Source organism: Bradyrhizobium acaciae, assembly GCF_020889785.1.
Lineage (GTDB): Bacteria > Pseudomonadota > Alphaproteobacteria > Rhizobiales > Xanthobacteraceae > Bradyrhizobium > Bradyrhizobium acaciae.
The window spans coordinates 1-57671 of sequence record NZ_JACMYK010000021.1 but is presented as its reverse complement, the minus strand read 5'-3'; the positions used below and the strand labels follow the sequence as shown (position 1 = coordinate 57671).

Here is a 57671-nt window from a genome sequence, read left to right as displayed (position 1 = left end):
GCATCACGGCGTATGGCAAACAGGTTGACTTCTTGCGGCGCCGTCCTTGTCGCTCGACAGGAGAAATGGCGCCGCGGGGTCATCGCGGCGCCATCAGGACCACCCGTTGGAACGGCCTGGGTGGATCAGAACTTCACCGAGATACCGGAATAAAGCGATTCCTCCGTGCAGGAATTGTTGCTGACGCCCGGGGCGACGTTACAGACGGTGCTCTTGGCGTGGTCGAGGCCGAACTTGTTCTGCCAGTAGCGGTAGGCGACCCAGACGTCCACGAAGTGCGAGTACTTCGGACCCCAGAACGCCTTGCTGGCGTCGAAGGTCAGACGGATCGGCTCGGAGTTCAGCTCCACCGCCGTATTGATGTTGGTGACCGGATTGAACGCCATCGGCTCGTTCTCGGTGCCCTTCTTGCCGTACCAGCCGGCGCGGCCACTGATCGAGAAGTACTGCATGTTCTCAGGCAGGAAGCCGAGATCCATGTAGTAGTTCACCTCGACGGCCCAGGTCGGCTTGAACTTGGTATTGCCGTCGGTGAGGCAGGTCACGCCGGGCACGCCGGGGCCAAACAGACCGCACTGATCGAACGCGTTGTGATTGGCGAACTCGTAGTACATCAACGGCGACACGTTGATGTAGCCCTTGTAGGGAAGGTTGAACTCGAACTGCAGACCGGCGACGACGTCGCGCTTGGCCGGCGCGAGGAAGTTGTTCTCCGTGTTGGCGTCCATGCCGACTTCGAACGAGATGTTGTTCAGCGGCCCCATGCTGAACGCCTTCGTGTTGAAGATCTGATTCCAGCCGAAGGTGGAACGGAACAGGCCGTAAATCTCGGTGGCGCCGGCGCAGGTTGCCGGAGCTCCGGTGATGGTCACACCGACATTCGAGCATGGCGACGCGGGGTCGTTGTGATCCGATTTGTACATCGAGATCGTGAAGAAGTTCTGGCCATAGGCCCAGATGTCGAAATGCGTGAACGAGTAGACCTGCTTTGCGGTCTTTCCATTGATGCTGCCGTCCGGACGGACTGAAAAGACGCCGGGATCGGTGCCGGAAAAAATGTAGGAATAGGTCACGCGATCATCGATGACCAGAAAGAATGGCAGGTCGGCCGCCGGCTTGGGCGCCTTGACCGGAAGATCGGCGGCGCTTGCAAGATTGGCGGCCGGCATCAGTCCCAGCGCTAGCGCGGCGGCTGATAATATACGGCGGATATTGAACATCGCGAAAGACCCCCAGAGTGAAGCAAACGGAATTCGTGCTGACGCTGGAACGTGACGCCGCTTCCGCTCGAACGGGAAGCCTGAACTTTTTCCACCTCGTGACGCGTGTTTGATCAGCATGCTCTGCAAGATCGGTCCGGCTTGGCTGGTTTTCGCAAAGCTCGGCCCGCCAAAAATCTGCGCCGACAGATTTTGGATTTTTCAAATTATGCCCGTCATTGCTAGCGATCTGAGACATTTCGGCGCAGCGCGAAATTCGCCGTTGGCGCGCCAACACGTCATCGCAGCGCGCTCCGGCGACCCTGCTCAACTTTGCGTCACCGCTGCCTATCGCCATTTCGAATTGGCTCGACAGTTACAATCTTGCAACACTCCTTGCCGCCGTGCCGGGTGATGCGCTGTCCTGCGGCGCCGCTCGGGCGGCCCCGTGCAACCATGGAAAGCTCAAGCGTGCCGAAGGCTTAAGCAACCGGTGGCGTTTTTTGCTACTTACGCATGTTCCAAAACTGGCCCAGTATTGCTGCTCCTTCTCCTGACAGGCGATATCCTGGGATGCGAGACACGACATCCGCCGGGCAGCACACAAGTGCCACACCGCTGCTGCAAACGGTCGCCTTGACCAAGCGGTACGGTACGTTTCTCGCCAACGACAAGATCGATCTCGATATCTGGCCGCGGCAGATCCATGCATTGCTCGGCGAGAACGGCGCCGGCAAATCCACTCTCGTCAAGACCATCTACGGTCTGGTTCAACCGAGCGAAGGCGAATTGCGCTGGGAAGGCCGGAACATGGTCTTGTCCGGTCCTTCGCAGGCTCGCGCTCGCGGCATCGGCATGGTGTTCCAGCACTTCTCGCTGTTCGACAATCTCACTGTCGCAGAGAACGTCGCGCTTGGACTCGATGGCAAGGAATCATTCAAGGAGATTTCCGCACGGCTCGAGCGGGTGTCCCACAGTTACGGGCTTCCGCTCGATCCGAAACGCGAGGTCTGGCAGCTCTCGGTCGGAGAGCGTCAGCGCATCGAGATCGTCCGTGCGCTGATGCAGGATCCGAAATTCCTCATCCTGGACGAGCCCACCGCGGTGCTGACACCGCAGGAAGCGGACCAGCTGTTTGTCGTGCTGGAGCGCCTCAAGAGCGAAGGACGCGCCATTCTCTACATCAGCCACAAGCTGGAAGAGGTGAAAAAGCTGTGCGACACCGCCACCATCCTGCGCAACGGCAAGAAGGTCGCGACCTGCAATCCCAAGGCGGAGACCGCCGCCTCGCTCGCCCGCATGATGGTCGGCACCGAGATCAAGGAAGTGAAGCCGGCGACGACCCGCCAGATCACCGTGCCGCGGCTCGCGATCATCGATCTCAACCTCGAACCCGACGATCCCCATGGCGTGCACCTCAAGGGAATCTCGCTTGAGCTCAGGGGCGGTGAAATCCTGGGAATTGCAGGCGTCGCCGGGAACGGACAGGACGAGTTGTTCGCGGCACTTTCGGGCGAGCGGCTGGCCAAGGACCCCGGCACCGTCGTCATCGAAGGAATCGCCGCGGGACACCTCTCGATCAGCCGGCGACGCAAGCTCGGGGCAGCCTTTGTCCCCGAGGAGCGGCTCGGCCACGGAACCGCTCCGCGCATGCGGCTTTCGGAGAATGCGCTGCTCACCGGTCACGTCGCCGGCAACATGGTGCTGCACGGATTCGTCAACACCGCCGCCACGCTGAATGCCGTCGATCGCACGACCGAGACCTTCGACGTGCGCAAGGCGAAACGCGATCCGGAGGCCGCGAGCCTTTCCGGTGGCAACCTTCAGAAGTTCATCGTCGGCCGCGAGATCCTGCGCAATCCAGCCGTGCTGGTCGTCAACCAGCCGACCTGGGGCGTCGATGCCGGCGCGGCCGCGGTGATCCGCCAGGCGCTGCTCGATCTCGCCGCCGGCGGCGCCGCCGTGCTGGTGACAAGCCAGGATATCGACGAGCTCATCGAAATTTCGGACCGCATTGCGGTGATGTTTCACGGTCGTTTGTCGGAGCCGCTGCCGACCGCGGAAGCAAGCCGCGAGAAGCTCGGCCTGCTGATGGGCGGAAGCAGCCTCGAGGCAACGGAGCAGGCGCATGCAGCTGGTACTTGAGAAACGCGCCGAGCGGTCCAGGACCGTTGCACTGATCTCGCCCCTTATCGCGATCGGCCTCACCATCGTGACCATGACGATCCTGTTCGCGGTCATGGGCAAGAATCCGATCCTGGCGCTCTATGTCTATTTCATTGCGCCGCTCGCCGACGGCTACTCGCTGCAGGAGATCGCGGTGAAGGCGACACCACTGGTGATGATCGCGATCGGCCTGTCGCTTTGCTATCTCGCCAATGCCTGGAACATCGGCGCCGAGGGACAATTCCTGATGGGGGCGGTCGCCGGAAGCTGGATTGCGGTGAAGACGCAGGGCACCGAGGCCGGCCACTGGGTGCTGCCTGCCATGCTGCTGCTCGGCGCCATCGCTGGCGCGCTGTATGCGCTGATCCCTGCCATCTGCAAGGTCAGGTTCGGCGCCAGCGAGATCTTGACCTCGCTGATGCTGGTCTATGTGGCGGACCTGCTGCTCGACTATCTGGTGCGCGGGCCCTGGCGTGATCCGCAAGGCTTCAACTTCCCGACCACGGCCGAGTTCGACCCGGTCGCGACGGTGCCGACGCTGATCGAGGGAGGCCGGCTGCATCTCGGCTCGATCCTCGCGCTCATCGTGGTCGCTGCCGGCGCCGTGCTGCTCGGCAGGACGATCAAGGGCTTCGAAATCCGCGTCGTGGGTGCTGCACCCCGCGCGGCCCGATTCGGCGGATTCAATGCCAACCAGCTGATCCTGCTGACATTTGCAATCTCCGGCGCGCTCTCGGGGCTGGCCGGGATCATCGAGGTCGCGGGGCCCGTCGGCCACCTCCAGCCCGGCATCTCGCCAGGTTACGGCTTCACCGCGATCATCGTTGCATTCCTCGGACGATTGAATCCGGTTGGAATACTAATTGCAGGGCTGTTTCTCGCACTCACCTTCATCGGCGGCGAGCAGGCGCAGATTGCCATGAAAATCCCGTTGGACGTCACCAAGGTTTTCCAGGGAGTTCTGCTGTTCTACGTGCTCGCCTGCGATTCCCTCATTCTCTATCGCTTCCGCATCATCTTCTCGGCTCCGCAGGTCGCACGTGGAACTCATTGAAGCGATCATCCTGTCGGTGCTGGCGGCATCGACGCCGCTGTTGCTGGCGGCAACAGGCGAGCTGGTGACCGAACGCTCTGGTGTGCTCAATCTCGGCGTCGAAGGAATGATGATCGTCGGTGCGGCCTGCGGCTTCGGCGGCGCATGGTTGACCGGTTCGATCATCGTCGGCGCGCTCTGCGGAATGGTCGCCGGTACGCTGATGTCGCTGCTGTTCGCCGGAATGGCGCTCGGGCTGGCGGTCAACCAGGTCGCTACCGGCTTGTCGCTCACTATCTTCGGCATCGGCCTGTCGGGATTGATCGGCGCCGGCTTCGTCGGCGAGCGGATCACACCGGCGCCCCATCTCTATATCCCCTTCATCACCAACATTCCGCTGATTGGCCGTATTCTGTTCGGCGAAGATGGATTCGTTTATCTCTCGCTGGCGCTGATCGCGGCGGTCTGGTGGTTTCTGTACCGGACGCGGGCCGGGCTCATCATGCGTGCCTGCGGCGACAACCACGTGTCGGCACACGCGCTGGGCTACCCCGTCCTGCGGATCCGAATGTACGCCGTGATGTTCGGCGGCGCCTGCGCAGGGCTTGCCGGCGCCTATTTGCCGCTCGCCTACACGCCATTCTTCATTCCGGGCATGACCGCGGGCCGCGGATGGATCGCGCTTGCGCTGACCGTGTTCGCCTCCTGGCGGCCCGGTCGGCTGGTGATCGGAGCCTATCTGTTCGGCGCGGTGACGATCCTGCAGCTACATGCACAGGGCGCCGGAATCGGCATTCCGTCCCAGTTCATGTCGTCGCTGCCCTACCTCGCAACCGTGATCGTGCTGGTGCTGCTGTCGCGCGCGCGAACCGGCGGTTCAACGGCGCCTGCAGCGCTCGGCACCGTCTTCGTTCCCGATCGCTGACATTGGATTTCCGGACCGGCGCGATTGGGGGGTGCCGTCCAAAAATTGCTGTTCACCCCACTGTTTGGAGGACATCACGATGAAGAAGAATTTGCTTGCGGCCGCCGCCGCACTTCTGCTGGCAGGAGGCGTCACGAGCAGCGCGATCGCCGCTGACAAGCTGAAGGTCGGGTTCATCTATCTCGGGCCGGTCGGCGATCTCGGCTGGACCTATCAGCACGAGCTTGCGCGGCAGGCCGTGGTGAAGGAGTTCGGCGACAAGATCGAGACAACCTTTCTCGAAAACGTTCCCGAGGGTCCCGACGCGGAGCGCGCGGTCGAGCAGCTCGTCCGCGCCGGAAACAAGCTGATCTTCACCACGTCGTTCGGCTACATGGACCCCACGCTGAAGGTGGCGAAGAAGTATCCGAACGTGCATTTCGAGCATTGCTCGGGGTACAAGCGCGACAAGAACATGTCCACCTATTCGGCGCGCTGGTACCAGGGCCGCTACATCCAGGGAGAAATCGCAGCCAAAATGTCCAAGGCCGGCGTGCTCGGCTATATCGGCTCGTTCCCGATTCCCGAAGTCGTCTCGGGTATCAACGCGACGATGATCGGCGCGCAGACCGTCAATCCCAATATCAAGGTGAAGATCATCTGGGTGAACTCGTGGTTTGATCCCGGCAAGGAAGCCGATGCTGCGAAGGCGCTGCTCGATCAGGGCGCCGACATCATCATGCAACACACCGACTCGCCGGCCGCGATGCAGATCGCAGGCGAGCGCGGCAAGCTCGCATTCGGCCAGGACTCCGAAATGATCAAGTTCGGCCCGAAGGCCCAGCTGACCTCGATCCTCGACACGTGGGCACCCTACTATATCGAGAGGGTGAAGGCGGAACTCGACGGCACCTGGAAATCCGGCGATACCTGGGGCGGCCTCGAGACCAAGATGTTCGAAATGGCGCCCTACACCAACATGCCTGACGACGTGAAGAAGACGGCGGAGGATACCCAGGCAGCCATCGCCGCCGGCAAGCTGCATCCGTTCAAGTGCCCCGTCGTCGCACAGGACGGCAAGGACGTCGAGTGCAAGGGCGGCGATCATCTGGCGGATGATCAGATCCTCGGCATGAACTTCTACGTCAAGGGCATCGACGACAAGCTTCCCGGCAAATAAGCGACCGCCGCTCCGAAATGATCCTCCTCTTGCAGAGGAGGATCAAGCCACCCGACGATCGACGACGCCCCGCTCTCGCCGAAACCTAAAGCGCGATGAGATTTGGTTGAATCGTCGTCGCGCTTTAGTCCTTTGTTTGAGCATGATCTTTTCGGAAAACCGCTTCGCACTTTTCCGGATCATGCTTTAGCCGGCCTGAATGGCGCGGGCAGCAGCGCTGTGCCGGCTGATCAGATCGGCGACGTCGAGCCCGGGAATCGCACCGTCGATGACGGTCCAGCGGCCGCCGACCATGACGCGGTCGGCACGGTGCGCCCCACACAGCACAAGCGCCGCCAGCGGATCGCCATGCCCGGAGAAGCGCAGCTCGTCGAGCTTGAAGAGCGCGAGATCGGCCGCCTTGCCGACCACGATTTCACCGAGCTCGGGCCGGCCGACGCAGGCTGCGGAGCCCTTGGTGGCCCATCGCAGCGCGTCGATGTGACTGACGCGATTGACGCCATAACGCGCCCGCTGCACCAGGAAGGCGGCACGCACCTCCTGCATCAGGTTCGACTCGTCGTTGGAGGCGGAGCCATCGACGCCGAGCCCGATTCCGACCCCGGCTTCTTCCATTTCGCAGACCGGGCAGCAGCCTGAGGCCAGGACCTGGTTGCTGCAGGCGCAATGGCTGACCGTCATCCCGGCTTTGCCGAGCCGCACCATTTCCTCCGGGTTGAAATGGATGCCGTGGGCAAGCCAGGTGCGTGAATTGAGCCAGCCGCATTGCTCGAGATAATCCAGCGGGCGACAACCATACGTCTCCTGACAAAATCTGTTTTCGTCCTCCGTCTCCGCAAGATGAGTGTGCAGGCGAACGTCGAGCTTGTCCGCAAGTTCGGCGGTCCGGCGCATCAACGAGGTGGTCACCGAGAACGGCGAACATGGCGCCAGCGCAATCTGCACCATCGCATCTGCGCCGCGCTGATGGTGCCGGGCGACGACCCGTTCGCTGTCGGCCAGGATAGTGTCTTCATCCTGAACCACGCTGTCGGGCGGCAGGCCGCCATCGCGCTGCGAGAGGTTCATCGAGCCTCGCGTCAGCAACACGCGCAAGCCCAGCCGTCTGGCCACCTCGACCTCGATGTCGATGGCATGTTCCAGCCCGGCGGGGAACACGTAATGATGGTCGGTGGTGGTGGTGCAGCCTGACAGCAGCAATTCCGACATCGCGACGGTGACGCCGAGCGACAAGGCGTCCGGCGTCAGCCTGGCCCACACCGGATAGAGTGCCTGAAGCCAGGGAAAGAGCTCGCGATCGAGCGCAGCCGGAACGGCGCGCGTCAGCGTCTGGTAGAAATGATGATGGGTGTTGATCAGGCCCGGCAGCACCACATGGGCACTGGCGTCGAAGATCGTCATATCGGCGGTCGCGGCCTCGCGACCGCGGCCGACCAGTTCAACGATCTTGCCATCCTGGATCACGACGCCGCGCTCGGCCCCGTCGGCCAGGATGGAAAGTGGATCCTTGATCCAGATCGGTTGCGTTTGAGCCATGATTCCAACCATCATCTCCAATTGTCGGCCTTGGCTTCGCTTGCAAGGATCGCCCCACAATTGGCGTCAGTCTTGCAGGAGTCCCTACCCGAACACATAACACGGAGAAGGCGCTGAAATCGCGATGGATCTGAACACGATCAGAGACGTGGTTCGGCCGCGGACGCGGGGTCAATTGCCCGTTTGGACGGCAGGCGATGCGTGGCTTGCGGGCGGCACCTGGCTGTTTTCCGAGCCGCAGGCGGATCTCCATCGCCTGATCGACCTGACCGACCTCAGATGGCCCGCGCTGACCATTGGTAATGATCGCCTCGGCATCGCGGCGACCTGCACGGTGGCGCAACTCGACAGCTTCGCCTGCCCGCCGGACTGGATCGCAGCTCCCCTAATCGGCCAGTGCTGCCGCGCCTTCCTCGCGTCCTTCAAGATCTGGAAGACCGCGACCGTCGGCGGCAATATCTGCATGTCGCTTCCGGCCGGGCCGATGATCGCACTGGCGTCGGCGCTTGATGGCATCTGTACAGTTTGGCGCGCGGATGGCAGCGAGTACCAGGTCCCGGTCGCCGATTTTGTCACCGGCAATCAGCGGAACGTGCTCGCAAGCGGCGATCTGTTGCGCCAGATCGATATTTCGCTTGCGGCGCTGCGGCGGCGCGCGGTCTTTCGCCAGATTTCCCTGACGCCGGTCGGCCGCTCCGCGGCGCTCCTCATCGGGAGCATAGACAGCAACGGCGTGCTGCGGTTGACGATAACGGCTTCCACGGTGCGGCCGTTCCAGCTCTCCTTCGCCGACCTGCCCGGCCCCGAAGCTTTGCGCACAACCATCTTGCAGGAGATTGCGGACAGCATGTACCACGCTGACGTCCATGGCAGGCCGATGTGGCGCAAGCACATGACCTTGCGCCTGGCCGAGGAGATCCGCCGCGAACTCGCGACCGGCCCATGAACTGGCGCATGAACCTGCCCATGAGCATCGACATCAACGGCAAGACCTTTGCAGCGACGCCCCGCCCCGGCCAATGCTTGCGTACATTCCTGCGCGAGCTCGGGCATTTCGGCGTCAAGAAGGGCTGCGACGCCGGCGACTGCGGTGCCTGCACGGTGCTGCTTGACGGCGAACCGGTGCATAGCTGCGTTATCCCGGCATTCCGCGCCGACGGACATGCGGTGACGACCATCGAAGGCCTCGGGTCCGAGACACGTGCACATCCGCTGCAGCAAGCCTTTCTGGATGCCCAGGGATTTCAATGCGGCTTCTGCACCGCGGGCATGATCCTGACCGGCGCCTCGCTGAACCAGGCACAGCGTCAGGAGCTCGGCGTTGCGCTGAAAGGCAATATCTGCCGTTGCACCGGCTATCGCTCGATCGAGGATGCGTTCGACGGCGTGACGAATGTCGAGGACGCCGCCGCCGGCAGCGCCTTCGGACGCAGCCTCCCCGCACCGGCCGGCCCGCTCGTGGTACGCGGGACGGCACGTTACACCTTCGACATCCAGCTTGAAGGATTGCTGCACATCAAGCTGCTGCGCTCGCCGCACCCGCACGCCAGGATCGTCGCGATCGACAAGACGGCGGCACTTGCGGTTCCAGGCGTCCATGCGGTTTTGACCCACGGGGACGCACCGAATCGGCTGTTCTCGACGGCGCAGCACGAACGGGCGTGGATGGATCCGGATGACACCCGCGTGCTTGACGACATCGTCCGCTTCGTCGGACAGAAGGTCGCCGCTGTCGTCGCCGAAAATGAGGCGGCCGCCGAAGAAGGCTGTCGCCGCCTCAAGGTCGACTACGACATCTTGCCAGCGGTAACGGATCCGGCGCTGGCGATCGTGCCGGGCGCACCAATCATTCACGGCGGCAAGAGCGCCGACATCCACCGCGTCAGCGACGCCTCACGCAATATCGTCGCCGAAACCCATGGCGAATTCGGCGATGTCGCGGGTGCGCTCGCAATCTCGGCCGCGACCTATGAGGGCACGTTCACCACCCAGCGGGTGCAGCACGCAGCGCTGGAAACCCACGGCGGGCTTGCCTGGATCGATGCCGGCGGCATCCTCAACGTTCGCTCGAGCACCCAGGTGCCGTTCCTGACCCGGCGATCGTTGGCGCAGATCTTCGATCGTCCACCCGACAGCGTGCGCGTGTTTTGCGAACGCGTGGGCGGCGGCTTCGGCGGCAAGCAGGAAATGTTCGTCGAGGATATTCTGGCGCTGGCTGCGATTGCCACGGGCCGGCCGGTCAAGCTCGAGTTCACCCGCGAGGAGCAGTTCATCGCGACGTCGACCCGACATCCGATGCGCGTCACGGTCAAGGCCGGTGCTGATAGCCGAGGCATGCTGACTGCGCTGCAGCTCGACGTGCTCTCGAATACTGGAGCTTATGGCAATCACGCGGGGCCCGTGCTGTTCCACGCCGTCAGCGAATGCATGAGCGTCTACAACTGCCCGAACAAGAAGGTCGATGGGGTCGCCGCCTATACCAACACCCTACCGGCCGGCGCTTTCCGCGGCTATGGCCTGCCGCAGACGCTGTTTGCCGTCGAGGCCGCCATCGACGAACTGGCGAAGCAACTCGGCATCAATCCCTTCGAGATGCGTCGTCGCAATATTGTCAAGCCCGGCGATCCCATGCTGTCGCCACCGCCGTCGAACTACCACGACGTGCGGTACGGCTCCTACGGGCTCGACCAATGCATCGACCTGGTCGAGCGCGCTTTGTCGGCGGAACGCCCCCACTACGCCCTTTCCGAGGACTGGCTGATCGGCGAGGGCATCGCGCTGACCATGATCGACACCGTGCCGCCGGCAGGACATCTCTCCGATTCGAAGATCACGCTCCGCGACGACGGCGGATTCGAGCTGACGGTAGGAACCGCCGAGTTTGGCAACGGCACCAGCACCGTACATCGGCAGCTCGCAGCGACGGCGTTGGCGACGACCGTCGATCGCATCAGCCTGCGGCAATCCGATACTGCGCTGGGCGGCCACGACACCGGCGCCTATGGCAGTGCGGGCACCTTTGTCGCCGGGCGAGCGACGCAAGCAGCCGCAGAGAACCTCGCTGACGCGATCAAGATATTCGCATCCGAGCTGAGCAGCGCCAGTGCCGCTCCCTGCACTCTCGAAAATGAGACTGCAATCTGCGGAGCGGAACGCCGGTCATTCCTCGAACTCGCTCGGGCGGCGAGAGCCAGTGGACGAACGCTTCACGGCATTGGCAATTCTGCCGGCACGCCGCGTTCGGTCGCATTCAACGTGCAGGGCTTTCGCGTCGCCGTGAACAAGGGCACCGGAGAAGTCCGTATTCTCAAAAGCGTGCAGGCCGCGGATGCCGGTCGCGTCGCCAATCCCATGCAGTGCCGCGGCCAGATCGAAGGCGGTGTTGCGCAGTCGCTCGGTGCCGCACTTTACGAGGAGCTGATCATCGACGATGGCGGCAGGGTGATCAACCCGACGTTTCGCGATTATCATCTTCCGTCGTTTGCCGACGTGCCGCGTACCGAGGTCTATTTCGCCGAGACTTCGGATACGATTGGTCCAATGGGCGCAAAATCGATGAGCGAGAGCCCCTACAATCCGGTCACGGCAGCGCTGGGCAATGCGATTGCGGATGCGACCGGCATCCGTTTCACGAGCACACCGTTCAAGCCCGACCGCCTGTTTCCAGCACTGCTCGAGAAGTTCGGCCGGGCTCCGGACGGACCGGGCCAGTCAATCGTCTGAAACCTCAAACCGCGCCCTATTCCCTGGCCACGGTGCACTCGATCTGGCCGTGCGGCTCGTCGGTCGGCAGGAACACCTGGTTGTTGTTGTCGAGCCCGAAGGCAGAGAGATTCATCAAGATGAAGTGCATGTTCGGGCAGGCCATGTTGATCTCGGAAATCTCCGGCACCGCCGCGAGCGCCGCCTCGCCCATACGGTAGAGACTGTCCTGCACGCTCCAGCTATAGGTCGTGGCAAACACCTCCAGCAACGTACCGAGGATCCTGGCATTGGTGGTGGGATAGTTTGCCGGCTTTCCCGACCATTTCCACGTCGCGACCATGCTGGTCGCACATATCCGGTCGTTGGTCGGGGGAATCGTCGTGTAGCCATCCTTGACGTAGTTCTCCCAGCCGGATTGCGTTGACTTCATGAAGGCGAAATTGTCGACGCCCGACGAAATCGATATCGGCCCGCCCCGCTCCACGGCGACCTCTACGGTCGGCCTGCCATTGCCGTCGAGCACGAAGCTGTGTGGATGCGGCTTGTCGTCGAAGCTCAGCCGCTTCCATCTGGTCTCGTGCGAGCTGACCGACACCGAGGCAACCTGCGGGTACGTATCGAGATATTTCTGCGCCAGAACCTGACAGAAATCCTCCGGGCTAAGCCCGGTGTTTTCCCGCGCCACGACATTGACGATGTTCTTGATCGTGTCGGTCGACACCGTCAGGGAATTGTCCGCGTGTGTGAAGGTGCGCGCGAACTCGCCCTCCAGCATGACCTTGATGTCGAGCTGGCTGACGTCATGCCGTTCGCCGTCGCGATGAATTCGCATCACGCGGACCCGGCCCTTACCGTATCGGTTCGTGATCAGCGGCACGTGTGTCTCCAACAACGCTGCAATGATGAGGAATGTTACCTCGGGTCGGAACTAGGGAGCAACGTTCATGCCAACGGCAAGCCGGGACGGTGCTGGTCGCGTTGGAAGGGCTATCCCTGGCAGAATTCTCGCCGCTCGCGCCGCGGCTTTCAGCTCCCGCGATAAGTTGCATAGCTCCACGGCGTCACCAGCAGCGGCACGTGCAGATGGCCTTCCGGCTCGCTTACCGCGAAACGCAGCGTGATGCGATCGAGAAAGGGAGGATCTGCCAGTGGCACGCCCCGAGCAGCAAAATATTCGCCGACGCCGAATGTGAGTTCGTACGTTCCGATCGGCACGGGACGTCCGCCGATGAGCGGCACATCGGTCCGGCCGTCTGCATTGGTCGTCGTGCGCGCCACCACCCGGCTGACGCCGAGCTCAGCCAGCTCAACCAGCTCGACCGCGACCCCTGCCGCCGGCTTTCCGCTGTTTGTGTCGAGCACGTGGGTCGATAGCCGGCCGGACACCGCAAGGCGATCACCGCCGATCACCGACTGATCCAGCCGCAACGCGGCGATCCGGCAGATCTCGTCAATCGAGGTTTGCACTTCAGTCGCGGGGTCATTCGGCAGACGCCGCGCGAAGTCGCGCAGGATCGAGTCCTTGGTGTGCCGACGCACGCAGACGATGTAAGGGAAATTGAACTTCGAACGATAGGCCGTGTTGACGCGCTCGAACGCCTCATATTCCGCATCGGACAGGCGATCGAGACCGACACTGTTCTGTTCGGCATTGGACTCCGCGGTCAGCCCCGCGGCACGTTGCGTCTTGCCGGCGAGATCGGGATGCGCATTGATGAGCGCCACCCGCAGCTCCGCAGGAGCCCGATCGACGGCAGCTTTCATGGCCGCGAACAACTCAGCAATGCCGGCAAATGGCCGGTTGCGGGCGGCCTGCTCAGCGATCCAAGGCGAGTGCTCGAAGATGTTGGCGAGCGCGGCGACAAACTCGTCGTGGCTGCAGGCATTCAACTCGGCGAGCGCTTTCGGGAGAGCCCCGCTAACGGCGATCATAAGACCATCCGAATACGCCGCTCCGGCGTACTTCCGGCTCTTCCGCAGATGGCGGCGCTGCCGGAGCCGCCGCCTGTGGAGCAGCCGGCGCCGGCAAGTTTTCGCATTTCAGCGAGTAGACCAGTTCGCCCTTCGCGGTACGGCCGATCGGGGCGCAATCGTCTGCCGACGATGCGCCCGGCTTCGCGGCCGGTTTGATTGTCGGCGGCTTGGTCTGCCCCCAGGCGGGCGCCGTCAGCAACAACAGGGCAGCCAGGACCTTTTTCATGAGCGGCTCTCGGACACGCTTTATTGAAGCTGATCGGATTGCCAAAGTCCACGGTGACACACGGCCACCAGTGCCGATTATTTAGTCGTGACCAAGAAATTTGCTCGCTACTTCGTGACTCCCCCGCCATCGCGACCGAGCACGCGAAGACATAGTTCAGCAAGTAGATTCGAAGGCCAGCGAATTGACCCTCGAACACAAAAATCGGCAAGGGAGAAACGACATTGCCCAGAATACTGCTTACCGCACTCAGTTCGGTTCTCATCAGCACGGCGTTGGTTCAGTTCGCGACTGCAGCCGAGCGTCATCGCATCAACCCGCACCGGAGCGTCACGACGCAGGCCGAGGCTCCGGCGCGCAACCTTGACGCCTACGCGGCCTGGCCACGGGCCACGCCTGAGGGATACGAGGGCACGTCGAGCTATTATCGCGGCGGCTATTCCGCCCCGGCAGGGCACTGACCGCTGCAACCGATCGGAAAGGCCGGCCCTCCCGACGGCCGGCCTTTGCCCGAGGCATCAGCCGACCGGCGTCGGTCGGGCCTGGCCGGTGGTTGCCGGGAGATCTGCCGGCCCACGGCGAATGGCACCGGCAGGAGGCGTCAGGACTATTGACTGGCCTTGGCACCTATTTGATGCTGGCCCTACGGTAACGGGGTCGGACGAATTGCGGGACAGCAAATGGGACGAGCGGTTCATGCTTCTGGCGCATCATCTCGCGCACTGGAGCATTGAGAAGGGACGCCGGGTCGGCGCCGTCGTGGTCGGCCCCGATCATGAAATACGCTCGACCGGCTACAACAGCTTGCCGCGCGGGGTCAACGATGCGGTGGAAGAGCGACATTCCCGCATCACCGGCGCAAAGTACATCTGGAGCTGCCATGCCGAGCAGAATGCCATTTTCAATGCGGCACGCATCGGGATAGCGCTCAAAGGTTGCACGATCTACGTTCCCTGGTTTCCCTGCGTGGAATGCACGAAAGCGATTATTCAATCGGGCATATCGGAGGTCGTTGGTTATGAACCTGACCAGCCCAATTCGAATTGGGCTCAGGATTTTGCGATTGCCGGCACGATGCTGAAGGAAGCAAACGTCGTGGTACGGTTCATACCGAGACTCGCAGAGCTGCCGGATGTATCCGAAGAAGAGAATTGATCACGCAGCCTTCCGATACGCCACCAGACTTGACTATCGCGTACCGTAGGCACGATCACCCGCATCGCCAAGGCCCGGCAGGATGAAGGCGCTCTTGTCCAGACCTTCGTCGATCGCGGCAAGCCAGATCGGAACATCCGGGTGAATGCCACGCATGCGTTCGACCCCTTCGGGCGCGGCGATCAGGCTGACCACCCGGATGTCATTGGCACCGCGCTCCTTTAGTCGATCCACCGCCGCGACAGACAGATTGGCGGTCGCCAGCACCGGGGAGATCACAATCACGAGTCGCTCGTGCAGATCGCTCGGCGCTTTGAAAAAATACTCCACGGCCACGAATGTCTCGGGTTCACGATATAGGCCGATATGGGCGACACGCGCAGTCGGGACGAGGTCGAGCATGCCCTCCGCAAAAGTAACGCCGGCGCGCAACACCGGCGCGAACACCAGCTTTTTGCCTGCTATCTCCGGCGATTTCATTTTGGCCAGCGGCGTCTCGATCTCGACATCGGCCAACGGCAGGTTGCGGGTCACTTCGTAACACAGCAGCATCCCGATCTCCTTGAGGAGTTCGCGAAACGACTTGGTCGAGGTGTCCTTCTTGCGCAACAGCGTCAGCTTGTGCTGCACCAGCGGGTGGTCAACGATCGTGACGCCTTCCATGCCAAGCCCCTGCCCTAGAACACCGTGCCATCGCTGAGAACCTTGACCGGAGGCGCTCCGTCGGCGCGGCGTTCGCGCGCCAGCCGTCGGCCTGCAGCCCAGGTTCCGCCTTCGAGGATTTTCGCCAGCGGCAATGCCTTTGCGTCGAGCCCCAGGCGCCGGCGCACATTATCCGCGACGTGGTCGAGCAACGCGACCGTCAGTCCCCGCCACTCCACCACAAGCGGCGACGCAACATCGTGCTCCCGCAATGCGTCGCTGTCGTCGCGGAATGTCAGCACGCCATTGTCGATGAAGAGACCGCCGTTGCGGTACTCGGCAAGGCCGGTCAACCCGTCGATATCGGTCACGGCAATGCCGGCATTCTGCAGCGGCTCGATCAGCGAATAGGCCAGCCATTGCGAGAGCTTGTGCAACGGCATGAGCTGGCTGGTCGCATCATCAGTCGTCAGCATCGGATGTTTCCAGCAATCCCCGAGCGGGACTTCGCCGAGCGTCAGCCGCGACGGCCAGATCGGCCCGAACTCCCTGAGCAGTTCCGACAATATCGTAGGGGCTGGAAGCCTGCGATCGTCGGCAACCGACGCCAGCCGGTCGAAGAGCCCGCCGGGCCGGGGCGTATCGAAGCGTCCGAAGACTGCCGGTTTGGAGGCCACCAGCCGACCGAGGCTACGCAACAAATTCACCCGGCCTTCAATGCCGACCAGCGGATTGGTGTCCGAGACCTGCATGCCGCGTGCGAGGTCCGCGACGGATAGATTGGCAAGCACGTCGGCATCGGCTCGCAGCGGCTGTCGCGGGTCCGACGAGAATGCGCCGCCGACGAACATCGCGAGGCTTGCCAGCCCCAATCCTTCCGAACGGCCGATGGCCAATCCTGTCACCGGGTCACAGTAGCGCCATGATGGCCCGGCGCCGGCGTCCAGAAAGACGCTGACCATGGCCAGATCGAATTCGGCACGGGCCCGTGTCGCGCGATCGGGCCATGCGACCTGGCCAGCCAGGCCCGCCCAGCGATCGACACCATTCACGGAGAAATGCCGCCAGCGCGAATGAAACGGCACGGCGAGCGAGGGATGCACCTGTCGTGTGGTCTGCACCACCAGTTCGGCCGTCGTGTCGATGCGATCGAGGTGGACGCGGAAGTTCGGGAGCCGGTCCTCGAGGCCGATGGCAAGAAGCCGGTGCGCGCGCTCCCGCACTGCCCCCGCGTTGAGCAACGACAGGGCCGCCGCCGTCTCGGTCTTCACGGAGGACATGGCCGCGCTCAATACTTGTCGAGAGAACGGCCGACGAAGTCGCGCTGGGTAGGCTCTTCCGGCGAATAGTAGCCGGCAGCCTTCTTGGCGACGATTTCGACCTGGGCATCCGCCGGGACCAGCTCGTCGGGGATCGGTACGCGCTCGACGATGTCGATGCCCTGGCTCACCAGCGCGTCATACTTCATGTCGCTCATGGAGACGAAGCGATCGATGCGCTTCAGTCCGAGCCAGTGCACGACGTCCGGCATCAACTGCTGGAATCGCGCATCCTGTACGCCCGCGACGCATTCGGTGCGCTCAAAATACTGGGCGGCGGCATCGCCGCCTTCCTGCCGCTTGCGGGCATTGTAAACCAGGAATTTGGTCACCTCGCCGAGGGCGCGGCCTTCCTTGCGGTTGTAGATGATGATGCCGAGTCCGCCGGTCTGTCCGGCGCGCACGCATTCCTCGATGCCGTGCAGCAGGTATGGGCGGCAGGTGCAGATGTCGGAGCCGAACACGTCGGAGCCGTTACATTCGTCATGCACGCGGCAGGTGATGCTGGTGCGATGGTCGGGCAGCTTGGCGACATCGCCGAACAGATAGGCCGTGGTGCCACCGATCGGAGGCAGGAACGCATGGAGATCGGGTCGTGTAACCAGTTCCGGAAACATGCCGGCCGTCTGTTCGAACAACTGCCTGCGCAGATTGCTTTCCGTCGTGGCAAAGCGCGCCGCGATTCCCGGGAGATACCAGACCGGGTCGATCGCGATCTTGACGACGGAGACGCTTCCCCCTTCGTGAACGACAGCACCATCGCGCTTGAGCCGGCCGGCCGCTATCGCGGCCTGCAATTCCGGCAAATCGAGACGGGCGCGGGTGATCGCAATGCTCGGACGGATATCGACGCCCTCGGCGATCTCTTTCGCGAACGCCTCCGCGGCCAGGTGCCCCCACGGATCAAGCGAGACGATCCGGTTCGGATCCGTCCATTGCGGGAATGGCCCAATCGTGGCCGCAGGTTGCGTGTTGGTCAGGTCCGGACGCCGGATCGGATCGAGCGCGCCCGACGAGACCGCCAGCGCGCGATAGATCGAATAGGAGCCGCTGTGAGTGCCGATGACATTGCGCTGCTGCGGGCGTGAGACCGTCCCGATCACCGGCCCGCGTTCACGTGCCGTGGCCGCTCCCCAATGAATCGGGAATTCGATCTTCGCGCCCGGCGCCGGATGGGATGTAATCCGGATGTGATCGGTTCGATTGGAATGAGTCATCGTTACGCACCAACACATGGCCTGTCCGCCCGGCAAAAAGCCCGGTTACCGGCAGCCAAAGGATTCTCCAGTATGTTCCAATCGCGGCTGAACACAACAGGCGCATTAGTGGTAAGGTTTACGACGCTATCACGACCCCGTGGAGCAGGACCTGCCCCTCTCTTCCAATGCCATGAACGAAGGGGCAATCGGCGGCCGGAAACGGCAAGGTCATCCGCCCATCCTGCGCTGAGCGGCTGGGATCGGTGCCTATATCTCGGGCAAATTGGGCACGCCACTTGCACGCTACTCCGCGCGCGCAACCGCAGATAGGGCGATCCCATGATCAAAGAAAGCGTGAACCTCGTCAGCCATCCTCTGGTCCAGCACAAGCTCTCGCTGATGCGCGACAAGGATCGCTCCACCAAGGGCTTTCGCGAGCTTCTGAACGAGATCGGAATGCTGCTTTGCTATGAGGTCACCCGGGACTTGCCTCTGGAGTTGGTCGACATCGATACGCCGGTCGCCGCGATGAAGGCCCCCAAAATCGCCGGCAAGAAACTCACGCTCGCCCCGATCTTGCGGGCGGGTGTCGGATTTCTCGACGGGATGCTGGCGCTCGTCCCATCTGCGCGCGTGGCGCATATCGGCCTTTACCGGGATCCGCAGACGCTTCAGGCCGTGGAGTACTTCTTCAAGGCGCCGCAGGATGTGTCGGAACGCATCGTCATCCTGCTGGATCCGATGCTTGCGACGGGAAATTCAGCCTGCGCCGCAGTCGGCCTGCTCAAATCGCGAGGCGTCCGAGACATCAGGTTCGTCTGCCTGCTCGCGGCCCCCGAGGGGATCGCCCGATTCCGGAATGAGTGTCCCGACGTGCCGATCTGGACTGCCGCCATCGACGAGAGACTGAATGATCACGGCTATATCGTGCCGGGCCTGGGCGATGCCGGAGACAGAATGTTCGGCACGAGGTAAGTGTGCGCGGCATCGCCTTCGTGCTGAAGCCTCCATGAGGAGGGATTGATCCGCATAACGGCAGGCGAAGTCCAATCCTCAGTCCGATTGATTGTCCGACAGCCGGGCGATCACCGCTACGGGCCCGCCACCGGACGGCCCCTGATGTTCGGCTCCGCCGGAAACATAGACGGCGCCGGTTCCCGACAGACCACCAATCAATCCGCCGACCGCCGCGCGCGCGTGTCGGGTCGAGCTGATGTCCGTATCTTCAAGCATGACGTGACGAAATCCGCGGATGCACCCGCTTGGTGCGGCTTCCGCCTTGGCGAAGATGTTGACGAGTTGGCGGGTCTCCGTCGACGGTTTGGAGCCGTGCTCGGTGAGCAGTCCCACGCTTTTCAATGCATCGATCACGGCTGCGGAATCGATCGCGTCGCGCATCACGGCGTGTCCGATCGTGAATGGAGCGGCCGAGGACGCCGAATTGCCGAGCACAATGACCACATTATGCATCAGCTCGATGCCTGCCGACGTGGACGCAACCGACGAGAATAGATCGAACCGCCGAAGAACGTCTTTGTCCTCAATCTCGCCCTCGATCTCGCCAAGTGCGACGGCGACCCCCAATGCCGATGCGCCACGCGAGTACGCCATCGAACCGTATGCGCTGTTGGTCGCGGTCTCGTTGCCGCGCGCCATCGCCGCCTCAATGCGGTCGCTTGTCAGAAGCGGGCACTTGATCTGCACGAAATGCACGTCCTGTGGATCGACGATCGCAGCTTGGGCCATGGCGGCGGCGACTGCCTTTGCCGTCTCCCTGATCTGCGCATCGCGCCCGATCTCCTCGGGCAGGAAATCCCGCGTGTGTGCCATCCCGATGCTGAGGCGCTTCCCGGAGATGACTTCAGAGCCGCGATCGGAAACATCGTCACGCGTGAAGACGGTGAGATGTGGGCTGAGCACACCTTCGGTGCCACCCGACATCACAAACGCGATCCGTTGCTCGACACGCTGCGGTGGCAGATCGACATAGGGAGCCAGGGCAGCCGTTAGCGCTGAAACGGCGTATTCGCGCGTGAAATCGTTGACGCCACCATTGCCCTCGGTCTTGCCCAATATCGCTACGATCGACCTCGGATCGATCTTGCCTTGCTGGATCAGGCTCAGCAGCCCCGAGACATCACCGGGCCCATTGGTGGGGATACGAACGACGTTGACCGAATTTGTGCGCATGCGCTTCCCTTGCAAATCTTCGGCCGACGAGACGGTCAGGCCGACCATAACGATTGTCGATGCCTCCGGGCGGCCGAAAAACCGTGATCACACCAGATCGTCTTGCCGATAGGGACGCTTTTCGACACGGCCCAGCCGCTTCCGTTCAGCCACAGGCTGAGGGAAGCCGGCTAACAGGGACAACTCGGCTCCGATTTTGGTCGCAATGGCACGGTCGGCTTTGCCGAACAGCAGGACTTGCCCAGTTTTTGTCTCATCTGTCGCAATTTTTGGCACATCTGTTGCATTCCAATCCCCGAAAGCTCCCCGGGGCGACAAGGTCGCTCAGGGGCTCGGTTGACCATGTGGAATGGTGCGGATGACAACGACGGCGGCGCTCGAACTCGTGCAGTTGACGAAGATGTATGGCGGCGTCACCGCCGTTGACGCCATCAATCTCAAGATTCCCGCCGGCTCCTATTGTTGCCTGCTCGGGCCGTCCGGCTGCGGCAAGACGTCCACACTGCGGATGGTCGCCGGGCACGAGGCCGTCAGTTCCGGCGACATCCTGGTCGGTCCGAAGAATGTGACCAACCTGCCCCCCGCCGATCGAAGCACGGCGATGATGTTTCAGTCTTACGCTCTGTTCCCGCACCTCTCTGTCATCGACAACGTCAGCTTCGCCCTGAAAATGAAAGGCGTTGCCAAGTCGGCACGCCATGCCGAGGCCAGCAAGCTGCTGGAGCTCGTCGATATGCAGCCCTATGCGGCAAGGCTGCCTGGCCAGCTCTCCGGAGGCCAGCAGCAGCGCGTGGCCCTCGCGCGCGCGCTGATCACCTCTCCTCAAATTTTGCTGCTGGACGAGCCGCTTTCGGCGCTCGATCCGTTCTTGCGGCTGCGGATGCGAGCAGAATTGAAGAAGCTGCAGCGCGAGCTTGGGCTGACCTTCATCCATGTGACACATGGCCAGGACGAGGCGATGGCGCTCGCCGATATCGTGGTTCTCATGAATGGCGGCCGGATCGAACAGCAGGGCTCGCCGCGAGAAATCTTCAATCACCCCCGAACCGAGTTCACCGCGAAGTTCATCGGCGGCCACAACGTCATTGCCTTGAACCATGAGACCTTCGCCGTTCGGGTCGATCGGCTGATGCTGAAACGGCCAACCGAAACCGTCGCCGGCCCATCGGTCACAGGTACGATCAGCGAGGTCGAATACCAGGGAACCTATGTCCGCGTCGTCATTGCCGTCGACGATGGACCCGAGATCTCGGCCCAGGTCACGGAAACCCAATTCGACGCGGCCAACTACACCGTCGGCGAGCGCGTTCGTGCCACATGGGACCCGACGCAGGCGAGCCTTCTGAAGACCGCCAGTTCTGCAACTATCCGGTCGCCTGAAAGGGCGGCCTGACACCCAGGGAGATCATCATCATGAGCAAATCTTCGAAATTCGATCGTCGCATCAGCCGCCGCAGCGTGCTGAAGGGCGCGGCCGGCGCGGTCGGCCTCGCGGCAGGCTCTGGCGCAATAACCGGATTTCCTTATGTCCGTTCAGCCGATGCGAAAGTGCTGCGTTACCTCGGAACGGCAGTTAACGAAGGTGACGAGATCTCGAAGAAATGTCTGGCAGATACCGGGATCAAGATCGAATACATCACGGCAACCACCGACGACGTGACCAAGCGTGTGATCACCCAGCCCAACTCGTTCGACGTGCTGGATACGGAGTATTTTTCACTGAAGAAGCTCGTGCCGTCGGGCAATATCTTTGCCCTCGACGCCAAGAAGATCAAGGAATTCGACAACATCACGCCGGTGTTCACCAAGGGTCAGTTGCCGACCGGCAAGAAGATCGGCGACCAGGGCACCGCCCCCTGGAAGGTGCTCTATCTCGAAGGAGCGAACTCCAAGACCTTCTCCAAGACACCGACCGAATTCGTGACGCTGATCCCCACGGTCTACAACGCCGACACGCTCGGCATCCGTCCCGATCTGATCAAGCGGCCGATCTCATCGTGGACTGAACTGCTCAATCCGGAGTTCAAGGGCAAGGCCTCGATCCTCAACATTCCGTCGATCGGAATCATGGATGCCGCGATGGTGGTCGAAGCCAGCGGCCAGCACACATATGCCGACAAGGGCAACATGACGAAGGCCGAGATTGATCTCACCATGAAGATCATGACGGAGGCCAAAAAGGCCGGTCAGTTCCGCGCCTTCTGGAAGGATTTCAACGAATCCGTCAACCTGATGGCATCGGGCGAAACCGTCATTCAATCGATGTGGTCGCCGGCGGTCACCAAGGTGCGCTCGATGGGGATCGCCTGCACGTTCCAGCCGCTCAAGGAAGGCTATCGCTCCTGGGCGTCAGGGTTCTGTGTATCGAAGGCGGTCTCGGGACCAAAGCTCGACTGGGCCTATGAATTCGTGAACTGGTATCTGTCGGGCTGGGCAGGCGCCTATCTCAATCGCCAGGGTTATTATTCGGCCGTGCTCTCGACCGCCAAGGCCAACATGACGGCGGACGAATGGGGCTACTGGATGGAAGGCAAGGCCGCGGTCGGCGACATCAAGGCGCCCGACGGCACGATTCTCGAGAAGGCCGGCGCCACGCGCGATGGAGGATCCTACGACGAACGCATGGGCGCCGTCGCCTGCTGGAACGCGGTGATGGACGAGAACGACTACATGGTGCGCAAGTGGAATGAATTCATAGCTGCGTGATCCAATCCAGAAGGACTTGCCGGGCCAACGCGTACGGCAAGTCCTTTCGCCATCACTGCGATTGGCCTCTCAATGACTCAAGAACGCAAGACCTTCGTTGCATGGCTTCAGGCCGCACCGATGATGCTCGTTTTCTCGCTGTTCTTCCTGCTGCCGTTACTCCTCGTGACGATCGTCAGCGCGTGGGATTACAACGAATACGAAATGATTCCAGCGTTCAGCATGCGTGGCTACAGCGATACGTTCGAAGGATGTATTGCCGATCTGCCCAATCTCTGCACCATCCTGAAGACCTATTTGAAGACCCTGAAATTATGCCTGCTGACCTGGGTCCTGACCCTTCTGATCGGGTTTACCGTCGCCTATTTTCTTGCGTTCCACGTCCGGTCGAAAACCTGGCAGATCGTACTCACCCTGCTTTGCACCATCCCGTTCTGGACATCGAACGTCATCCGCATGATTGCGTGGATCCCGCTTCTTGGCCGGAACGGTCTGGTCAACAGGGGCCTCGAGGGCGCCGGGTTGATCCACCAACCGCTGGAGTGGTTGCTGTTCTCGGAGTTTTCCGTCGTGCTTGCCCTCGTGCATCTCTTCACGTTCTTCATGGTGGTGCCGATCTTCAACTCGATGATCCGCATCGACCGACGATTGATCGAAGCCGCCTATGATGCCGGCGCGACCGGATGGCAGACGCTGGTAAACATCATCATTCCCCTGGCAAAGCCCGGAATCGTCATCGGCTCGATTTTCGTGATCACGATCGTGATGGGTGATTTTGTCACGATAGGGGTGATGGGCGGCCAACAGATTGCATCTGCCGGCAAGATCATCGAGGCGCGCCTGAATGCGCTGCAATTCCCGGCGGCTGCAGCCAATGCAGTCATTCTGCTCGGCATCACGATCCTGATTATCTCGGCGCTGACCCGGATCGTCGATATTCGCAAGGAGCTGTGAGATGGGCGAGAAGCGACCGCGATCCTTCTATCTCCTTGCCGCGTTCTTCACTGCCTACGTCCTGTTTCTCTATGGCCCGATGTTCGCGATCTATATCCTGTCGTTTCAGGGCCCCGATGGCGGCCTGACCTTTCCCATGAACGGCGTGTCGCTCGTGTGGTTCGGCAAGGTGTTCTCCGGTTCGGGCATCGTCGACATCGGGGCGGCTTTCAAGCGATCGCTGCAGCTCGGCCTCGTCGTCATGGTGTGCACGGTCGCGCTCTCCGTGTCAGCGGGCATGGCCTTCCGCAGATCGTTCCGCGGCGCGACCTTCCTGTTCTATGTTGCGATCGCAAGCCTGATCATGCCGTCGATCATTACCTCGCTCGGCATCGCCCTGGAATTCCGCCTGCTTGACGATTTCATCATCAAGAGCGGGGTCGGAGATTGGACAACGGCCATGGGGCTGTTTACGTCTGGCCTTGGCGCGCATCTGACCTGGACTCTGCCATTTGGCCTGCTGATCATGTTTGCGATCTTCAACAGATTTGACAACCGGCTCGAAGAGGCGGCACGCGACCTTGGCGCAACGCCTTGGCAGACATTTCGGCACGTCGTGCTGCCGATCATATTGCCGTCGGTCGTCGGTATCGGTCTGTTTGGATTTACCCTGTCCTGGGATGAGCTCGCACGCTCAAGCCAGACCATCGGCTCCGTCAACACACTGCCCCTTGATTTACAGGGCCTGACGACCACCGTCACAAAGCCGGACATTTATGCGCTTGGAACGCTGACGAGTGCAGTTTCCTTTCTCGTCATTTTCCTAGCGCTGGTTGTCATTCTCGTGCTTCAGGCCCGGCAACGACGTCACGGATCGGACGCAGGCAAGGGAATGGTGTAGCGCCGAGCTCGCGCATACTGACGGTCAGCCCGAACAGCGCCGGACGGTGCGTCGGACGGCATCTCGTCAACAACGCCGGCGGGCGCCGCATGGCCATTTTCGCAGGTCGCAGGAAATCGCACCAAATCGTAGTTTTGCGTGGAAAGTCGTGCAAATGGCGGAGAGAGTGGGATTCGAACCCACGGTACGGTTTCCCGCACACACGCTTTCCAAGCGTGCGCCTTAAGCCACTCGGCCATCTCTCCGGGAGGCCTCTCTTGAAGGGCTCAGCCGGATTTTGCAAGGGAGCGGGGGCCTTCGGCGCAAAATTTCCCCAATGGATTGAAAATATTGGGTAAATTGGCAAGCCCCAGGTCGCGCTAGGCGGCCGTGATGGCAGCCGCACGCGATTCCTGCGACCGGCCGGAGGCCAACGCAAATCGATGTCGGCGGCCCGAGCGGCCCGGCGCGCGTCATTGTCCGGGAACGAAGAGCACGCCTCGGACAGATCATGTCGCGAGAATGCGCGAGTATGGCCCACGGGCCGCGCAACATAATCGGTGTCGTCCCGGCGAAGGCCGGGACCCATTATCCCGAATGCGCATTGTTGCGCGACGCTGGGGCCACGATCTCGTTCACAATTGAATGCGGTGGTTATGGGTCCTGGCCTTCGCCAGGACGACGACGATGAGTCCCGTCACGACATGCGCTGCGGCGTATGGGTCCCGGCTCCCGTGCGCAAATTTCGCACCAGGCCGGCACGACAGAACAACGGACGGGAGCAATAACGCACCCGTCCTCCACATTCAGTGTTCGCTCAGTGATAGCGCGCGGCAAAATCCGCCGTGCGGCGCGGCCACAGGGTTGGTGGCTCCGGCAGCGCCGCGTTCCCCGCACTGTGCGTATCCTGCAGCGCCTCGATGAAATCGGCGAACCATTGCTGGATGGTGCCGTTGTTGAGCTTCTCCATCATCGCTTCCCAGCGCATCCGCCGCTCGGTCAGCGGCATCGCGAGCGCCGTTGCCAATGTGCGCGCCATGCCGTCGATGTCGTGCGGATTGACCAGGAGCGCGGCGTCGAGTTCGTTCGCCGCGCCGGCGAATTTCGACAGCACCAGCACGCCGGGATCCGCCGGATTCTGTGCGGCGACATACTCCTTGGCGACGAGGTTCATGCCGTCCTGCAGCGGCGTCACCACGCCGACCTGCGCCGTACGATAGAGCCCTGCGAGCACGCCCTGGCCAAACCCCTTGTTGAGGTAGCGGATCGGCGTCCAGTCCACCTCGCCGTGCACGCCGTTGACGTCGGTGACGAGCTTCGCCACCTCGCTGGCGAGATTGCCATAGGCCTCGATCGCGCCGCGCGACGGCGTTGCGATCTGCAACAGCGACACCGAACGCCTCAGGTTCGGATGCAGCGACCACATCTTGTCGAACGCCTTGATGCGGTTGACGAGCCCCTTGGAATAATCGAGCCGGTCGACGCCGATCGCGAGCTTCTCGCCGTTGAGGCTGCGCCGCAGCCGCGTCACGTCGGGGTGCGTCATCGCCTTGGTTGCCTGCTGCGCGAACTTGCCGGGGTCGATGCCGATCGGAAACACCGCAGCGCGGGTGCGGCCGAACGACGAATGGATCACGCCGCCACGCACCTCGAATTCGAGATCGTTCTGCACGTAGCTGAGGAAGTTCTCGCAATCCTCATCGGTCTGGAAGCCGATCAGGTCATAGGACAGCATCGCCTCGATCAGCTCGCGATGATTGGGCACGCCCGCGACCACCGCCCGCGCCGGCCACGGCGTGTGCAGGAAGAAGCCGATCGGCTGCGTCACGCCGAGATCGCGCAATTCGGCGCCGAGTGCGAGGAAGTGATAGTCCTGAATCCAGAACACGGAATCGGGCTTGCGGAAGCGCAGCAACGCGCGCGCCATGAACGCGTTGACTTCGCGATAGCTGGTGTAGTCCTCGTGCGAGGCACGAATCAGGTCGGCGCGCGAATGCATCGCGGGCCACAACGCCGAATTGGCAAAGCCTTCGTAATAGCCGCCATAATGCGCGGCCGGCAGATCGAGCATCGCCAGCGCGCCCGCACCGAGAGCTTCGACCTCTGCAAAAGGTTCCTTCAAGTTCCCGTCGCGGACACGTCCGCTGGAACCAACCCATATTGCCCCTGTCTTTTCCACCACCGGCAACAAGGCCGCTGCAAGCCCCCCCGTCATGGGTTCGTTAGGTTTTCCGCGCGAGACGCGGTTCGATACGACGACGAGGTTCACCAGGTCCCCTCCTGTTGGTCAACTCGCGTATTAACAACCATTCATCAAGATGGTTCCTGATCAAGGAATCTCCCAAATGAAACCAAATTCTGGCAAAGGGGTAAGGAACTCGCGGGAACTCGCGAAAAGAAAAATTCACGCGAGATGCACGCTACGACGCAAAACAACCGTATTCGGCCGTGGGTGGTGTAGCGCGCGATGCAGCTGATTTGGTTAGGACAGGCTGACGTCCCTATCATCGTCGAGCAGGCGCGCAAGAAACGCACGCACATCGCTCGGCCCATCGAAATGTCCGGCGACGCCGAGTGCACGACGGCCGACCGAGAATGCGAGACCGTCGAAGTCCGGCATGATCGCAAACACCGTCTCGTCGGTGACGTCGTCGCCGATGAAGAACGGACGGCGTCCCTTGAAGCGCGCATGCGTCATCAGTTCGCGCACGCCGGTTGCCTTGGTGAAGCCGGAATGCTTGATCTCGCAAACGCTCTTGCCCGGGAGCACCTCGATCGGCGCATTCGGCAGTTCGGCGCGGATCAGCGACACCGCTTCATAGATCGCCTTCTCCGCCTGCGGCGCGAGCCGATAATGCAGCGCCAGCGAATAGCCCTTGTCTTCGAGCAGAATGCCGGGGCTGAGCTTTGCGATCGCGGCAAGGCGGCGCTTCAATTCCTTGTCGAGCGGCGGCGCATGCGCGGCGACCGCCTCGCTGTCCGGCTGCAACCGCATCTCGGCGCCATGGCCGCCGATTGCGGGAAATACGTCCGGCGCGAAGATCAGATCGATGTCGTTGAGCGAGCGGCCGGAGACCAGCGCCAGCGCGCCGCCCGTACGCTCATGCAATCGCTTCAGCGTGGTCGACAGTTCCGGCGGCACCCAGACCTCGCGCGGCGTCGGCGCGAAATCGAGCAGCGTGCCGTCGATGTCGAGCAGCACCGCGGTCTGCCGCAGCGGCGGGATCAGCGATGCCGGCGCCGGCAAGCTGCCGGTCGTCGCGTCGGGGCTGATGTCATCATCCAGAGGCATTTCGGCCAAATCATGCTTCGTCATAGTCTACTCCACAAATGCCAATGGTCGCGCGACAGATTCGAGCGATTTCCGCTCGGCCGCGACGGCATAACGCCATGCGACGGCTGCGGCGACCAACATGAGTGCCGACCCCAAGAGGTAGCCGGCGAAGACGCTGTTGCGCGATCCGGTATCGATCAGCACGCCGAACAGCGCCGGTCCGATCACGCCGCCGATACCGGTACCGACCGCATAGAAGATCGCGATTGCGAGCGCGCGGACCTCCAGCGGAAACGTCTCGCTGACGGTGAGATAGGCCGCGCTCGCCGCCGGCGAGGCGAAGAAGAAGATCACCATCCAGGCGATGGTCTGGGTCTGCGCACTGAGCACGCCGATCGAGAACAGATAGCCGGACAGCGCCAGCAGCACGCCCGAGGTGCCGTAGGTCAGCACGATCATGGTGCGGCGGCCGAGCGTATCGAACAGGCGGCCGAGCAGCAGCGGCCCGAGGAAGTTGCCGGCGGCGAACGGCAGGATGTACCAGCCGACATTGCTGGCGGCGATGCCGAAGAAATCGGTCAGGATCAGCGCGAAGGTAAAGAAGATCGCATTGTAGAAGAAGGCCTGCGCGGCCATCAACGTCAGCCCAACCAGCGAGCGCTGCCGGTAGGTCGAGAACAGCGTCACCGCGACCTCGCGCAGCGGGGTGTGATCGCGCATCCGCAGCTTGATCTTGTCAAAATCTTCACTGGACTGCGCGTGACCGAGCACCGAGGTTTCGATATCGGCAACAATCTCGTGCGCCCGCTGGGGGAAGCCGTGGATCATCAGCCAGCGCGGGCTTTCCGGAATCCACATCCGCATCAACAGCACGACGAGGCCAAGCACCGCGCCGGTGAAATAGGCAATGCGCCAGCCGTGATCCGGCGCAAGCAACGCCGGATCGAGCAGGATGATGGCGCTCAGCGCACCGATCGCAGCGCCAATCCAGAAGCTGCCGTTGATGACGAGATCGGTCCAGCCGCGATAGCGCGCCGGCACCAGCTCCTGGATGGTCGAATTGATCGCGGTGTATTCGCCGCCGATGCCGGCGCCGGTGAGGAAGCGAAACAGCGCGTAGCTCGCGACGTTCCACGACAGCGCGGTCGCGGCGGTCGCCGTTAGATAAACCGCGAGCGTGATGAAGAACAGCTTCTTGCGCCCGATCCGGTCGGTGAGCCAGCCGAAGCCGAGCGCGCCAAGCACGGCGCCGGCGAGATAGGCGCTGCTGGCAAGACCGACATCGGCGTTGGAGAAGCCCATCGTCGGGCTCTCCTTGAGCGCCCCCGACAACGCACCGGCGAGCGTCACTTCGAGCCCGTCGAGAATCCAGGTGATACCGAGTGCCAGCACGACGCGGGTATGGAAGCCGCTCCAGCTGAGATTGTCGAGCCGCAGCGGAATGGAGGTCTCAATGACGCGGTCGTCGCTCTGCTCATGGGGCGACGCGGTTCCGTCAGTCGTTGTCGCAGAGCTCAACTGTGTCCGCTGCAGGTTCATCAGATTGGCCAATGAGAAAATCCCCGGAACGATACGTTCCAAGGTTCTCCCTCCCGGATTGCGGCAAACGGAGTGCCCGCCACGGCACATCAACGCCGCAGGCCGGCGGGGGTTCCCGCAATGCGGCATAGGAACCGAGACTGCGACGAGCTGTTTTGCGCTCAACAGCCACGGAGGCAACGATGCCCGCACACAAGAAAGCGACGCGCAAGACGGCAAGAAAGTCGGCACCAAAATCGACGACGCGACCGGCGAGCACTACGCGTCGCAAGCGCGGCGCAAGGAAGACGCCATCGAAGCGCTGGTCGCAGCGGGTAACAAAAGAGAGCGACGCGCTCGACCTCAAGCACGGCGTGTTCAGGCAGACCAGCGCGAAGAGGATTGCATCATCGCTGAAAGCATCTGCCGAGCACAGCGCGCGCCGGAAGAGCGGCGCCTATCGTTCCGCGCTGTCGATGCTGACCTTCTACATCAACCGCGCCGGCAAGACGCTGCCGAAGACCGAGCGCTCACGGCTGGAACGTGCCAAGGTCGAGTTGAAGCACCAGTTCGGGCGGGATTAGCCCCGCCGTTTCCGCAACCAACGATGTCGTCCCGGCGCAGGCCGGGACCCATTACCACCGCTGTTTGTTGGCTTAAGGACAACTCGCCGCTTGCCCCTTTCGAGTGGCCGCGGCGTATGGGTCCTGGCTTTCGCCAGGACGACGGCGGTGTGTCGGCTACCGCAGGCGCGCGCCCATTACGCCGCGCGGATGTTGGCCATGAAGCGGTCGAGTTCCTCGCGCAACCGCGAGCTCTCGACCGACAGCGAGCGGGCCGAATTCAGCACCTCTTCGGAGGCGGCGCCCGTCTCGGTGGCGCCGCGATTGACCTGGGTGACACTGGAAGCGGCTTCCTGGGTACCTTGCGCGACGTTCTGCACGCTGCGCGCGATCTCCTGCGTCGCCGCGCTCTGCTGCTCGACCGAGCTGGCGATGTTGGTCGCGATCCCGGAGATCTGTCCGATCGTGCCACCGATCTCCTTGATCGCGGCGACCGATTCCTGCGTCGCGGCCTGCATCCCCGAGATGTGGGTGGAGATCTCGTCGGTGGCTCGCGCGGTCTGGCTCGCCAGCGACTTCACCTCGGAGGCAACCACCGCGAAGCCGCGGCCGGCATCGCCGGCGCGCGCAGCCTCGATGGTGGCGTTCAGCGCCAAGAGATTGGTCTGCTCGGCGATCGCCGTGATCAACTTGACCACATCGCCGATCTCCTGTGCAGCACGCGAGAGCTTGCCGATCCGCGCATCGGTCTGCTCGGCCTGACGCACGGCGGAATCGGCGATCTGGCTGGATTCCTTGGCACGGCGGCCGATCTCGTCGACCGACGCCGACAGCTCCTCGGTCGCGGAGGCCACCGACTGCATGTTGCTGGAGGCTTCCTCGGAGGCGCTGGCGACCTGGCTCGACAGGTTCTGCGTGGTCTCCGCAGTCCGCGTCAGCGTCCCCGCCGCCGATTCGAGCTGCACGGCGGAGGCCGACACGTTCGAGACGATCGAGCCGACGGCGGATTCGAATTCGTCGGCAAAGCGAATGAGCTCCGCGCGCCGCGCGGTCGCGCTCGCCTTGTTCTGCGCTTCCTGGGTCGCGGCATCGCGCTCGGCCTTGGCGATCGCCTGGACCTTGAACTCCTCGACGGCGCCGGCCATCTCGCCGAGCTCGTCGCGCCGACCGAGGCCGGGCAGCACAACGTCGAAATTGCCCGCGGCGAGTTCGCGCATCGCCGCACACATCGCCGCGATCGGCCGCGAAATGCCCTTGCCGAGCAGGAACGCCCAAACTAGCCCGAGCACGAAGCTGCCGGCGGCGAGCATCAGGATCAGCTGCTCGGTCTCGCCGATCATGGAATGCGATTCGTTCTCGAGCCGCTTCTGGTCGGCGAGCAGATCGGACTTCATCGCCGCCGCGCCCTGGCTGATGGCGGCCGCGGATTCGGTCATCTCGACGGTCAGTTCGTCAATCGACTTGGCATTCGCGATCAGCTTGGCGAGCGCCTCGCGATACTCTTCGAGCAGCGCGGTGATGTCCTTCACGCTCTGGGTGATCCGCTCATCCTTGGAGGTGATGCCTTTCACCAGATTGTCGGCGAATTTCAGCCGGGCGAGCGCACTGGAGGCAACGGTCTTGTCGCCATTGACGACGAAGCCGTTGACCGCCCCGGTGATCGACAGCAGCTGGTCGGCCACCTTCTTGGCGCCGAACTGGATCGACTGCAGCTCGGAATCATCGGCGTTGCTCGGCAGATCGTCGAGCTTGTAGCGCATCGCGGTCGCGCTGCGGGTGAGCTTGTTCTGCGCGATCTGCGCGCTGTCGTCCTTGATGCGGACGATCTCGGCAAAGATCTTGGTGAAGGCGCGGAATTCGCGCTCCAGCTTGGTGACCTGCTCGAGCCGGGCCGGATTGGAGGTGCCCTTCATCGACGCCACGATGGCATCCTTCAGGCTGGCCTCGGCGGCGAGCGCGGCCTTGGCGTCGTCCTCCTTGCCGGTCGCGACGTAGTAGCGCGCCAGCGAACGGTAGGAGATCATTTCGCGGTCGATGTTGCGGGCGAGATCGGCTTCCGCGACGCTCTGGCGGTAGGAGCCGACACCGGCGGAGACCCGCTCGAAGCCCATATAGGCAAAGCCCATGGTGGCCGCCGACAGCGCCAGCGTGACGGCAAAGCCGAGCATGATCTTGGCTCGAAATCTGAGGGTTGGGAACCTGATCGAGAGCGATCGCTTCAGTCCCGGCATTCCAACCCCCGTCTTCATTCTGAAAACCACGCGGGGTCCGGCAGCAACCCGCCCCAGCCCCGGAGGGCAAAACTAAGGCAGAATCAATAAGGCCCGGTAAATGGGCAGCGGTCGTTCGGTTCGGCGCGGTACTACCTTGGTCGGGCCAGGGGGGTGGGCAAGGTGATTGACGCGCGGGGCCGGCCCGATACTTTAGAACCGATCAAACCTGTCCCTGCCCGGGCCGGGAGAACACATCGGGAGGTGTCCCATGTCATCGCGTCGACCGGCGCCATTGGCGTTCGCGGCGAGCGTAGTTGCCGGCGACGTCGCCCGGCCAATGACATTCCCCTCACGACCTAGAACATAAAGACGGACTTGGCCGCGAACCATCGCGGCACGGCCCGGACGCCCTTACGACCCGCGCGAGCCCAGCCGGCCGCGCCAAGAAAAGCAAAAAATTCTGGTCAGGGAGAACGCCTTTGGCGAAGGAGAACGGCAGCGCCACCGACAGCATTGTCGTGGTGCAGGCAAAGACCGACGGACCGCGGGAAGCAGCGGACGAGATCGCGCGCCAATTGGCGGCGGCTGATCTCGCCATGCTCGTGGTGTTCGTGTCGCCGTTCTATGATCCGAAGCAATTCATTGCCGAGCTGTCGCGGCAGATGCCCGACGTTCCGATCTTCGGCTGCACCACGGCCGGCGAATTGTCGCCCGGCGGCTGGGACGAGGACAGCGTCGTCGCGATGGGCTTCAACGCGGCCGATTTCGTCATCGCGGCGCGGCCGCTGTTCGATCTCGCGACATTTCGGGTCGATCATGGCCGCTCGATCTGCACCGAGTTGCAGAACGAGTTCGCGCTGCGCACCGAACATTGCGATCATACCGACGATTCCTTCGGGCTGCTCTTCATCGACGGCATGTGCCAGCGTGAGGAGACCATCATGTCGGCGATCTACGCTTCGCTCGGCGACATCCCGGTGGTCGGCGGCTCCGCCGGCGACGGCCTGCGCTTCGAGAAGTCCTGGGTCTTCCATGGCGGCGAGGCCTTCACCGACGCCGCCGTCCTGATCCTGATCCGGACCCGGCTGCCGTTCCGCCTGTTCAAGTGCGACCATTTCGAGCCGACCTCGACCAAGATGGTGGTAACCGAGGCCGATATCGAGCACCGCATCGTCAAGGAATTGAACGCCGAGCCGGCCGCGCTGGAATATTCCCGCGCCGTCGGCCTCAGCGATAGCAAGCTCGAATTGTTCTCCTTCGCAGCGCATCCGGTCCTGGTCCGCGTCGGCGGCGCCTATTACGCGCGGTCGATCCAGCGCACCAACCCTGACGGATCGCTGCAATTCTTCTGCGCCATCGACGAGGGGATGGTGCTGACGGTGGCGCGCGAGCGCGACCCGATCGACGTGACGAGCCGCATGCTCAAGGAGCTGACCGAGGATCTCGGCGAGGTCTCGATGTTCATCGGCTTCGAATGCGTGCTGCGCCGGCTCGATGTCGAGCAGCGCCAGCTGTCGCGGGAGATGTCGGAGCTCTATCGCAGCAACAAAGTGATTGGCTTTCAGACCTATGGCGAGCAGTATCGCTCCATGCACGTCAACCAGACGCTGACCGGCATCGCCATCGGCAAGCGGGCACTCGCGCCGCAATGACCGACACCATAACCACGCGCATTGCGGCCCTCGAGCGCGAAGCGGAGAAGCTGCGCAAGATCAACGCCGCGCTGATGTCGCGCGTCGAACGTTCGACCGACCAGCAACTCAACGCCTTCTCGCTGTTCGAGACTGCCATTGCGCTGGATCAGCAGGTCCGCGACCGCACCCAGCAGCTCAAGCAGGCGCTGCAATCGCTGGAGAAGACCAACGGACGCCTGCTGCAGGCCAAGCAGCAGGCCGAGGCGGCAAGCTCGCTGAAATCATCGGTGCTGGTTTCGGTGACGCACGACCTGCTGCAGCCGTTGAATGCGGCGCGGCTGACGCTGTCCGCACTGACTGAAATGGCAACCGAGCCAAAGAGCGTCGCGCTGACCGACCAGGTCGACCGTTCGCTGGCGACACTGGAAGACATGCTGCGGACGCTGCTCGACATCTCGAAGCTCGATGCCGGTGTGCTGAGGCCCGAAATCGGTCCAGTCGCGATCGCCTCGCTGTTCGAGGCGCTGGAGCAGGAATTTGTCGCGACCGCGGCCAAGCGCAACCTCGGCTTCCGGATCATGCCGTCGTCTGCCGTGGTCCGCTCCGATCCGCTGATGCTGCGCCGGATCCTGCAAAACCTCGTGGCCAATGCGCTGCGCTACACCCAGCGCGGCACCGTGCTGATGGGATGCCGCCTCAAGGGCAACGACATCTGCATCGAGGTGCACGACACCGGGCCGGGCATTCCGGAAGCCCAGCGCGAAGCCATCTTCGTCGAATTTCAACGCGGCGAGACCAGCGCCGGCGACAAGGCGGGCATCGGGCTCGGCCTGTCGATCGTGCGCCGGTTTGCTGACTTGCTCGGCCACAACATCAGGCTGAATTCGCGCGCCGGAAAAGGCTCGGTGTTCTCGGTCACGGTGCCCCGCACACTCGATCCGGTTGCGATCCCCGTGCGCGAACAGGCCAGCGTCGACTATCGCTATGGCGGCATGGAGGGCGCGAAGATCCTGCTGATCGAGAACGACCTGTCGAGCGCCGAGGGTCTCGCCCATCTGCTGGAGAAATGGGGTTGCGACGTCGCGGTGACGATCTCCAAGACTGAGGCGCTCGAACGCATCCACGCGCTCGACGGCATTCCCGACGCCATCATCGCCGACCTGCACCTCGACAATGGCGAGACCGGAATCCAGGCCGTCGATGTGATCCGCGGCGAAATCAACGCCAAGGTTCCGGCGATCATCGTGACCGCCGACTACTCGGCCAAGGCCGCCTCCGACGTTTCGGCCTTCGGCCACGAACTTCTGAAGAAGCCGATCAAGCCGGCCGAGATGCGCTCGCTGCTGTCGTTCCTGCTGGCGGCGGAGCAATCCGGTGCGCGGTTATGATTCAGCGTTGTGCGACGAGGCCGTCACCGGTGCATGGTCGTGCTTGCCGAAATCGAGCTTCGACAGCGCGATGATCGCCTCGGTCCGGCTGCGCACGCCGAGCTTCCGCAGAATCTCCGAGACGTGCACCTTCACGGTGGTGACGGAGATATCGAGCTGATAGGCGATGTGCTTGTTCTGCAAACCACGGCAGATCATGTCGAGCACGCGAAGCTGCTGCGCGGTGAACTGGCCGAGCTGCTGCACCAGCTCCTTGGTCTCGGCCTGGCCCTTCCGCGCCGCGGCCGTGTCGCGGAATCGCGTCGGCAGGCACACCGCGCCTCCGAGGATGCCGCGCAGCAGGCGCGCCAGCTCGACCTTCGGTGTCGATTTGGGGATGAAGCCGGAAATGCCGAGCGAGATCGCGCCGCCGATGATCCGGGAATCGTCGTGCGCCGATACGATCACCAGCGCACTGCGCGGTGCGGCGGCGCGCACCCGGTAGGCACCGAGCAAGCCCGTGGTCCCCGGCATCGACAGATCGAGCAGGATCAAATCAAGCCCGTCGCGCGCGGCGATCACATCCAGCGCCCCATCGATCGAGGTTGCCTGCAGCACCTCGGAATCGGGAAACTCGGCCCCGATCACGCCGATCAGGGCGGCACGGAACAGCGGGTGATCCTCGACGATCAGCAGTCGAGGCGCACCCGCCTTATCGAGCGGCGGCTCGTCCGCCAGGGGCGCGGTCGTGGTCAATGCTGCGCCGTCCTCCCTCGGATCGCTGATGACAGCCATTATGTCCAAGACATTATCTCAAAGCTGACCGGCAGCCTATAGGTAGCATCCCGGATGCGTTCGCCTCGCAATGCAGCAAGCTAGGGCGTTTTCTCCGCCTTCGCACCCGAGCTGGCTTCGAGGACCGGAAGCGGAATCTTGCCAAGCTCGATGATCGCCTTGTTGCGGCTGAACAGCTTCAGCTTGCGCAGGATCTCGGTGACATGCGCCTTGACCGTGGACTCCGCGAGCTTGAGCTCGGAGGCGATCTCGCGGTTCTGCAGGCCGCGGACGATCAGATGAAGCACGCGAATTTGCTGCGGCGTCAGCTTCTGAATCCGCTCGCGCAGCGTCCGCGCCGTCTCGGAATGATCCAGCGCGCCGACCGCGACGAAATCCCGCGGCGCCGAGACCGATCCGCTCAGCACGCGCGCGATCGCCTGCGACAGCTCGCCGAGCGAGGTCGATTTCGGCAGATAGCCGACCGCGCCCATTTCCAGCGCCTCACGGATGGTGTGCTTGTCTTCTTCACTGGAGACAATGGCGATCGGCAGCCGCGGATAGCGGTCCCTGATCTTCTGGAAGCCGGAGAAGCCGACTACGTCGGGCAGCAGCAGATCGAGCAGCGCCAGATCGATATTCGGCTCGCTGGCAAGGATGCTAAGGGCCCCCTTGATCGAGGTGGCCTCATAGATCCGGGCATCGGGATGCGAGATGCGGATGGCGTTGCCAAGCGCCTCCCCGAACAGGGGGTGATCGTCGATGATCAGGAACCCCATCATGAGGACCCTCGCACTGCTCTCTGCTGGTAGCGGCAGCTAGTTCGACCCGCCGGTATCCTGCACACTCTGCAGATAGGCATATACGTTTCCGAGCTCGTCGTCGCTGAAGACATCCTTCCATGCCGGCATGCCTTTGGCCGGCCGCCCGTCATGGACCGTCTTCCAGAATGTCGATTCCATGTCGTCAGCATAGCGCTTCTTGAGCAGCCTGAGGTCGATCTTTCGCTCAGCCTGCACCGCGTCCGGACCGTGGCAATGGGCGCAGGTGCCGTTGAACACCTCGCGACCCGCGTTGACGTCCCCGGCAGCCGCGGCGGTCTGCACCGGCTTCTCGGCCGCCGTCGCCTGCCCGACCGTGACCGGCTCGCTCGCCCCGACGGACGACGTCGTCGCCGGGACCATTTGGCCGAACTTCACCGGAGCGCCGTTCGGCACACCATACTTGGCAAACAGGGCCGAAATCTCCGGCTGCAGCGACGGCAGCACGCCGTCGACCTCATCGCGCAGCGCGCCGGACGGCTTGGCGAAGCCGATCGCGGTGGCCCAGAGCAGGCCGTCGCCCTCGGTCGACACGATCTGGTACTTGTCGCCGTAGCTGGTCTTGTTGAGCCAGCCCGCCACCGGCGCCCAGATGAACGCGATATCGACCTTGCCCTGTTCGAGGGCCGTCATGCCCTCCTCCGGGCTGAGCACGGTGACCTTCTGGATATCGTCGCGCATCGCCAGCAGGTTTTGCGGCGTCGATTGATATTGCACCGCAACCCGCAATCCCCTGAGGTCGTCGATTCCGGCAAGCTTGCGATCTTTGGCGCCGACCAGCGCGTAGCCTTCATGGGCGATCGGCTTCGAGAAGATCACCGCCGGCCCCATGAAGTCCTCGATCAAGGGCAGGCCGACCATGGCGTCGCACTGCTTGCTGAGCAGTGTCTCGCGCACGGTGCGTTTGCCGAAATAGGACTTGTACCAATTATAGCTCACCGTGCGGCCGAGCTTCTCGGCCACCGCCTGGCCGATCTCGAGATAGAGGCCGGGCTTACCCGGCTCGTCGCTCGAGAACGGCAGGTTGGTCGGATCGGCGCAGAGCCGCAGCGGCGGCTTGGCCTCCTCCGCGCCGGCCGGGAAGGCCGGCGAGAGCAGGGTGGCGGAGAGCAGCACGGTCCGGATCGCCTTTCCCGACCGTGCGCTGCGCGCAGAGCTGGGCACTTCATTGGACTTGATGCGGGACGCGGACAAGGCTGCCTCCTCGTGACGGTGGTTACTGCAGGGCGAACACGAACAGCGAGCCGCCTTCCGGCGCCGCGGCGACCATCTTCTTGCCGATGTCACCGAGGAAGGCCGGCAGCGCCGCGGTGCGTCCGACCACGATCGCGACATACTGCTTGCCGTCGACCGAATAGGTCACCGGACCGGCGCCGATGCCGCTGCCGAGGTTCTTGCTCCACAACACCTTGCCGTTCTTGGCATCGATGGCGCGGAAGTCGCCGTGCAGATTGCCTGAAAACACCAGATTGCCGCCGGTCGTCAGCGTACCGCCGTTGAAGGGCAGGTCTTCCTTGATGCTCCATACCTTCTTGTTGGCCACGGGATCCCAGGCCACGAGCTCGCCGAGGAAGCCGCCGGGACCCGGCTTGGTCGGAAATTCGGCGCCGAGATAGAACACGCCGCGCTTGTAGTTCACGTCGCTGACCGACCAGTCCATGCAGACATTGTTGCTCGGGATGTAGACGAGGCCGGTCTGCGGGTTGAACGACATCGGCTGCCAGTTCTTGCCGCCGATCAGGTTCGGGCAGATGTCCTTGGCGGGATGGCCGGGGCCCGGACGCTTGTCCGGGTCCTCTTCCGCCCGCATCGTGTTGATGTCCCACTTCTTGGCCCAATTGGCGAAGACGTACTTCTCGGCCGAGATCACCTTGCCGGTCTCGCGGTTGGCCACGAAGAAGAAGCCGTTGCGGTCCGCCTTCATCAGGACCGGTGTTTCGGCGCCCTTGATCTTAAGGTCGGCGAGCAGCAGTTCGTTGACGCCGTCGTAGTCCCAGGCGTCGGCCGGCGTGCCCTGGATGTGCCACTTGATCTTGCCGGTGTTGGGATCGATCGCCAGCGTCGAGGCGGTGTAGAGGTTGGTCAGCTTGCCGAAATTGCCGTCGCCGGTGGAGCGCACACCCGTATTCCACGGCCCCGGATTGCTGGTACCCCAGTAGACCGTGTCGGATTTGGCGTCGTAGGAGCCGACCAGCCAGGCGGCGCCGCCGCCATGCAGCCCGGTGTCCCCCTTCCAGGTATCGCTGCCGGGTTCACCCGGCGCCGGCACCGTGAAGGTCTGCCAGAGCAGCTTGCCGTCCTTGAGGTTGAAGGCCTGCAGCGCGCCGCGGACGCCGTATTCGCCGCCGCCGAAGCCGGTGATGACCTTGTCGCGGACGATGAGCGGCGGCGAGGTGATGACCGAGCCCTGCTTGTAGTCGACGACGGTCGAGGTCCAGAGCTCCTTGCCGGTCTCGGCATCGAGCGCGGTCAGCTTGCCGTCGAGCCGGCCGACGAAGATCTTGCCGTCGGCATAGGACACGCCGCGGTTATTGACGTCGCAGCAGGCATATTGAAGCACGTCATCCGGAATGTCGGGCTGCCAGGTCCATTTGCGTGCGCCGGTCGCGGCGTCGATCGCATAGACGTATTTCGGACCCCACGAGGTCGACACGTACAGGTTCTTGCCGATCACGACCGGCGACGATTCGTTGGAGCGCAACGACGCAAGTGACAGCGAGTAGACGAGCTGAAGCTTGCCGGCATTCTCGGAATTGATCTGCTTCAGCGGGCTGAAACGCGTATTGCCGTAATCGTGGCCGGCGATCGCCCATCCGTTCGGATCGGACGCCGCCTTCACGACGGAATCATTCGCTCTCGACGCACCAATGCCTGCCATGACCATGGCGACCAGCGACACGCCGGCAAAGAAAATCCCGCTCCTCAGCTTCATTGGCTTCCTCCAATATGGTTTCGTTGCCGCGATGGATTCATCGCGCGCCGCGTCTCACTACCCAATTCGTGAACCAGCGATCTTCAGTCGCTATGTCGGCGATGAAAATGCCAGCAACGCTTTTTTGCCGTTATAGGCGGAAGGTAGTAGCAGTCGTCGCGGTGGTTTTTGACATGGCGCAATTAGGATCAGCCGGCCGAATCCCTCGCACCGCCACCCAATCCATCGTGCCGGAGCACGCCACTGGCCGCTGGCAAATTGCCCATTGAACGGCTGCCTGCTAGGATCGCAGGCACTGCCCGGCGCCTTCATGACACGGCCGCAACTACGACTTTGATCGCGGTTACGCCCCCCGTGAAGCGTGGTCTACTGGGCCCATAACGAAGCTATTGGGAGAAACGCGTGTCTACAGTCAAACTGACGGTAAACGGCAAGGCGGTCTCGGTCGACGTTGAGGACCGAACCCTCCTCGTGCACCTGTTGCGCGAAAACCTGAACCTCACCGGCACCCATGTCGGCTGCGATACCAGCCAGTGCGGCGCCTGCGTCGTCCATGTCGATGGACGGGCGGTCAAGTCCTGCACCATGCTGGCCGGCCAGGCGGCGGGCTCCAACGTCACCACCATCGAAGGCCTCGCCAAGGGCGACGAGCTGCACCCGATGCAGGCCGCGTTCCGCGACAACCACGGCCTGCAGTGCGGCTATTGCACCCCCGGCATGATCATGTCCGCGGTCGACATCGTGCACCGCCATCATTCTCAAGGATCTGGCGGCAAGCTCGACGAGGAAACGGTTCGTCACGAGCTCGAAGGCAACATCTGCCGCTGCACCGGCTACCACAACATCGTCAAGGCGGTGCTCGACGCTGCCGGCCGCATGAAGGTCGCGCAGGCCGCCGAATAGCAGCTGACGCAACGCATACGATCAAGCTCATCACCGCCGATCTCGATGGAAACGGCGGCAAATCGAATCTCCGGTCGGGAGGACTAGACCATGGGTGTTGAAGGAATTGGTGCACGCGTCGTGCGCAAGGAAGACCGCCGGTTCATCACCGGACAAGGACGTTACGTCGACGACGTTAAGATGGTCGGCATGAGCTACGCTCACTTCATCCGCAGCCCGCACGCACATGCCAAGGTCAAGGGCATCAACTCCACCGAGGCCATGAAGATGCCCGGTGTGATCGCGGTGCTGACCGGACAGCAGATCGTCGACGACAAGGTCGGCAATCTGATCTGCGGCTGGGCAATCACCTCGAAGGACGGTTCGCCGATGAAAATGGGCGCGTGGCCGGCGATGGCGCCGGAAACCGTGCGCTTCGTCGGACAGGCCGTCGCAGTCGTGATCGCGGAGACCAAGAACCAGGCCAAGGACGCGGCCGAAGCCGTCGTCGTCGACTACGAAGAGCTTCCCGCGGCGGCCGACGTCAGGGCCGCGATCAAGTCGGGCGCGCCGCAGCTGCATCCGGAAGCCCCCGGCAACATCGTCTATGATTGGCATATCGGCGACGAAGCCGCAGTCGGCGACGCCTTCAGCAAGGCGGCGAATGTGGTGACGCTCGAACTCACCAACAACCGCCTGGTGCCGAATGCGATGGAGCCGCGCGCCGCGGTCGCACATTACGACCAGGCCGAAGAGCACTACACGCTCTACACCACGTCGCAGAATCCGCACGTCGCCCGCCTCGTGCTGTCGGCGTTCTACAACATCGCACCCGAGCACAAGCTGCGCGTGATCGCGCCCGACGTCGGCGGCGGCTTCGGCTCCAAGATCTACATCTATCCGGAAGAGATGGTGGCGCTGTGGGCCTCGAAGAAGGTCAATCGTCCGGTGAAGTGGACCGGCGATCGCTCTGAGGCATTCCTCACCGACGCACATGGCCGCGACCATGCCTCGAAGGCGGAGATGGCGTTCGACAAGGACAACAAGATCCTTGGCCTGCGGGTAAAGACCCACGCCAATTTCGGCGCCTATATGTCGCTGTTCTCGTCGGCGGTCCCGACCTATCTCTACGCGACGCTGCTGTCGGGCCAGTACGTGATCCCGGCGATCTATGCCGAGGTGATCGGCGTCTACACCAACACCACGCCGGTCGACGCCTATCGCGGCGCGGGCCGCCCCGAGGCGAGCTACCTGCTCGAGCGGATGATGGAGACGGCGGCGCGGCAGCTGAAGGTCGATCCGACCGAACTGCGCAAGAAGAACTTCATCAACCAGTTCCCGTATCAGACGCCTGTGATCATGGCGTATGACATCGGCGACTTCCACGCCTCGATCGATGCCGCGATGAAGGCGATCGACTATGCCGGCTTCCCGGCCCGCAAGGCCAAGGCGAAAGCCGATGGCAAGCTGCGCGGCATCGGCGTCTCCTGCTACATCGAGGCCTGCGGCATCGCGCCGTCGAAGGCGGTCGGCAGTCTCGGCGCCGGCGTCGGCCTTTGGGAATCGGCGGAGATCCGCGTCAATCCGGTCGGCACCATCGAGGTGCTCACCGGCTCGCACAGCCACGGCCAGGGCCATGAGACGACGTTCTGCCAGATCATCGCAGAGCGGCTCGGCGTGCCGATCAGCCAGGTCTCGATCGTCCATGGCGACACCGACAAGGTGCAGTTCGGCATGGGCACCTACGGCTCGCGTTCGATCGCGGTCGGCGGTGCGGCGATCGTGAAGGCGATGGAGAAGGTCGAGGCCAAGGCCAAGAAGATCGCGGCGCATGCGCTCGAGGCATCCGAGAGCGACATCGTGATCGAGAACGGCGAGTTCAAGGTCACCGGCACCGACAAGGCGATCGCACTGCCGATGGTCGCGCTCGCTGCCTACACCGCGCACAATCTGCCCGACGGCATGGAGCCCGGCCTGAAGGAGACGGCGTTCTACGACCCGACCAACTTCACCTTCCCGGCCGGCGCCTACATCTGTGAGCTCGAGGTCGATCCCGGCACCGGCAAGACCTCCTTCGTCAACTTCGTCGCAGCCGACGATTTCGGCCGGCTGATCAACCCGATGATCGTCGAAGGCCAGGTCCATGGCGGCCTCGCGCAGGGCATCGGCCAGGCGCTGCTCGAGGGCGCGGTCTATGACGACACCGGTCAGCTCGTGACCGCGTCGTTCATGGATTACACCATGCCGCGCGCCGACGACCTGCCGTCGTTCCAGCTCTCCCACACCACGACGCTGTGTCCGGGCAACCCGCTCGGCGTCAAGGGCTGCGGCGAGGCCGGCGCAATCGGCGCCTCTGCTGCCGTGATCAACGCGATCACGGACGCCATCGGCAACAACAAGCTGGAAATGCCGGCGACGCCCGATCGCGTCTGGCACGCCATTCACGGTTGAGGGAGGATACGATGTACGAGACCAACTATCACCGCGCATCCTCGATCGACGATGCCGTGGCGCAGTTCGCCAAGGGCACGGACTCCAAGTTCCTGTCCGGCGGCCAGACCCTGCTCCCCGTGATGAAGCAGCGCCTCGCTGCGCCATCCGACGTGATCGACGTCGCCAAGATCAAGGACATGATCGGCATCGACGTGTCCGGCGACACCGTCACCATCAAGGCCGCGACGCCGCATTACGATGTGGCGCAAAGCGATGCGGTCAAGAAGGCGATCCCCGCGCTCTCCAGTCTGGCGTCGGAGATCGGCGATCCCGCCGTGCGCTATCGCGGCACGATCGGCGGTTCACTCGCCAACAACGACCCGGCGGCGGACTATCCGGCGGCGGTGCTGGCGCTTGGCGCGACGATTAAGACCAACAAGCGGTCAATCGCGGCGGAGGACTTCTTCAAGGGCCTGTTCTCGACGGCACTCGAGGATGGCGAGATCATCACCGCGGTGTCGTTCCCCGTTCCGGCCAAGGCGGGCTATGCGAAGTTTCCGAACCCGGCCTCGCGCTTCGCGTTGACCGGCGTGTTCGTCGCCAAGACCAAGGCGGGCGACGTCCGCGTCGCCGCAACCGGCGCATCGCAGAGTGGTGTCATGCGGGTCGGCCCGATCGAGCAGGCGCTGAAGGCGAACTGGGCGGCGTCAGCGCTCGACAGCGTGACGATTGCGGCAAGCGGCCTGCTCGCCGACATCCACGGCTCGGCGGATTACCGCGCGAACCTCGTGAAGGTGATGGGTCAGCGCGCGGTGACCGCCGCCGGCTAGCCTCTATCCTTCCGGAACCTATGCAGACGGCGCGCAGCGATGCGCGCCGTTCGCGTTTTGCTGGCATTCCAGCCGAAAAGGCTTGCCACATCCCCCATTAGGCGAGAGAATTTAGCTAATCAGCTAATTAAAAATACCGTCAGGTGGACGGCCCCGGGGAGAGGACCCATGACGTTCGGCAGAACAGACGAACACCATCGCCATGGCTGCCGCCCGCGCCCCCAAAAGGCAGCCGCGTGCCACCTTGCGCGCCGAACCGCCGCTGAAAAGACCCTTCGATCACTTCCCTACAGCAACAACGGAACAACAACGTGCTCGATAAGCCCGCCTCCCAAACCGCCGCTCGCACCTCGGGCCCGCTCACAGGCTTCCGCATCGTCGAATTCGCCGGAATCGGTCCCGGCCCGTTCGCCTGCATGCTGCTCGCCGACATGGGCGCCGAGGTCATCACGCTGGACCGGGTCGGCGCGGGAAAGAATCTGAAGGCGGTCGCAACCCGCGGCCGCAAGGTCATCGAGCTCGACCTCAAGAACAAGGCGGCGATCGCTGAAGTGCTCGAACTGCTCAGCCATGCCGACGCGCTGATCGAGGGCTTTCGCCCCGGCGTGATGGAGCGCCTCGGCCTCGGCCCTGACGTCGTGCTCGCGCGCAATCCCAAACTGGTGTTTGGTCGCATGACCGGCTGGGGCCAGGAAGGCCCGCTGGCGAATGCCGCCGGCCACGACATCAACTACATCTCGATCACCGGCGCGCTGGCTGCGATCGGCACCAAGGAGAAGCCGGTGCCGCCGCTCAACCTGGTCGGCGATTTCGGCGGCGGCGCGCTGTACCTCGTGGTGGGCGTGCTTGCAGCTCTGCTGGAAGCGCAGAAGTCCGGCAAGGGACAGGTGGTCGATACCGCGATGTGCGACGGCGCGGCCTCGCTGATGTCGATGTTCTACGACATGGCCGCACAGGGCCGCTGGAGCGGCGGCCGCGACCAGAATTTCCTGGACGGCGGCGCGCATTTCTACGGCGTCTACGAATGCTCATGCGGCAACTTCATCTCGATCGGCTCGATCGAGCCGCAGTTCTACGCGCTGCTGCGCAAGCACGCAGATCTCACCGACGCCGACTTCGATGCGCAGATGGACCGCAAGGCCTGGCCGGCGCTGAAGGCGAAGCTGGAAAAGGTGTTCAAGACCAAATCGCGCGCGGACTGGTGCACGATCATGGAAGGCACCGACATCTGCTTCGCGCCGATCCTGACCATGGAGGAAGCCCCGAAGCATCCGCACATGGCGGCACGCCAGGTGTTCGTCGAGCGTCACGGCGTCACCCAGCCCGCCCCCGCGCCGCGCTTCTCGCGCACGCCGTCGGCAATCCGCGAGCCGGAAATGGCGAAGATCGAGGATGTGACGGCAGCGTGGAAATAGTCTCCGCCGTCGTCCCGGACAAGCGAGCGGAGCGAGCGCGCGCCGGGACCCATAACCCCGAAGCGTAGTTGTTGTGCACAATCGTTCCGCGGGACGGCCACCCCGGCACACTTGATAGATTCCGCGGTATGGGTCCCGGCGTTCGCCGGGACGACACCTTTTGGTCTTGCGCCGGCAAACTGCCCCTGAGCAGCTAAGCCGCGTGATCGACCTTCAACACCCCGCGGCGGATCTGGTCTTCCTCGATCGATTCGAACAGCGCCTTGAAGTTGCCTTCGCCGAAGCCGTCGTCGCCCTTGCGCTGGATGAATTCGAAGAAGATCGGCCCGATCGCGTTCGCCGAGAAGATCTGCAGCAGCACCTTGGTCTGGCCGCCCTCGACCACGCCCTCGCCGTCGATCAGGATGCCGTTGGTTTGTAGCCGCGCGAGGTCCTCACCATGCTTGGGCAGGCGGGCATCGATCCGCTCGAAATAGGTGTCGGGCGGCGACGGCATGAACGGCAGGCCGTCCGCGCGCAGCGTCTCGACTGTCGAATAGATGTCGCGCGCGCCGCAGGCGATGTGCTGGATGCCCTCGCCGTGATAAATGTTGAGGTATTCCTCGATCTGCCCGGAATCGCCGGCGTCCTCGTTGATCGGAATCCGGATCTTGCCGTCCGGGCTGGTCAGCGCGCGCGAGAACAAGCCGGACGCGCGGCCCTCGATGTCGAAGAAGCGGATCTGGCGGAAGTTGAACAGTTTTGCGTAGAAGCCGGTCCAGACATCCATGCGGCCGCGATGGACGTTGTGGGTGAGGTGATCGATGTAATAGAGGCCGGAGCCCGCGGGACGCGGGTTGGCAGCGCCCAGCCACTCGAACTCGGTATCGTAGGCCGAGCCCTTGGCGCCATAGCGATCGACGAAATACAGCAGGCTGCCGCCGATGCCCTTGATCGCAGGCACGTCGAGCGTCTTCTCGGCGGATGACACATCCGCCGGCTCCGCGCCGAGCGCGATCGCGCGCTCATAGGCGCGCTTGGCATCGACCACGCGAAACGCCATCGACGGCGCGCAGGGGCCGTGTGCGGCGACGAAGTTGAAGCCGTGGCTGCCGGGCTCCTCATTGACGAGATAGTTGATGTCGCCCTGGCGATAGACCGTGATCGCCTTGGTCTTGTGCCGCGCGACCGCGACGAAGCCCATCAGCTTGAACAAGGCGTGCAACTCGCCGGGATTGGGGTGGGCGTATTCGACGAACTCGAAGCCGTCGGTGCCCATCGGGTTGTCGGCGCTGATTTCGGCCGGCGGCGCATCGTGCGGAAACGGACCCATGGCGGCAACTCCCTGATTTGTCTGGAGACCAGTTTCCGTCATCTGATGCGCAACGTGCGTGCAAAGTGGTCTCTGATTTGCTAGTTTTGCGCACGATCCGTGCATGAAATGGATATTTCTCGCATGCCTGACGTCGACGCCTTCGACCTCAAGATGCTCGCCGCCCTGCAAGACGACGGCCGGCTGACCAACCAGCAGCTGGCCGAGCTCGTCGGGCTGTCGGCCTCGCAATGCTCGCGGCGGCGGATGCGGCTGGAGGAGGAGAAGGTGATCGCGGGCTACCACGCCGACCTCGCCGGCGAGGCGCTCGGCTTCGGCCTGATCGCCTTCATCCACATTACGCTGGCGACCCACTCGCCCGACAACGCCAAACGGTTTCGCGAGCTGGTCAACCGCGTCGACGACATCCAGGAGGCCTATGCGCTGACCGGAGACGCCGACTACGTGCTCAAGGTGATGCTACGCGACCTCAAGAGCCTGTCCGACATCGTCAACAACGTGCTGATGCCGCACCAGAGCGTGGCGCATGTGCGCTCATCGATCGTGCTCGATCGGCTGAAGGAGAGCACCAAGCTGCCGCTGAAATCGCTGCAGGCGTGATGGCGCAAATCGAGGGAATTCCGTCATTCGCTTTTGCGGCTCGGCCTGCGATCATTCCTCCAACATCCGGCTAGTGAGACGATCATGGCGCTGCAGCTGCGACCGAACTGCGAATATTGCGACAAGGACCTGCCACCGAGCGCGCTGACGCGCGGATCTGCTCCTATGAATGCACCTTCTGTGCGGATTGCGCCGAGACCAAGCTCGGCAATGTCTGCCCGAACTGCGGCGGCGGCTTCGCGCCGCGGCCGATCCGCCCCGCCAAGGCATGGCGGCCGGGCGTCTGCACCGTGAACCAGCCGCCGTCGGACAAGCGGGTGCATCTGAAATACAGCCTTGATGACTGCGCGGCGCATTCGGCCCGGCTGCGCGATATCAGGCCGGAGGATCGTTGAGCTTTCTTCGTCATTGCGAGGAGCGAAGCGACGAAGCAATCCATCCATCGTCATACGCGGATTGCTTCGCTTCGCTCGCAATGACGGATGCGTCACTCCGCCGCGACGATCGTGCCTTCGACCTCGCCGAAGCCGACGCGATAACCGTCGCCCTGGCACCAGCCGCGCATCACCAGCGAGTCGCCGTTCTCCAGGAACGAACGCGTCACGCCGCTGGCGAGTTCGATCGGCTCGGTGCCGTTCCAGCTGATTTCGAGCAGACTGCCGCGCTGGTGCTTTTCCGGACCGGAGATCGTGCCGGACCCCAAGAGATCGCCGACATTCATCGCGCAGCCGGATGATGCGTGATGCACGAGCTGCTGCACCGATGACCAGTACATGTATTTGAAATTGGTGCTGCAGATCGTCTTCGCCTCGTTCATCGCACCGGCGCGCAAGGCGACGTCGAGCCGCATGTCGTAATTGTTCGGCTGGGCCTGCTTGAGATAGGCGAGCGGCTCCGGCTCCTGCTTCGGGCCCTGCATGCGGAACGGCTCCAGCGCCTCGCGCGTCACCACCCACGGCGAGATCGAGGTCGCGAACGCCTTGGCCTGAAATGGCCCGAGCGGCACGTATTCCCATTGCTGGATGTCGCGCGCGCTCCAGTCATTGAGGATGACGAAGCCGAAGATCATCTCCTCGGCCTGCTTCTCCGTCAGCATCTCGCCCATCGCAGACGCCTGTCCAACGACGACCCCCATCTCCAGCTCGAAGTCGAGCCGCTTGCAGGGACCGAAGCTCGGCACCTCTGCGGTCGGCGGCTTCAGCTGGCCGCGTGGCCGCCGCACCTTGGTGCCGCCGACCACAACCGTCGAGGCGCGGCCGTTATAGCCGATCGGCATGTGCAACCAGTTCGGCTGCAACGCATTGTCCTTGCCGCGGAACATGACGCCGACATTGGTGGCGTGCTCCTTCGACGAATAGAAATCGGTATAGCCCGAGACCGCGAACGGCATGTGCAGCCTGACGTCGGCCATCGGCACCAGCGTCCGCGCCCGCAGCTCCTTGTTGTCGCGCAGCTCGGGATGATCGGAGCGCAGCAGCTCGCTGATCCGCGCCCGCGTCGCCGACCACACTTTCGGTCCGAGCGCCATGAAGGCGTTCAGCGACGGCTGCGAGAACACGCCGAGCGGCCCGACATCGAGCCGCGAGTCCTGCTCGAGCTCCCAGAGGTCGAGCACATAGTTGCCGATCGCAACGCCGACGCGCGGCGCCAGCCCATCCTTCGACGAGAACACGCCATAGGGCAGGTTCTGGATCGGGAAGTCGGAGGTCGGCGCGACGTCTATGAAGGAGCGGAGTTTGGGGTCGTTGGAATGGGGCACGGTGCTTCTCCAGTGACTAACTCGTCATCGCCGGGCTTGCCCCGGCGATCCATCGCTCTTTGAAAAGATGGATGGCCGGGTCAAGCCCGGCCATGACGACATGAATCTCTACGGCTTGTTCGGGTCGAACTTCTTCTCCAACCCCTTCCAGCAATCGGCGTAATCATCCTGCAGCGTCGACGACGTCGCGGCATGTTGGGTGACGCGTTGCGGGTAGCGGGTCTCGAACATGAAGGCCATCGTGCCGGTCAGCTTCACCGGCTTCAGCTCGCCGTTGCTGGCATGCTCGAAGGCCTCGCGGTCGGGGCCGTGCGGCAACATCATATTGTGCAGCGAGACGCCGCCCGGCACGAAGCCCTGCGGCTTGGCGTCGTAGACGCCGTAGATCAGGCCCATGAACTCGGACATGATGTTCATGTGATACCACGGCGGGCGGAAGGTGTTGTCGGCCACCATCCAGCGCTCCGGGAAGATCACGAAGTCGATATTCGCGGTGCCGGCGGTCTCCGACGGCGACGTCAGCACCGTGAAGATCGAAGGATCGGGATGATCGAAGGCGATCGCGCCGACCGGCGAGAAGGTGCGCAGATCGTATTTGTAGGGCGCGTAATTGCCGTGCCAGGCGACCACATCGATCGGCGAATGCGGCAACGTGGTCTTGAACAGCGAGCCGCCCCATTTGACGTAGAGCTCGGTCGGGGTGTCCTTGTCCTCGTAGCTGGCGACCGGGGTCAGGAAGTCGCGCGAATTGGCCAGGCAATTGGCGCCGATCGGGCCGCGCTCCGGCAGCGTGAAGGCGCCGCCGTAGTTCTCGCAGAGATAACCACGCGCAGGTCCTGACGGAATCTCGACGCGGAATTTCACGCCGCGCGGGATCACGACGATCTCGCCCGGCTCGGCATCGATGCGGCCGAACTCGGTGACGAGACGCAGATTGCCTTGCTGCAGCACGAACATCATCTCGCCGTCGGCATTGTAGAAATGCTGATCGACCATCGATTTGGTGATGAGATAGACATGCGCCGCCATGCCGGCCTGCGTATTGGCATCGCCCGCCGTGGTCATGGTCTGCACGCCCTGCAGGAAGGTCATGTCCTCCTTCGGGATCGGCGCTGGATCCCAGCGCAGCTGCGCGATCGGCATGTCGTATTCGTGGCACGGCGCGGTGCGCCACAGCCCGGCATCGGCCTTGGCGAAGCGGCCGGAATGCCGCACCGACGGGCGGATCCGATACAGCCAGGAGCGCTCGTTGGTGCCGCGCGGCGCCGTGAACGGCGAGCCGGACAATTGCTCGGCATAGAGCCCGTAGGCGCAGCGCTGCGGCGAGTTGCGCCCCATCGGCAGCGCGCCGGGGAGCGCCTCGGTCTCGAAGCTGTTGCCGAAGCCGGACATGTAGCCCGGCGTGACTTGCCCCGAACTGCGAACGATCTGATCAGGCGAGGTATTGATGTTCATCATGATCCTCCTTGCAGGGCGGCCCACATTTCCTGGTCGCGCTTGTCGGTCCAGATCACGGGATCGTCGATCCCGGACGCCTCGTCATAGGCGCGCGAAACGTTGAACGGCAGGCAGTGCTCGTAGATCGCGAACTTCGAGAACTTCGGATCCATCACCTCGCGCGTCGCGGCCATCGATTCCTTCAGGCTGCGGCCCTTGGCGACGGAAGACTCCGCCGCACCGTAAAGCGTGGTGACGAAGTCGCGGGTCATCGCGATCGCATCGCGCCCGGTCTCTAGCCCCTTCAGCGCGTCACCGCGGCCCGGCGCGATCGCTTTCGGATTGAAGGCGCGGATCTCGTTCAACGTCATCGGCCATTCGCGCAGATGCGCATCGCCGCAATAGCAGGCCGAGTGGTATTCAATGAGATCGCCGGAGAACATCACCTCCGCGTCCGGCACCCAGGCGACGATATCGCCCGAGGTATGGCCGGCGCCGAGTTGCATCAGCCGCACCTCGCGCTTGCCGAGATAGATCGACATCTCGCCTTCGAAAGTCAGCGTCGGCCAGGTCAGGCCGGGAATGCTCGCGGCATCCTGGAACAGGCGCGGGAAGCGGCCATATTCGGAATCCCAATCCTGCTGGCCGCGCTCCTCGATCAGGCGATAGGTCTCCTGCGAGGCGACGATGCCCTGCGCGTGATAGGCCGAGGCGCCGAGCACGCGCACGGCGTGATAATGCGACAGCACGACATATTTGATCGGCTTGTCGGTGACGGTCTTGACCCGCTCGATCACCTTGTTGGCCATCGCCGGCGTCGCCTGCGCGTCGAACACCAGGCAGCCGTCCTCGCCGACGATCACGGCGGTGTTGGGATCGCCCTCGGCGGTGAAGGCGTAGAGATCGGTGCCGATCTCGGAGAACGTAACTTTCTTCTCGGCGAGATCCGTGGTCGATGCGAAACCTTTGGCCATCAGTTCAATCCTGTCTGCATGCGCTCCCTCTCCCCGTTCTTACGGGGAGAGGGTTGGGGTGAGGGGCTGTCTCCGCGTAAACGGTGACAGATGCGTCCGCGGAAGCTCCCCCTCACCCGGAACGCATCTGACGATGCGTTCCGACCTCTCCCCGCAGGCGGGGCGAGGTGAAGCGGAAGCTGCCGTTCGATTTGATTCAAAATCATCCAGGCTTGGCCCGTATTATTGTTGTTGCTGTTGTTGCTGCTGGCTGGCGTCCAGCATCCGCCGCTTCGCCAGCGCGATCGCCTCGCGCAGCACGTCGAGATCGCCGATGTGATTGGCGAGCACCAGAACCAGCGCGGCATCGAGATCGGCGCTCTGCGCGTCGGTGAGGCCGCGGTGCGCCTCGACGATGGCGCGGAAGGCGTCGTCAGGCTTTGCGAAATTCGAACTGGTCGACAGCGCCATGACTGCTCCTCAGTTCACGCCTGATGCGCGCGCCAGCGCCGCATCGAGCGCCGGCCGGGCGGCGTTGCGGAAGCGGGCGGCGACATAACCGTCCGGCCGCAGCAGATAGGCGGTGCCGGGCTCGGCATCGTAGCGCTTGCCGGCAAGGCCGTGCGCGTCGATCAGCCCGCCGTTGCCGCCGATCCGGATGCTGCCGACGCCGTCAGGGACATCGACATCAGCACCATTGCCAAACTCCAGCAGCGTGAAGCGCGTTCCCTGCCTGATGAAAGCCTCGGTTAGATAGGTGGAACCACCGCCCTGCTCGGTCACCGGCGCGTCCAGCATCGAGGCGCCGGGCCGCGGGCCGCCGCGCCAGTCGTCGTGGTCCTCGCTCGACAGCGGCGTGTCATAGACCGACGGCACCGACAGACGGCCGCCATTGACCATGCGCTTGCCGAACTCGGTATCCTCTGCGAGCGACAGCACGGCTTGGCGCAGCCGCGCCTCCTGCCGCGTCGCCGGCGCCATGAAGTCGGTCGAGCGGGTGGACTCGCGGATGTTCTCGTCCGCCGCCGCGCTGCGCTCGATGTGATAGGTCTCCAGCAAGCCTTCCGGCGAGAGCTGGCGCAGCACGCGGTCGAGCTTCCACGCCAGATTCTCGGCGTCCTCGAGCCCGGAATTGGCGCCGCGCGCGCCGAACGGCGAAACCTGATGAGCGGAATCGCCCGCGAAGATCACCCTGCCGTGGATGAACCTGGCCATCCGGCGGCACTGGAACTTGTAGAGCGAGATCCATTCGAACTCGAACTTGTCATGCCCGAGCATGCGTTCGATCCGCGGCCGGACATTCTCGGGCTGCTTCTCCGCCACCGGATCGGCATCGGGATTGAGTTGCAGATCGATCCGCCAGATGTCGTCCGGCTGCTTGTGCAGCAGCGCCGAGCGCCCGGCATGGAATGGCGGATCGAACCAGAACCAGCGCTCGGTCGGGAATGCGGCGGTCATCTTGACGTCGGCGATCAGGAACTGGTCCTCGAACACCTGCCCTGCGAAATCGGCACCGACCATCTGCCGCAGCGAGGAACGGGCGCCGTCGCAGGCGACAACAAACGAAGCGTGCACCTGGTAGGAGCCTTCGGGGGTCGCAATCGTCAGCGCGACGCCATCGTTGCGGCTTTCCAGCGCGATCACCTTGTTGCGCCAGCGCAGATCGATTTCAGGCAGCTGCTCGACCCGGTCGACCAGATAGGCCTCGGCATAGAACTGCTGCAGGTTGATGAAGGCGGGCCGCTTGTGGCCTTCCTCGGGAAGCAGATTGAACTGATAGAGCTGCGAGGCGCCGTGGAAGATCTTGCCGACGCTCCACACCACGCCCTTCTCGACCATGCGATCGCCGACGCCGAGGCGATCCCAGAACTCCAACGAGCGCTTCGAGAAGCAGATCGCACGCGAGCCCTCGCCGATCCGGTCGGCATCGTCGAGCAGCACCACGCGCTGGCCGCGCTGCGCAAGGTCGATCGCCAGCGACAACCCCACCGGCCCGGCGCCGACCACCACGACCGGATGCTCCGCGACGTTGGCGCCCGACCGCTCCTGGTCGGGGTGACGGCGATAGCCGAACTGGGTTTTGGCCCGTGCCGTATTGGCTGATGCCATTGCGTGACCCTGGATGTTCCCTTGTGCCGGCTTTTGGCTGCGGCTTGCGTGACCGGTTTGCGACCAGGACCTTGCGAGCCGGCCGCGGCCTTGCTAAATTAGTCGCATCTGCAACTATCTTAAACTCCCAGTCGGGCCCGACGTCAACTCAAATTGGAGGAATTTTTGGCCAGGACCTCTGCAAGCCAGCCTCCGATGCGGCCGCGAAGCGCCGTGGAAGCGGACGCACGCGACGACGTCGCGGCGGCGAAGAAGCGCCTCGATCTCTTTCATTTCATGCCGTTCCGCCTGAACCGGCTGGCGGCCGAAGTGTCTTCGGCGCTGTCGAGCGAATATCAGGCGCGCTACGGCCTCGACATTCCGGAGTGGCGGGTGCTCGCGACGCTCGGCTTCCGCAGCGATCCCTGCAGCGCGCAGTACATCGCGCATTGCACCCGCACGCATAAATCCACCATCAGCCGCGCGGTATCGGCGCTGATGGAACGCGAGATCGTCGAGCGGGTCGAGAACGCCGACGACCGCCGCGAATTCCGCCTGCGGCTGACCAAGAAGGGCCAGGCGCTGTATGAAGAGTTGATCCCGCGCCTGCTGCGCAAGGAGCAGGAGATCTTGTCCTGCCTGTCCGCGCAGGAACGGCGCGACCTCGGACGCCTGCTCGGCAAGGTCGAGACCAGCCTCGAGTTGGTGCAGACCAGCGAAGAGGCCGACGCGAAGGACGTGTATTAGGACGGCTCGCTTCCGAGCATAGCCACCCAAACCCGTCATCCTTGAGGTGCGAGCCTTGCGGCGCAATTGCGCCGCTGGGCGAGCCTCGAAGGATGCACGGCCACAGTCGGGCCGTCGTGCTTCGAGACGGCCGCTGCGCGGCCTCCTCAGCATGACGGTGACGGGACTACGCGCGCAATGCTGGCGTGAAATATTGCACTACGCCCCGTCGATATGCTTGGCGATCACCGGGAAATAATTGTCCCCCGATCCCCTGTCGATCGCTTCCTGCAGCACCGTGCCGATCAGCTCCGCACCACGAATCCTGATGCCGGCGTCGGCCGCGAGCTCCAGCGCGTAGGACAGATCCTTCAGCGCATATTCGGTGGAGAACGCGCGCTCCGGAAATACGCCCGGCACGATCGCCTTCATGCCGTGGTTGCGCAGCGCAAAGCTGTCGGCCGAGCCCTTTGACAGGGTTTCCAGCAGCAGTTTCGGATCGACGCCATTGTGCTTCGCCACCGCGACGGCCTCGGACAGCGCGTTCACGGTCTCGAACAGCACCATGTTGTTGAGGATCTTGGTCACCTGCCCGGCGCCGACATCGCCGCAATTGGTGACGTCGGTGGCAAAGCAGCGGATCAGCGGCTCGATCGCGGCATAGAGCGCGGGCACCGCGCCGACCATCACACTGAGCGTGCCGTCCTGCGCCGCCTGCCGGGTGCGCGCGATCGGCGCGTCGGCCCAGGCCGCGCCCTTGGCCTGCAACTGACCGGCGAAATCGCGGGTCTGGCTGACCGAAGACGTGCCGAGATCGACCACAATCTGGCCAGCCCTCGCATTCTTCAGAATGCCGTCGCCTTCGAACACCGCACGCACGTGCTTGGCGCTCGGCAGGCAGAGGAACAGCACATCGCTCTGCTTGATGACATCGGCGACCGCCCCGGCGATCTCGGCGCCGTCTGCGCGCACGCGCTCCAGCGGTTCGGCCGAAAGGTCGAACACCACGACGCGCTTGCCGCTCTTCTTGACCAGATTGCGGCAAATCGGCTCACCCATCACGCCGAGGCCGATGAATCCGAGAGTTTTGTGATCAGTCATATCGCTTCTTCTTTTGACGTTTCTTGACGTGTTGCGGACGGGCCCCGCCGGGATCGGCGAGGCTATTTCGCGAACGACCGCGACGGCGCCAGATGCAGCGCGAACGCATCGACCTTGTCGCTGGCGTGCGGATAGATCTCGCTGACGATCGGATCGTGACCGGGGATGAAGCGGTCGGGATGACCGGCGAGCCGCTCCACCGTCTCCCAGCCCTGCGCCATGTCGCCGACATTGTAGACGATCGGGAACGGGCTCTTCCTGTGCAGATTCGCATAGTAATGCGCGGCGTCGGACGCCAGCACCACCGGACCGCGCGCGGTCTCGACCCGAACCACCTGCAGGCCATCGGAATGGCCGCCGACGCGATGCACGGTGACGCCGGGCGCGATCGTGCCATCCCCGGAATGGAAGGTGACGCGCTCGCCATAGACGTGGCGCACCATCTGCGTGACATGCTCGATGGAGAACGGATGGCGCAGCATGCCGTTGCACATGCAGCGGCCGGTCGCGTAGCTCATCTCGCGTTCCTGCAGATGGAATTTGGCGTTCGGGAAGCGATCCAGATTGCCGGCGTGGTCGTAATGCAGATGGGTGACGATGACGTCGCGGATTGCATCGGCACTGACGCCGAAGCCGGCCAGCGCGTCGACCGGGTTAAGCGTCAGCTTGCGGGCGCGCGCCTTGGCCTCCTCGGCGTTGAAGCCGGTGTCGACCAGGATGTCGCGGCCATGGCCACGGATCAGCCAGACGAAATAGTCGAGATCCTGCGCGGTCGTGTCGTGCGGATCGGGGACCAGGAAGTTGAGGTGGGGCGTGCGCGGCGACATCGTCGCATAGCGCAGGGCGTAGATCTCGTAGGCGTTTCCCATCGGTTTCGCTCTTGTTTGCGGTCTTGTTGAATGGCTTGCCGTCCCGAACACAAAGCCATCGCCTCGCGCAAAGGTCAAACCGCGCGGAGTGCGACGAGCGCATGACAACAGGACAGCCCAAGCCACTGTGAGTGCGATCACATTATCGGCTCGCAGGAGCCGGCACCATGCCACGACGGCGATGGCCGCCATGACCGCGCGCTGTTGCACTGCGGTCCCGCTGATGTCACTGCGATAAACGATGCTGCCGCAAGCCGTTGACGGGGGTTTGGCCGTGGTTTGATAATGCGATTTCGCTAGAGTAAGGTCCCCGTGGCGCAGGCTGGAAGCGGCGCCATTTCACTGGAATGCCGCGATCTGGATTTGCCGCGATTATGAAAATCCGCCTTGCCTTGCTCGCCACGCTGATTTTTTCAATCGCGTCGCCCACCCTGTGCTTCGCCGCCGGCGACCGTTTCGCGCTGGTCATCGGCAACGCCAAATATCCCGACGCCGATGCGCCGCTGAAGGAGCCGGTCAACGACGCGCGTGACGTCGCCGACGAGCTCAAGCGCGACGGCTTCACCGTCGAGGTCGGCGAGAACCTGACTGGCGACGGCATGCGCCGCGCCTTCGACCGGCTCTATGGCAAGATCAAGCCCGGCTCGGTCGCGCTGGTCTTCTTCTCCGGTTACGGCATCCAGTCGAACCGGCAGAGCTACATGATCCCGATCGATGCCCAGATCTGGGCCGAGGCCGACGTGCGCCGCGACGGCTTCAGCCTCGAGACCGTGCTCGGCGAGATCAACAGCCGCGGCGCCGGGGTGAAGCTCGCCCTGATCGACGCCTCCAGGCGCAACCCGTTCGAGCGCCGCTTCCGCAGCTTCTCGGCGGGCCTCGCTCCGGTGATCGCACCGAATGGAACACTGGTGATGTATTCGGCCGCGCTGTCGTCCGTGGTCTCGGACAATGGCAGCGACCGCAGCCTGTTCGTGCGGGAACTCCTCAAGGAGATCCGCACCCCCGATCTGATGGCCGAGGAGACGCTGAACCGCACCCGCGTCGGCGTCACCCGGGCCTCGCGGCAGGAACAGGTGCCGTGGATCTCGTCGTCACTGGCCGAGGATTTCTCGTTCATTCCAAGCGGCGCAGCCAATTCAAGCGGCGCGCCGGGATCGCCAAATGCTGCGGCCGCGACGACCGCATCGCCGTCAACCGAGGTCGCGACGGCACCGCCGGTCGCG

At 63.3% G+C, this 57671-nt stretch carries 49 protein-coding genes, 1 tRNA gene and 1 pseudogene (1 of these 51 running past the window's edge); 25 read left to right on the top strand and 26 right to left on the bottom strand.

Going from position 1 to position 57671, the window contains the following annotated elements:
- On the top strand, positions 1-28 hold the final stretch of the coding sequence (locus H8A92_RS12030; RefSeq protein ID WP_229195996.1) for a nucleoside deaminase. It extends 476 nt beyond the left edge of the window; only the last 28 of its 504 coding nucleotides appear in the window; its start codon lies off the left edge, out of view; its stop codon occupies positions 26-28.
- A 97-nt stretch (positions 29-125) separates the two neighbouring features.
- Here the strand turns inward: H8A92_RS12030 and H8A92_RS12025 are convergent, their stop codons facing one another.
- A complete protein-coding gene (locus H8A92_RS12025; protein ID WP_229195995.1) occupies positions 126-1220 on the bottom strand; it encodes a hypothetical protein in 1095 nt (364 codons plus the stop codon).
- A gap of 552 nt (positions 1221-1772) precedes the next feature.
- Between H8A92_RS12025 and H8A92_RS12020 the strand changes: the two genes are divergently transcribed.
- The 4 genes from H8A92_RS12020 (at position 1773) to H8A92_RS12005 (ending at position 6482) form a co-directional block, all read left to right on the top strand.
- Entirely contained in the window at positions 1773-3344 is a 1572-nt protein-coding gene (locus tag H8A92_RS12020) for an ABC transporter ATP-binding protein (RefSeq protein ID WP_229195994.1), read from the top strand.
- Positions 3328-4419 (top strand): ABC transporter permease, encoded by a 1092-nt coding sequence (locus H8A92_RS12015; protein ID WP_229195993.1) that lies wholly within the window; start codon positions 3328-3330, stop codon positions 4417-4419. Before H8A92_RS12020 ends, H8A92_RS12015 begins: the two co-directional genes overlap by 17 nt.
- Positions 4406-5323, top strand: coding sequence for an ABC transporter permease (locus H8A92_RS12010; protein WP_229195992.1), 918 nt, complete (start codon positions 4406-4408; stop codon positions 5321-5323). Before H8A92_RS12015 ends, H8A92_RS12010 begins: the two co-directional genes overlap by 14 nt.
- Positions 5324-5402: 79 nt before the next feature.
- Complete coding sequence (locus tag H8A92_RS12005; RefSeq protein WP_229195991.1) at positions 5403-6482, top strand: BMP family ABC transporter substrate-binding protein; 1080 nt, start codon at positions 5403-5405, stop codon at positions 6480-6482.
- A gap of 186 nt (positions 6483-6668) precedes the next feature.
- On the opposite strand, the gene H8A92_RS12000 is transcribed toward H8A92_RS12005, so the two are convergent.
- Complete coding sequence (locus H8A92_RS12000) at positions 6669-8018, bottom strand: 8-oxoguanine deaminase (protein WP_229195990.1); 1350 nt, start codon at positions 8016-8018, stop codon at positions 6669-6671.
- Between the two features lie 124 nt (positions 8019-8142).
- Here H8A92_RS12000 and H8A92_RS11995 point away from each other — a divergent pair, with 124 nt between their 5' ends.
- Positions 8143-8964: an FAD binding domain-containing protein gene (locus tag H8A92_RS11995; RefSeq protein WP_229195989.1), complete on the top strand. Its 822-nt coding sequence runs from the start codon at positions 8143-8145 to the stop codon at positions 8962-8964.
- Between the two features lie 20 nt (positions 8965-8984).
- Positions 8985-11741: a molybdopterin-dependent oxidoreductase gene (locus tag H8A92_RS11990; RefSeq protein ID WP_229196016.1), complete on the top strand. Its 2757-nt coding sequence runs from the start codon at positions 8985-8987 to the stop codon at positions 11739-11741.
- A 16-nt stretch (positions 11742-11757) separates the two neighbouring features.
- Here H8A92_RS11990 and pucL read toward each other — a convergent pair whose 3' ends face one another.
- From pucL to H8A92_RS11975, 3 genes are all read right to left on the bottom strand, one after another.
- A complete protein-coding gene (gene pucL / locus H8A92_RS11985) occupies positions 11758-12600 on the bottom strand; it encodes a factor-independent urate hydroxylase (RefSeq protein WP_229195988.1) in 843 nt (280 codons plus the stop codon).
- Positions 12601-12749: 149 nt separating this feature from the next.
- Positions 12750-13655 carry a 2-oxo-4-hydroxy-4-carboxy-5-ureidoimidazoline decarboxylase gene (gene uraD / locus H8A92_RS11980; RefSeq protein WP_229195987.1) on the bottom strand — a complete coding sequence of 302 codons (906 nt, stop codon included), beginning with the start codon at positions 13653-13655 and terminating at the stop codon, positions 12750-12752.
- Positions 13642-13923 (bottom strand): hypothetical protein, encoded by a 282-nt coding sequence (locus H8A92_RS11975; RefSeq protein WP_229195986.1) that lies wholly within the window; start codon positions 13921-13923, stop codon positions 13642-13644. The genes uraD and H8A92_RS11975 overlap by 14 nt, the downstream gene beginning before the upstream one ends.
- Positions 13924-14147: 224 nt before the next feature.
- Between H8A92_RS11975 and H8A92_RS11970 the strand changes: the two genes are divergently transcribed.
- Positions 14148-14384, top strand: a complete 237-nt coding sequence (locus H8A92_RS11970) for a hypothetical protein (protein WP_229195985.1) — start codon at positions 14148-14150, stop codon at positions 14382-14384.
- Positions 14385-14589: 205 nt separating this feature from the next.
- Positions 14590-15078, top strand: a complete 489-nt coding sequence (locus H8A92_RS11965) for a deoxycytidylate deaminase (RefSeq protein ID WP_274613339.1) — start codon at positions 14590-14592, stop codon at positions 15076-15078.
- Positions 15079-15111: 33 nt separating this feature from the next.
- Here the strand turns inward: H8A92_RS11965 and upp (H8A92_RS11960) are convergent, their stop codons facing one another.
- Genes upp (H8A92_RS11960) through H8A92_RS11950 form a run of 3 tightly spaced genes read right to left on the bottom strand, consistent with a single transcriptional unit; the run spans position 15112 to position 18256 of the window.
- Positions 15112-15741 (bottom strand): uracil phosphoribosyltransferase, encoded by a 630-nt coding sequence (gene upp / locus H8A92_RS11960; protein WP_229195984.1) that lies wholly within the window; start codon positions 15739-15741, stop codon positions 15112-15114.
- A 14-nt stretch (positions 15742-15755) separates the two neighbouring features.
- Positions 15756-17000 carry a URC4/urg3 family protein gene (locus tag H8A92_RS11955; protein WP_420831315.1) on the bottom strand — a complete coding sequence of 415 codons (1245 nt, stop codon included), beginning with the start codon at positions 16998-17000 and terminating at the stop codon, positions 15756-15758.
- 8 nt (positions 17001-17008) lie between these two features.
- Complete coding sequence (locus H8A92_RS11950) at positions 17009-18256, bottom strand: GTP cyclohydrolase II (RefSeq protein ID WP_229195982.1); 1248 nt, start codon at positions 18254-18256, stop codon at positions 17009-17011.
- Between the two features lie 321 nt (positions 18257-18577).
- On the opposite strand from H8A92_RS11950, the gene upp (H8A92_RS11945) reads away from it, so the two are divergent.
- A complete protein-coding gene (gene upp, locus H8A92_RS11945; RefSeq protein ID WP_229195981.1) occupies positions 18578-19213 on the top strand; it encodes a uracil phosphoribosyltransferase in 636 nt (211 codons plus the stop codon).
- 78 nt (positions 19214-19291) lie between these two features.
- Here upp (H8A92_RS11945) and atzD read toward each other — a convergent pair whose 3' ends face one another.
- The gene (atzD, locus tag H8A92_RS11940; RefSeq protein WP_229196015.1) at positions 19292-20428 is read right to left on the bottom strand and encodes a cyanuric acid amidohydrolase; all 1137 of its coding nucleotides are present in this window, start codon (positions 20426-20428) and stop codon (positions 19292-19294) included.
- A 358-nt stretch (positions 20429-20786) separates the two neighbouring features.
- On the opposite strand from atzD, the gene H8A92_RS11935 reads away from it, so the two are divergent.
- The 4 genes from H8A92_RS11935 to H8A92_RS11920 all read left to right on the top strand — a co-directional run bounded on the left by H8A92_RS11935 (position 20787) and on the right by H8A92_RS11920 (position 24968).
- A complete protein-coding gene (locus H8A92_RS11935) occupies positions 20787-21821 on the top strand; it encodes an ABC transporter ATP-binding protein (RefSeq protein WP_229195980.1) in 1035 nt (344 codons plus the stop codon).
- A gap of 20 nt (positions 21822-21841) precedes the next feature.
- Positions 21842-23134, top strand: coding sequence for an ABC transporter substrate-binding protein (locus tag H8A92_RS11930; protein WP_229195979.1), 1293 nt, complete (start codon positions 21842-21844; stop codon positions 23132-23134).
- A 72-nt stretch (positions 23135-23206) separates the two neighbouring features.
- The gene (locus H8A92_RS11925; protein WP_229195978.1) at positions 23207-24088 is read left to right on the top strand and encodes an ABC transporter permease; all 882 of its coding nucleotides are present in this window, start codon (positions 23207-23209) and stop codon (positions 24086-24088) included.
- A 1-nt stretch (position 24089) separates the two neighbouring features.
- Complete coding sequence (locus H8A92_RS11920) at positions 24090-24968, top strand: ABC transporter permease (protein ID WP_229195977.1); 879 nt, start codon at positions 24090-24092, stop codon at positions 24966-24968.
- Between the two features lie 155 nt (positions 24969-25123).
- Here the strand turns inward: H8A92_RS11920 and H8A92_RS11915 are convergent.
- The 4 genes from H8A92_RS11915 to H8A92_RS11900 form a co-directional block, all read right to left on the bottom strand.
- Positions 25124-25213, bottom strand: a tRNA-Ser gene (locus tag H8A92_RS11915).
- 551 nt (positions 25214-25764) lie between these two features.
- Positions 25765-27216 carry a trehalose-6-phosphate synthase gene (locus tag H8A92_RS11910; RefSeq protein ID WP_229195976.1) on the bottom strand — a complete coding sequence of 484 codons (1452 nt, stop codon included), beginning with the start codon at positions 27214-27216 and terminating at the stop codon, positions 25765-25767.
- A gap of 213 nt (positions 27217-27429) precedes the next feature.
- Positions 27430-28263 (bottom strand): trehalose-phosphatase, encoded by an 834-nt coding sequence (gene otsB / locus H8A92_RS11905; RefSeq protein WP_229195975.1) that lies wholly within the window; start codon positions 28261-28263, stop codon positions 27430-27432.
- 3 nt (positions 28264-28266) lie between these two features.
- Positions 28267-29760 carry an MFS transporter gene (locus H8A92_RS11900; protein WP_229196014.1) on the bottom strand — a complete coding sequence of 498 codons (1494 nt, stop codon included), beginning with the start codon at positions 29758-29760 and terminating at the stop codon, positions 28267-28269.
- A 182-nt stretch (positions 29761-29942) separates the two neighbouring features.
- Here H8A92_RS11900 and H8A92_RS11895 point away from each other — a divergent pair, with 182 nt between their 5' ends.
- Entirely contained in the window at positions 29943-30323 is a 381-nt protein-coding gene (locus H8A92_RS11895) for a DUF3175 domain-containing protein (protein WP_229195974.1), read from the top strand.
- A gap of 176 nt (positions 30324-30499) precedes the next feature.
- Here H8A92_RS11895 and H8A92_RS11890 read toward each other — a convergent pair whose 3' ends face one another.
- Entirely contained in the window at positions 30500-32533 is a 2034-nt protein-coding gene (locus H8A92_RS11890; RefSeq protein ID WP_229195973.1) for a methyl-accepting chemotaxis protein, read from the bottom strand.
- 461 nt (positions 32534-32994) lie between these two features.
- On the opposite strand from H8A92_RS11890, the gene H8A92_RS11885 reads away from it, so the two are divergent.
- The gene (locus H8A92_RS11885) at positions 32995-34167 is read left to right on the top strand and encodes an FIST N-terminal domain-containing protein (protein WP_229195972.1); all 1173 of its coding nucleotides are present in this window, start codon (positions 32995-32997) and stop codon (positions 34165-34167) included.
- Positions 34164-35537, top strand: a complete 1374-nt coding sequence (locus H8A92_RS11880) for an ATP-binding response regulator (protein ID WP_229195971.1) — start codon at positions 34164-34166, stop codon at positions 35535-35537. The genes H8A92_RS11885 and H8A92_RS11880 overlap by 4 nt, the downstream gene beginning before the upstream one ends.
- On the opposite strand, the gene H8A92_RS11875 is transcribed toward H8A92_RS11880, so the two are convergent.
- From H8A92_RS11875 to H8A92_RS11860, 4 genes are all read right to left on the bottom strand, one after another.
- Positions 35532-36311 carry a LuxR C-terminal-related transcriptional regulator gene (locus tag H8A92_RS11875; protein ID WP_229195970.1) on the bottom strand — a complete coding sequence of 260 codons (780 nt, stop codon included), beginning with the start codon at positions 36309-36311 and terminating at the stop codon, positions 35532-35534. The genes H8A92_RS11880 and H8A92_RS11875 overlap by 6 nt on opposite strands.
- A gap of 80 nt (positions 36312-36391) precedes the next feature.
- A complete protein-coding gene (locus H8A92_RS11870) occupies positions 36392-37072 on the bottom strand; it encodes a response regulator (RefSeq protein WP_229195969.1) in 681 nt (226 codons plus the stop codon).
- Positions 37073-37108: 36 nt separating this feature from the next.
- Positions 37109-38305 (bottom strand): c-type cytochrome, encoded by a 1197-nt coding sequence (locus tag H8A92_RS11865; RefSeq protein WP_229195968.1) that lies wholly within the window; start codon positions 38303-38305, stop codon positions 37109-37111.
- A 22-nt stretch (positions 38306-38327) separates the two neighbouring features.
- A complete protein-coding gene (locus H8A92_RS11860) occupies positions 38328-40043 on the bottom strand; it encodes a PQQ-dependent dehydrogenase, methanol/ethanol family (protein WP_229195967.1) in 1716 nt (571 codons plus the stop codon).
- A 402-nt stretch (positions 40044-40445) separates the two neighbouring features.
- Here H8A92_RS11860 and H8A92_RS11855 point away from each other — a divergent pair, with 402 nt between their 5' ends.
- From H8A92_RS11855 to H8A92_RS11840, 4 genes are all read left to right on the top strand, one after another.
- Entirely contained in the window at positions 40446-40946 is a 501-nt protein-coding gene (locus H8A92_RS11855; RefSeq protein ID WP_163159693.1) for a 2Fe-2S iron-sulfur cluster-binding protein, read from the top strand.
- A 90-nt stretch (positions 40947-41036) separates the two neighbouring features.
- Positions 41037-43376, top strand: a complete 2340-nt coding sequence (locus H8A92_RS11850) for a xanthine dehydrogenase family protein molybdopterin-binding subunit (RefSeq protein ID WP_229195966.1) — start codon at positions 41037-41039, stop codon at positions 43374-43376.
- Between the two features lie 11 nt (positions 43377-43387).
- The gene (locus tag H8A92_RS11845; RefSeq protein WP_229195965.1) at positions 43388-44188 is read left to right on the top strand and encodes an FAD binding domain-containing protein; all 801 of its coding nucleotides are present in this window, start codon (positions 43388-43390) and stop codon (positions 44186-44188) included.
- A gap of 311 nt (positions 44189-44499) precedes the next feature.
- On the top strand, positions 44500-45603 hold the full coding sequence (locus H8A92_RS11840; RefSeq protein ID WP_229195964.1) for a CaiB/BaiF CoA transferase family protein: 1104 nt from the start codon (positions 44500-44502) through the stop codon (positions 45601-45603).
- A gap of 193 nt (positions 45604-45796) precedes the next feature.
- Here H8A92_RS11840 and hppD read toward each other — a convergent pair whose 3' ends face one another.
- Entirely contained in the window at positions 45797-46915 is a 1119-nt protein-coding gene (gene hppD / locus H8A92_RS11835; RefSeq protein WP_229195963.1) for a 4-hydroxyphenylpyruvate dioxygenase, read from the bottom strand.
- 123 nt (positions 46916-47038) lie between these two features.
- Between hppD and H8A92_RS11830 the strand changes: the two genes are divergently transcribed.
- Entirely contained in the window at positions 47039-47515 is a 477-nt protein-coding gene (locus H8A92_RS11830; RefSeq protein ID WP_229195962.1) for an Lrp/AsnC family transcriptional regulator, read from the top strand.
- Positions 47516-47599: 84 nt separating this feature from the next.
- Positions 47600-47910: pseudogene (locus H8A92_RS11825) on the top strand (DUF1272 domain-containing protein).
- Positions 47911-48002: 92 nt separating this feature from the next.
- On the opposite strand, the gene fahA reads toward H8A92_RS11825, so the two are convergent.
- From fahA to H8A92_RS11800, 5 genes are all read right to left on the bottom strand, one after another.
- Positions 48003-49274: a fumarylacetoacetase gene (gene fahA / locus H8A92_RS11820; protein ID WP_229195961.1), complete on the bottom strand. Its 1272-nt coding sequence runs from the start codon at positions 49272-49274 to the stop codon at positions 48003-48005.
- Between the two features lie 108 nt (positions 49275-49382).
- Positions 49383-50729 carry a homogentisate 1,2-dioxygenase gene (gene hmgA, locus H8A92_RS11815; protein WP_229195960.1) on the bottom strand — a complete coding sequence of 449 codons (1347 nt, stop codon included), beginning with the start codon at positions 50727-50729 and terminating at the stop codon, positions 49383-49385.
- Positions 50729-51685, bottom strand: a complete 957-nt coding sequence (locus tag H8A92_RS11810) for an MBL fold metallo-hydrolase (protein WP_229183687.1) — start codon at positions 51683-51685, stop codon at positions 50729-50731. Before H8A92_RS11810 ends, hmgA begins: the two co-directional genes overlap by 1 nt.
- A 222-nt stretch (positions 51686-51907) precedes the next feature.
- Positions 51908-52135 (bottom strand): DUF2783 domain-containing protein, encoded by a 228-nt coding sequence (locus H8A92_RS11805; protein ID WP_038385743.1) that lies wholly within the window; start codon positions 52133-52135, stop codon positions 51908-51910.
- A 9-nt stretch (positions 52136-52144) separates the two neighbouring features.
- A complete protein-coding gene (locus H8A92_RS11800; protein WP_229195959.1) occupies positions 52145-53773 on the bottom strand; it encodes an FAD-dependent oxidoreductase in 1629 nt (542 codons plus the stop codon).
- A 195-nt stretch (positions 53774-53968) separates the two neighbouring features.
- Here H8A92_RS11800 and H8A92_RS11795 point away from each other — a divergent pair, with 195 nt between their 5' ends.
- Positions 53969-54499 (top strand): MarR family winged helix-turn-helix transcriptional regulator, encoded by a 531-nt coding sequence (locus H8A92_RS11795; RefSeq protein WP_229195958.1) that lies wholly within the window; start codon positions 53969-53971, stop codon positions 54497-54499.
- Between the two features lie 198 nt (positions 54500-54697).
- Here the strand turns inward: H8A92_RS11795 and H8A92_RS11790 are convergent, their stop codons facing one another.
- Both H8A92_RS11790 and H8A92_RS11785 read right to left on the bottom strand, forming a co-directional pair.
- A complete protein-coding gene (locus H8A92_RS11790) occupies positions 54698-55633 on the bottom strand; it encodes an NAD(P)-dependent oxidoreductase (RefSeq protein WP_338026533.1) in 936 nt (311 codons plus the stop codon).
- Positions 55634-55641: 8 nt separating this feature from the next.
- Positions 55642-56448, bottom strand: a complete 807-nt coding sequence (locus H8A92_RS11785) for an N-acyl homoserine lactonase family protein (protein ID WP_229195956.1) — start codon at positions 56446-56448, stop codon at positions 55642-55644.
- Between the two features lie 374 nt (positions 56449-56822).
- On the opposite strand from H8A92_RS11785, the gene H8A92_RS11780 reads away from it, so the two are divergent.
- On the top strand, positions 56823-57671 hold an 849-nt coding region (locus H8A92_RS11780), incomplete at its 3' end, for a caspase family protein (protein ID WP_229195955.1).

What these genes read in the sequence shown, in the direction of transcription:
- H8A92_RS11925 (WP_229195978.1), top strand. Translation starts at nt 23,207, where the DNA reads ATGACTCAAGAACGCAAGACCTTCGTTGCATGGCTTCAGGCCGCACCG.
- upp (WP_229195984.1), bottom strand. Translation starts at nt 15,741, where the DNA reads ATGGAAGGCGTCACGATCGTTGACCACCCGCTGGTGCAGCACAAGCTG.
- H8A92_RS11955 (WP_420831315.1), bottom strand. Translation starts at nt 17,000, where the DNA reads ATGTCCTCCGTGAAGACCGAGACGGCGGCGGCCCTGTCGTTGCTCAAC.
- H8A92_RS11935 (WP_229195980.1), top strand. Translation starts at nt 20,787, where the DNA reads ATGACAACGACGGCGGCGCTCGAACTCGTGCAGTTGACGAAGATGTAT.
- H8A92_RS11975 (WP_229195986.1), bottom strand. Translation starts at nt 13,923, where the DNA reads ATGAAAAAGGTCCTGGCTGCCCTGTTGTTGCTGACGGCGCCCGCCTGG.
- H8A92_RS11875 (WP_229195970.1), bottom strand. Translation starts at nt 36,311, where the DNA reads ATGGCTGTCATCAGCGATCCGAGGGAGGACGGCGCAGCATTGACCACG.
- H8A92_RS12000 (WP_229195990.1), bottom strand. Translation starts at nt 8,018, where the DNA reads ATGGCTCAAACGCAACCGATCTGGATCAAGGATCCACTTTCCATCCTG.
- hmgA (WP_229195960.1), bottom strand. Translation starts at nt 50,729, where the DNA reads ATGAACATCAATACCTCGCCTGATCAGATCGTTCGCAGTTCGGGGCAA.
- H8A92_RS11830 (WP_229195962.1), top strand. Translation starts at nt 47,039, where the DNA reads ATGCCTGACGTCGACGCCTTCGACCTCAAGATGCTCGCCGCCCTGCAA.
- otsB (WP_229195975.1), bottom strand. Translation starts at nt 28,263, where the DNA reads ATGACGAAGCATGATTTGGCCGAAATGCCTCTGGATGATGACATCAGC.
- upp (WP_229195981.1), top strand. Translation starts at nt 18,578, where the DNA reads ATGATCAAAGAAAGCGTGAACCTCGTCAGCCATCCTCTGGTCCAGCAC.
- H8A92_RS11870 (WP_229195969.1), bottom strand. Translation starts at nt 37,072, where the DNA reads ATGATGGGGTTCCTGATCATCGACGATCACCCCCTGTTCGGGGAGGCG.
- H8A92_RS11795 (WP_229195958.1), top strand. Translation starts at nt 53,969, where the DNA reads ATGCGGCCGCGAAGCGCCGTGGAAGCGGACGCACGCGACGACGTCGCG.
- H8A92_RS11950 (WP_229195982.1), bottom strand. Translation starts at nt 18,256, where the DNA reads ATGACTCATTCCAATCGAACCGATCACATCCGGATTACATCCCATCCG.
- H8A92_RS12025 (WP_229195995.1), bottom strand. Translation starts at nt 1,220, where the DNA reads ATGTTCAATATCCGCCGTATATTATCAGCCGCCGCGCTAGCGCTGGGA.
- H8A92_RS11995 (WP_229195989.1), top strand. Translation starts at nt 8,143, where the DNA reads ATGGATCTGAACACGATCAGAGACGTGGTTCGGCCGCGGACGCGGGGT.
- H8A92_RS11990 (WP_229196016.1), top strand. Translation starts at nt 8,985, where the DNA reads ATGAGCATCGACATCAACGGCAAGACCTTTGCAGCGACGCCCCGCCCC.
- H8A92_RS11880 (WP_229195971.1), top strand. Translation starts at nt 34,164, where the DNA reads ATGACCGACACCATAACCACGCGCATTGCGGCCCTCGAGCGCGAAGCG.
- atzD (WP_229196015.1), bottom strand. Translation starts at nt 20,428, where the DNA reads ATGCGCACAAATTCGGTCAACGTCGTTCGTATCCCCACCAATGGGCCC.
- H8A92_RS11845 (WP_229195965.1), top strand. Translation starts at nt 43,388, where the DNA reads ATGTACGAGACCAACTATCACCGCGCATCCTCGATCGACGATGCCGTG.
- H8A92_RS11805 (WP_038385743.1), bottom strand. Translation starts at nt 52,135, where the DNA reads ATGGCGCTGTCGACCAGTTCGAATTTCGCAAAGCCTGACGACGCCTTC.
- H8A92_RS11850 (WP_229195966.1), top strand. Translation starts at nt 41,037, where the DNA reads ATGGGTGTTGAAGGAATTGGTGCACGCGTCGTGCGCAAGGAAGACCGC.
- H8A92_RS11900 (WP_229196014.1), bottom strand. Translation starts at nt 29,760, where the DNA reads ATGAACCTGCAGCGGACACAGTTGAGCTCTGCGACAACGACTGACGGA.
- H8A92_RS11860 (WP_229195967.1), bottom strand. Translation starts at nt 40,043, where the DNA reads ATGAAGCTGAGGAGCGGGATTTTCTTTGCCGGCGTGTCGCTGGTCGCC.
- H8A92_RS11930 (WP_229195979.1), top strand. Translation starts at nt 21,842, where the DNA reads ATGAGCAAATCTTCGAAATTCGATCGTCGCATCAGCCGCCGCAGCGTG.
- uraD (WP_229195987.1), bottom strand. Translation starts at nt 13,655, where the DNA reads ATGATCGCCGTTAGCGGGGCTCTCCCGAAAGCGCTCGCCGAGTTGAAT.
- H8A92_RS12015 (WP_229195993.1), top strand. Translation starts at nt 3,328, where the DNA reads ATGCAGCTGGTACTTGAGAAACGCGCCGAGCGGTCCAGGACCGTTGCA.
- hppD (WP_229195963.1), bottom strand. Translation starts at nt 46,915, where the DNA reads ATGGGTCCGTTTCCGCACGATGCGCCGCCGGCCGAAATCAGCGCCGAC.
- H8A92_RS11800 (WP_229195959.1), bottom strand. Translation starts at nt 53,773, where the DNA reads ATGGCATCAGCCAATACGGCACGGGCCAAAACCCAGTTCGGCTATCGC.
- H8A92_RS11785 (WP_229195956.1), bottom strand. Translation starts at nt 56,448, where the DNA reads ATGGGAAACGCCTACGAGATCTACGCCCTGCGCTATGCGACGATGTCG.
- H8A92_RS11810 (WP_229183687.1), bottom strand. Translation starts at nt 51,685, where the DNA reads ATGGCCAAAGGTTTCGCATCGACCACGGATCTCGCCGAGAAGAAAGTT.
- H8A92_RS11895 (WP_229195974.1), top strand. Translation starts at nt 29,943, where the DNA reads ATGCCCGCACACAAGAAAGCGACGCGCAAGACGGCAAGAAAGTCGGCA.
- H8A92_RS11920 (WP_229195977.1), top strand. Translation starts at nt 24,090, where the DNA reads ATGGGCGAGAAGCGACCGCGATCCTTCTATCTCCTTGCCGCGTTCTTC.
- H8A92_RS12005 (WP_229195991.1), top strand. Translation starts at nt 5,403, where the DNA reads ATGAAGAAGAATTTGCTTGCGGCCGCCGCCGCACTTCTGCTGGCAGGA.
- H8A92_RS11890 (WP_229195973.1), bottom strand. Translation starts at nt 32,533, where the DNA reads ATGCCGGGACTGAAGCGATCGCTCTCGATCAGGTTCCCAACCCTCAGA.
- H8A92_RS12020 (WP_229195994.1), top strand. Translation starts at nt 1,773, where the DNA reads ATGCGAGACACGACATCCGCCGGGCAGCACACAAGTGCCACACCGCTG.